The sequence below is a fragment of the Bradyrhizobium sp. USDA 4353 genome (genome assembly GCF_054063215.1).
Window position 1 is genome coordinate 3,808,459 of record NZ_JBSSGB010000001.1, and the last position, 57,671, is coordinate 3,866,129.

General features: G+C 65.1%; 46 protein-coding genes and 1 pseudogene (2 of these 47 only partly in view). 14 read left to right on the forward strand and 33 right to left on the reverse strand.

From position 1 onward, the window contains the following. Positions 1–720, forward strand: partial view of an aspartyl/asparaginyl beta-hydroxylase domain-containing protein gene (locus ACVILH_RS17065; RefSeq protein ID WP_456713919.1) — the 3' portion only. 210 nt of this gene lie to the left of the window's left edge; only the last 720 of its 930 coding nucleotides appear in the window; its start codon lies off the left edge, out of view; its stop codon occupies positions 718–720. Positions 721–834: 114 nt separating this feature from the next. Continuing rightward, positions 835–1,179, forward strand: coding sequence for a hypothetical protein (locus ACVILH_RS17070; RefSeq protein ID WP_456713920.1), 345 nt, complete (start codon positions 835–837; stop codon positions 1,177–1,179). Positions 1,180–1,284: 105 nt separating this feature from the next. On the opposite strand, the gene ACVILH_RS17075 is transcribed toward ACVILH_RS17070, so the two are convergent. The 4 genes from ACVILH_RS17075 to galE all read right to left on the reverse strand — a co-directional run bounded on the left by ACVILH_RS17075 (position 1,285) and on the right by galE (position 7,466). Next, complete coding sequence (locus ACVILH_RS17075; RefSeq protein WP_456713921.1) at positions 1,285–2,091, reverse strand: hypothetical protein; 807 nt, start codon at positions 2,089–2,091, stop codon at positions 1,285–1,287. A 1,723-nt stretch (positions 2,092–3,814) separates the two neighbouring features. Continuing rightward, positions 3,815–4,513, reverse strand: coding sequence for a fumarylacetoacetate hydrolase family protein (locus tag ACVILH_RS17080; RefSeq protein ID WP_456713922.1), 699 nt, complete (start codon positions 4,511–4,513; stop codon positions 3,815–3,817). A 30-nt stretch (positions 4,514–4,543) separates the two neighbouring features. Beyond that, entirely contained in the window at positions 4,544–6,349 is a 1,806-nt protein-coding gene (locus tag ACVILH_RS17085) for an ABC transporter ATP-binding protein (RefSeq protein WP_456713923.1), read from the reverse strand. 103 nt (positions 6,350–6,452) lie between these two features. Then, positions 6,453–7,466, reverse strand: a complete 1,014-nt coding sequence (gene galE / locus ACVILH_RS17090) for a UDP-glucose 4-epimerase GalE (RefSeq protein ID WP_456713924.1) — start codon at positions 7,464–7,466, stop codon at positions 6,453–6,455. 127 nt (positions 7,467–7,593) lie between these two features. Between galE and ACVILH_RS17095 the strand changes: the two genes are divergently transcribed. Beyond that, positions 7,594–8,643: a glycosyltransferase family 4 protein gene (locus tag ACVILH_RS17095; protein ID WP_456713925.1), complete on the forward strand. Its 1,050-nt coding sequence runs from the start codon at positions 7,594–7,596 to the stop codon at positions 8,641–8,643. Here the strand turns inward: ACVILH_RS17095 and ACVILH_RS17100 are convergent. From ACVILH_RS17100 to waaF, 3 genes are read right to left on the reverse strand one after another with little or no spacing between them, the layout of a single operon-like run. Then, entirely contained in the window at positions 8,625–9,152 is a 528-nt protein-coding gene (locus ACVILH_RS17100) for a D-glycero-alpha-D-manno-heptose-1,7-bisphosphate 7-phosphatase (protein ID WP_456713926.1), read from the reverse strand. The two genes, ACVILH_RS17095 and ACVILH_RS17100, sit on opposite strands and share 19 nt — an antisense overlap. After that, positions 9,153–9,749, reverse strand: a complete 597-nt coding sequence (locus ACVILH_RS17105) for a D-sedoheptulose 7-phosphate isomerase (RefSeq protein ID WP_456713927.1) — start codon at positions 9,747–9,749, stop codon at positions 9,153–9,155. Between the two features lie 57 nt (positions 9,750–9,806). Next, entirely contained in the window at positions 9,807–10,871 is a 1,065-nt protein-coding gene (gene waaF / locus ACVILH_RS17110; protein WP_456713928.1) for a lipopolysaccharide heptosyltransferase II, read from the reverse strand. A 148-nt stretch (positions 10,872–11,019) separates the two neighbouring features. Between waaF and rfaD the strand changes: the two genes are divergently transcribed. The 4 genes from rfaD to ACVILH_RS17130 are packed head-to-tail and all read left to right on the forward strand — an operon-like array spanning position 11,020 to position 16,701. Further along, complete coding sequence (rfaD, locus tag ACVILH_RS17115) at positions 11,020–12,000, forward strand: ADP-glyceromanno-heptose 6-epimerase (protein ID WP_456713929.1); 981 nt, start codon at positions 11,020–11,022, stop codon at positions 11,998–12,000. A 38-nt stretch (positions 12,001–12,038) separates the two neighbouring features. Further along, positions 12,039–13,511 (forward strand): D-glycero-beta-D-manno-heptose-7-phosphate kinase, encoded by a 1,473-nt coding sequence (rfaE1, locus tag ACVILH_RS17120; protein ID WP_456713930.1) that lies wholly within the window; start codon positions 12,039–12,041, stop codon positions 13,509–13,511. Next, positions 13,508–14,791, forward strand: coding sequence for an O-antigen ligase family protein (locus tag ACVILH_RS17125; RefSeq protein WP_456713931.1), 1,284 nt, complete (start codon positions 13,508–13,510; stop codon positions 14,789–14,791). The genes rfaE1 and ACVILH_RS17125 overlap by 4 nt, the downstream gene beginning before the upstream one ends. Then, on the forward strand, positions 14,788–16,701 hold the full coding sequence (locus ACVILH_RS17130) for a polysaccharide biosynthesis protein (protein WP_456713932.1): 1,914 nt from the start codon (positions 14,788–14,790) through the stop codon (positions 16,699–16,701). Before ACVILH_RS17125 ends, ACVILH_RS17130 begins: the two co-directional genes overlap by 4 nt. A gap of 4 nt (positions 16,702–16,705) precedes the next feature. On the opposite strand, the gene ACVILH_RS17135 is transcribed toward ACVILH_RS17130, so the two are convergent. The 22 genes and pseudogenes from ACVILH_RS17135 to ACVILH_RS17240 form a co-directional block, all read right to left on the reverse strand. Then, on the reverse strand, positions 16,706–17,707 hold the full coding sequence (locus tag ACVILH_RS17135; protein ID WP_456713933.1) for a glycosyl transferase: 1,002 nt from the start codon (positions 17,705–17,707) through the stop codon (positions 16,706–16,708). After that, positions 17,707–18,861 carry a glycosyltransferase family 4 protein gene (locus ACVILH_RS17140; protein ID WP_456713934.1) on the reverse strand — a complete coding sequence of 385 codons (1,155 nt, stop codon included), beginning with the start codon at positions 18,859–18,861 and terminating at the stop codon, positions 17,707–17,709. Before ACVILH_RS17140 ends, ACVILH_RS17135 begins: the two co-directional genes overlap by 1 nt. Before the next feature lie 167 nt (positions 18,862–19,028). Further along, positions 19,029–22,094 (reverse strand): NF038122 family metalloprotease, encoded by a 3,066-nt coding sequence (locus ACVILH_RS17145; protein WP_456713935.1) that lies wholly within the window; start codon positions 22,092–22,094, stop codon positions 19,029–19,031. Positions 22,095–22,277: 183 nt separating this feature from the next. After that, positions 22,278–24,386 carry a TIGR04372 family glycosyltransferase gene (locus tag ACVILH_RS17150; protein ID WP_456713936.1) on the reverse strand — a complete coding sequence of 703 codons (2,109 nt, stop codon included), beginning with the start codon at positions 24,384–24,386 and terminating at the stop codon, positions 22,278–22,280. Then, positions 24,383–25,450, reverse strand: a complete 1,068-nt coding sequence (locus tag ACVILH_RS17155; protein ID WP_456713937.1) for a glycosyltransferase family 2 protein — start codon at positions 25,448–25,450, stop codon at positions 24,383–24,385. The genes ACVILH_RS17150 and ACVILH_RS17155 overlap by 4 nt, the downstream gene beginning before the upstream one ends. Before the next feature lie 40 nt (positions 25,451–25,490). Further along, positions 25,491–26,240: an ABC transporter ATP-binding protein gene (locus ACVILH_RS17160; protein ID WP_456713938.1), complete on the reverse strand. Its 750-nt coding sequence runs from the start codon at positions 26,238–26,240 to the stop codon at positions 25,491–25,493. A gap of 36 nt (positions 26,241–26,276) precedes the next feature. Continuing rightward, positions 26,277–27,119, reverse strand: a complete 843-nt coding sequence (locus ACVILH_RS17165) for an ABC transporter permease (RefSeq protein WP_456713939.1) — start codon at positions 27,117–27,119, stop codon at positions 26,277–26,279. 170 nt (positions 27,120–27,289) lie between these two features. Then, the gene (locus tag ACVILH_RS17170; RefSeq protein WP_456713940.1) at positions 27,290–28,555 is read right to left on the reverse strand and encodes a methyltransferase domain-containing protein; all 1,266 of its coding nucleotides are present in this window, start codon (positions 28,553–28,555) and stop codon (positions 27,290–27,292) included. A gap of 70 nt (positions 28,556–28,625) precedes the next feature. After that, on the reverse strand, positions 28,626–29,366 hold the full coding sequence (locus ACVILH_RS17175) for an SDR family NAD(P)-dependent oxidoreductase (protein WP_456713941.1): 741 nt from the start codon (positions 29,364–29,366) through the stop codon (positions 28,626–28,628). Continuing rightward, entirely contained in the window at positions 29,363–29,899 is a 537-nt protein-coding gene (locus ACVILH_RS17180; protein ID WP_456713942.1) for a WbuC family cupin fold metalloprotein, read from the reverse strand. Before ACVILH_RS17180 ends, ACVILH_RS17175 begins: the two co-directional genes overlap by 4 nt. Beyond that, complete coding sequence (locus tag ACVILH_RS17185) at positions 29,896–31,116, reverse strand: methyltransferase domain-containing protein (protein ID WP_456713943.1); 1,221 nt, start codon at positions 31,114–31,116, stop codon at positions 29,896–29,898. Before ACVILH_RS17185 ends, ACVILH_RS17180 begins: the two co-directional genes overlap by 4 nt. A gap of 201 nt (positions 31,117–31,317) precedes the next feature. Next, complete coding sequence (locus ACVILH_RS17190) at positions 31,318–31,980, reverse strand: class I SAM-dependent methyltransferase (protein WP_456713944.1); 663 nt, start codon at positions 31,978–31,980, stop codon at positions 31,318–31,320. A 27-nt stretch (positions 31,981–32,007) separates the two neighbouring features. After that, positions 32,008–33,045: a phosphotransferase gene (locus ACVILH_RS17195; protein WP_456713945.1), complete on the reverse strand. Its 1,038-nt coding sequence runs from the start codon at positions 33,043–33,045 to the stop codon at positions 32,008–32,010. Continuing rightward, positions 33,032–33,646, reverse strand: coding sequence for a hypothetical protein (locus ACVILH_RS17200; RefSeq protein ID WP_456713946.1), 615 nt, complete (start codon positions 33,644–33,646; stop codon positions 33,032–33,034). Before ACVILH_RS17200 ends, ACVILH_RS17195 begins: the two co-directional genes overlap by 14 nt. Positions 33,647–33,655: 9 nt before the next feature. Continuing rightward, on the reverse strand, positions 33,656–34,693 hold the full coding sequence (locus ACVILH_RS17205) for a zinc-binding dehydrogenase (RefSeq protein ID WP_456713947.1): 1,038 nt from the start codon (positions 34,691–34,693) through the stop codon (positions 33,656–33,658). A gap of 8 nt (positions 34,694–34,701) precedes the next feature. Beyond that, positions 34,702–35,625, reverse strand: a complete 924-nt coding sequence (locus ACVILH_RS17210; RefSeq protein WP_456713948.1) for a transketolase family protein — start codon at positions 35,623–35,625, stop codon at positions 34,702–34,704. Then, on the reverse strand, positions 35,622–36,470 hold the full coding sequence (locus tag ACVILH_RS17215) for a transketolase (protein ID WP_172182498.1): 849 nt from the start codon (positions 36,468–36,470) through the stop codon (positions 35,622–35,624). Before ACVILH_RS17215 ends, ACVILH_RS17210 begins: the two co-directional genes overlap by 4 nt. Positions 36,471–36,512: 42 nt before the next feature. Then, positions 36,513–37,511: an NAD-dependent epimerase/dehydratase family protein gene (locus ACVILH_RS17220; RefSeq protein ID WP_456713949.1), complete on the reverse strand. Its 999-nt coding sequence runs from the start codon at positions 37,509–37,511 to the stop codon at positions 36,513–36,515. 12 nt (positions 37,512–37,523) lie between these two features. Next, positions 37,524–38,132, reverse strand: coding sequence for an SIS domain-containing protein (locus ACVILH_RS17225; RefSeq protein ID WP_035640025.1), 609 nt, complete (start codon positions 38,130–38,132; stop codon positions 37,524–37,526). Beyond that, entirely contained in the window at positions 38,129–39,067 is a 939-nt protein-coding gene (locus ACVILH_RS17230; protein ID WP_456713950.1) for an NAD-dependent epimerase/dehydratase family protein, read from the reverse strand. Before ACVILH_RS17230 ends, ACVILH_RS17225 begins: the two co-directional genes overlap by 4 nt. A 96-nt stretch (positions 39,068–39,163) precedes the next feature. Continuing rightward, positions 39,164–39,886: a nucleotidyltransferase family protein gene (locus tag ACVILH_RS17235; protein ID WP_456713951.1), complete on the reverse strand. Its 723-nt coding sequence runs from the start codon at positions 39,884–39,886 to the stop codon at positions 39,164–39,166. A gap of 9 nt (positions 39,887–39,895) precedes the next feature. Further along, positions 39,896–41,403 (reverse strand): annotated as a pseudogene (locus ACVILH_RS17240) (PfkB family carbohydrate kinase). A gap of 509 nt (positions 41,404–41,912) precedes the next feature. On the opposite strand from ACVILH_RS17240, the gene ACVILH_RS17245 reads away from it, so the two are divergent. Next, complete coding sequence (locus ACVILH_RS17245) at positions 41,913–42,968, forward strand: hypothetical protein (protein WP_456713952.1); 1,056 nt, start codon at positions 41,913–41,915, stop codon at positions 42,966–42,968. Positions 42,969–42,987: 19 nt separating this feature from the next. Here ACVILH_RS17245 and ACVILH_RS17250 read toward each other — a convergent pair whose 3' ends face one another. The 3 genes from ACVILH_RS17250 to ACVILH_RS17260 form a co-directional block, all read right to left on the reverse strand. Then, on the reverse strand, positions 42,988–44,124 hold the full coding sequence (locus tag ACVILH_RS17250; protein ID WP_456713953.1) for a hypothetical protein: 1,137 nt from the start codon (positions 44,122–44,124) through the stop codon (positions 42,988–42,990). Positions 44,125–44,253: 129 nt separating this feature from the next. After that, positions 44,254–45,258: a hydrolase gene (locus ACVILH_RS17255; RefSeq protein ID WP_456713954.1), complete on the reverse strand. Its 1,005-nt coding sequence runs from the start codon at positions 45,256–45,258 to the stop codon at positions 44,254–44,256. Positions 45,259–45,448: 190 nt separating this feature from the next. Further along, positions 45,449–46,951 carry an MBOAT family O-acyltransferase gene (locus ACVILH_RS17260; protein WP_456713955.1) on the reverse strand — a complete coding sequence of 501 codons (1,503 nt, stop codon included), beginning with the start codon at positions 46,949–46,951 and terminating at the stop codon, positions 45,449–45,451. 459 nt (positions 46,952–47,410) lie between these two features. On the opposite strand from ACVILH_RS17260, the gene ACVILH_RS17265 reads away from it, so the two are divergent. Then, positions 47,411–49,381, forward strand: a complete 1,971-nt coding sequence (locus tag ACVILH_RS17265; protein ID WP_456713956.1) for a TIGR04372 family glycosyltransferase — start codon at positions 47,411–47,413, stop codon at positions 49,379–49,381. 35 nt (positions 49,382–49,416) lie between these two features. After that, a complete protein-coding gene (gene asnB / locus ACVILH_RS17270) occupies positions 49,417–51,387 on the forward strand; it encodes an asparagine synthase (glutamine-hydrolyzing) (RefSeq protein WP_456713957.1) in 1,971 nt (656 codons plus the stop codon). 1 nt (position 51,388) lies between these two features. On the opposite strand, the gene ACVILH_RS17275 is transcribed toward asnB, so the two are convergent. Further along, the gene (locus ACVILH_RS17275) at positions 51,389–52,351 is read right to left on the reverse strand and encodes a lysylphosphatidylglycerol synthase transmembrane domain-containing protein (RefSeq protein ID WP_456713958.1); all 963 of its coding nucleotides are present in this window, start codon (positions 52,349–52,351) and stop codon (positions 51,389–51,391) included. 211 nt (positions 52,352–52,562) lie between these two features. On the opposite strand from ACVILH_RS17275, the gene ACVILH_RS17280 reads away from it, so the two are divergent. From ACVILH_RS17280 to ACVILH_RS17295, 4 genes are all read left to right on the forward strand, one after another. Then, positions 52,563–53,846, forward strand: a complete 1,284-nt coding sequence (locus ACVILH_RS17280; protein ID WP_456713959.1) for a nucleotide sugar dehydrogenase — start codon at positions 52,563–52,565, stop codon at positions 53,844–53,846. 10 nt (positions 53,847–53,856) lie between these two features. After that, entirely contained in the window at positions 53,857–54,873 is a 1,017-nt protein-coding gene (locus ACVILH_RS17285) for an NAD-dependent epimerase (protein WP_456713960.1), read from the forward strand. Between the two features lie 12 nt (positions 54,874–54,885). After that, positions 54,886–56,298: a mannose-1-phosphate guanylyltransferase/mannose-6-phosphate isomerase gene (locus ACVILH_RS17290; RefSeq protein ID WP_456713961.1), complete on the forward strand. Its 1,413-nt coding sequence runs from the start codon at positions 54,886–54,888 to the stop codon at positions 56,296–56,298. A 71-nt stretch (positions 56,299–56,369) separates the two neighbouring features. Next, positions 56,370–57,671: the 5' portion of an O-linked N-acetylglucosamine transferase, SPINDLY family protein gene (locus ACVILH_RS17295; RefSeq protein ID WP_456713962.1), read on the forward strand. It continues 921 nt past the right edge of the window; 1,302 of the gene's 2,223 nt are visible here — the first part of the coding sequence; the start codon lies at positions 56,370–56,372; its stop codon lies beyond the right edge, outside the window.

Consider the following 57,671-nt stretch of genomic DNA (forward strand, 5'->3'; position numbering starts at 1 on the left):
CTCAAGACGCTCACCGACAATTGGCAGGAGATCCGCGAGGAGGCCGTGCGCCTGTTCGACGAGGGTTTTATTCGCGCCGCCGCCAAGAACAACGACTGGGGCTTCTATTCCTTCTTCAAGAGCGGCTGGAAGCGCTTCTATCTGAAATGGTACGACGACTTCCTGCCGTCGGCGCGCACGCTGTGCCCGAAGACGGTGGAGCTATTGAACTCCATTCCGAGCGTCCACGGCGCGATGTTCGCGATGCTGCCGCCCGGCGGCAAGCTCGGCGCCCACCGTGACCCCTTCGCCGGCTCGCTGCGCTATCACTTAGGCCTGGTCACCCCGAACTCCGACAAGTGCCGCATCCTGGTCGACGGCGTGCCTTGCGTCTGGCGCGACGGCGAGGCCTTCATGTTCGACGAGACCTTCATCCACAGCGCCGAGAACGCGACCGACCTCAACCGCATCATCCTGTTCTGCGACGTCGAGCGCCCGATGAAGTACGGCGTCTTCACCGCCATGAACCGCTGGGTCAGCCACCACATCGTCAAGGCCTCGGCGACCCAGAACATCGAGGGCGAGCACGTCGGCGTGCTGAACAAGGTGTTCGGCAAGCTGTACGAGTTTCACTTGGCGACGAGGAAGGTGAAGGCGTGGAACAGGGCGGTGTACTATGCGGCGAAGTACACGCTGACGGTGGCCGTTGTCGGCGCGATCGTGGTGTCAGCGTTTCGGTGAGCAGAGTAGGGCGGATTAGCGAAGTGTAATCCGCCGTTCTTTGCTGTGAAACGCGGCGGATCACGCCTTCGTCTAATCCGCCCTACGTTTGTTGCATCAAACTTCGAGTAAAATATGGACCTTGCCGGGAAGGTGATCACGAAGCTCCCGCTCGAGGAGTTGTGGAACGAAAGAGAGATGCTGAACGCTAGGCGCGTTTCCTTCGGGCTGAAGGCGTTGGAAATAGTACAGATGCTGCAAGCCGGTGCAACTTTCGTCGTGGCGGACCTCGGGCTATGCCCTCGCTGGATAGATCCGGCGTATCGGTTCACGTTCTGGAAAACTGAGGTGAAGTCACGACTTGCAGATCGTGATGAGCCGGCCTTACTCGATCGCTTCCCCGGCGGATACTGCTACTTCGCATCCAAATGGCAAATTGCTGACGGGCTGCCACTGATAATTCTCGAAAGGAATCATTGATAAGCGAGATTTGAATGGATGAGCGCAGCGCCGCCGTGTTTCCTCATCAAGCGCGGCGGGTTACGCCTGCGGCTAACCCGCCCTACGCTTGCGCTTATGCAGAACCTACTTCTCGGCAAAGGAATCTAGGAGCGACCGAAATCTCCTTCTGATCTCGTCCGCCTGATAAAGGTATTTGCGGCTGAATTCCAGAGTCAGGACGCCCCATTGCACCCCGGTCGGCTCCGCAATGATGCAGTCGGGAGTCCTGTTCGTGATCTTATCGCAGGCAAAAACCAGAGGGCCTTCGGTCGTATCCTTGAGATAAAGCTCATGGTCGGCTGCCTCACATAATCTGTAACCAGATTCGACCGTATGGAAGACGCCCGGTCCTTTGTCGGCACACCAGCGATTCCACTCAAGCTGCCTTGCGGATAGGTCCAGCTCCTTCTGCCAGCCGCGGACCTCTACGCTCAACTGATCTCCGTGTCCGCCGTAATAAGGACGCTTCAGGAACTTATCGACATTGTTCGCTGTCCGCGGCACCAGCTCGGGAAGCAGGACGTGAATCTCGAAGGTTGTATTTTTCGTCGGATCAACATCTGACCGGTTTAAATCGACCAGATAGTTGCGCGGAATCTTGTAGACCTTGTTTCCAAAAGCAATCGGAATAGGCCGGGTGTCGAGAGATGGATACTCTCGAAACAGCTCGTCATCAGACGCGTGCCTGTTGACCATCTCCTCGAGGGACTCGTGCTTCTGTAGTAGCGGATCACGATTGGCGGGTTGATAGAAAGACCTGTAGCCCAAGAAGGATCCTGCGATCAGCACAATCACAAAGGCTGAGCGGACAACCCACTTCGTCAAGTCGGGAGTCTTTGCGCCGGGGGAAATGCTGGCCGTGCCATATTGCCTTCGTCCAAACTCAGCCATATCCCTGGTCCACTTGGCACCCTTGCTTGGGTTGCGATATTTCTTTTCGTCGACGGTTAGTACGCCAGGCGATGAATTCGGTTAAGGGGGAGGTCCGCGATCTCACCCCGACATCAAATCACGGCCAAGGCCATGGAAGCTCGCGGGCAGCCACAATCCCATGCGCTTTTTCGCTTTCCGTTCATCGCGGTGCTCTAATCCCAATCCATTCCGCCAATGACGCCAAGAAACCAACCGCCGAAGAAGGAGACTGTAAGCATCAGGAGATTGGTCGTCGTGGAGGGAGCAAGATCCTGCTTGTCCTGAACATGTTCAAAAACGAGCAGTCCCAATCCCAAAATTGGTCGCGCAGAGTCCGGGCCAAATCGCACGTCGCCGCGCTACGAGCCGCCGGGCCGGAGTAGCCCACCGAATGTTCCGTGATAGGGTGCTGGATCGACGAAGCGATACCGCACCACTCAAGACGACCACGATCAAACAGGCAGTCAGGAAGTACATTCGAATCGTCCTTAAGCGCCAAAGGTCGCAGGCAAGCTGTAGCGTGATTTGATTGCTTTGACCTTAAGTAGATACCGAACAAGCGCCGTATCGAAGCGCTATTCCGAACGCGGCAATGATAAACCCTATCAAATGGCAAACTCTGCTCTGGGCATTTTCGCTAGTCCGAGCAGGGACTGACATTCGCGTCCATCCATGAGCGCCGGGCGGCGCTTAGTCTGGCCTCGGGCAAATCATCCGCCAACTGAAATTCTGCCAAGCATTTCTGAAAACAGAAACGACTTGACAATTTCGCCAAATCAGCATTATGGTTTGTCCATCCCGTTGCACGGTAGGGGACGGTTCGCGGTCGTCACGGACGTTGGCAGCGGGGAGCGGTGGACGCGGGCGGCGGCGTGTGATGAGCACGGACGACCGTTCGTCTCGCGGACGGTGAAGGCGTGTGGTTCTGACACTCCGAAGCTAGTGTCCAGCGTAATGCGCGAGAAGCGCATTGCGCTACATGGTGGCCAGAAAGCCCGGTGCACCAGGAAGAGCGCGCTATAGCCTGTTAAAACCATCGCGCGGGGAGGGCCGGGTGTGTTCGGCCAGACCTGTGGTGACTGCCGCCTGCTTTTTGTTTGCAGGCGGGCCACGGGCGCGGCCAGCGCCCGGCCTTCCTCGCGCCCTCCATCTGGAGAGGGCGGGAACTGGAGCATCACTCGGGCGCGGAATGCGTCGCGAGAAGGTGGATGCTCGTCCCCGATTGACGCGATGCTGTTTGAGATTGTGGAGATGATGATGCGGCTTTCGGCGTCGTGAGCGAACTCGTCCGGAGTCCTCATGACGCCCCTGGATTGCTTCGCTGCGCTCGCAATGACGGAGTATGCGGCCGACCGCGGGGGCGGTGAGCTCCCCTCCCCCTTGCGGGGAGGGGTTGGGGGTGGGGGTCTCGGGCGATGACGTTTGTTGGGACGCGGGGGATGGATCGTTGGGAGCGGTGCTGCGGAAGAGCGTCGGAGAAAGCGGCGCGGTGGTCGCTGTGGGAGCGGGGGCGCTGCGCGACTTGATCTTGGGGGATCGAGGCAGCGGAGTTCGGGGACCCCCACCCCCGACCCCTCCCCGCAAGGGGGAGGGGAGTGGACTGCCGGTGCGGTGGATGGTGGGGCAGCTCGGAGACAACGCATGAAAAAGGCCGCGCTGGGCGCGGCCTTTTTGCAGATCGAAGCGTGGACGCTCTGGCCGCTTACTTCGCCGCCGGCCCGATGCTCACCTTCAGCGTGCCGACGCCATCGACGCCGCATTCGATCTTGTCGCCGGCGACGACCGCCGCGACGCCGGCCGGGGTGCCGGTCATGATGATGTCGCCGGCGGCGAGCTCGACCTGTTGGGAGAGCTTCCAGATGATCTCCGGCACGTTCCAGATCAGCTCGGAGAGGTCGCCGGTCTGGCGCTCGGTGCCGTTGACGGACAGCCAGATCTTGCCCTTCGCCGGGTGGCCGATCTTGGACGCAGGCACCACGGCGGAGCAGGGCGCGGAATGATCGAAGGATTTGCCGACCTCCCAGGGGCGCTGCATCTTGCGCGAGGCGAGCTGCAGGTCGCGGCGGGTGAGGTCGATGCCGACGGCGTAGCCGTAGACGTGGTCGAGCGCCTTGTCGGTCGGAATGTTGAGACCGCCGCTCTTGAGCGCGACCACCAGCTCGACCTCGTGATGCATGTCCTGGGTCAGCGGCGGGTAGGGGATGACGGCGCCCTCGGGCGCCAGCATGTCGGCGTGCTTGGCGAAGAAGAACGGCGGATCGCGCTCGTCATTGCCCATCTCGCGGATGTGCTCGAGATAGTTGCGGCCGACGCACCAGATGCGGCGGACCGGAAAGACACCGGCTTCGCCCTGGACGGGAAGCGAAGGCTGCGGGAAGGCCGGGATGACGGTGGAGCTCATGAAAGGTCTCGATGCGGTGAAATGATCGGGTCAGGACGTCGCGGTCATGGGAATGACGTTCGGCCCCATGTCGCGCTGTTGCAGGCGGAAGAACGAAGCATAGCGGCCGCCACGGCGCAACAGATCGTCATGCCGGCCCCGCTCGACGATGTCGCCGGCCTCGACCACGAGGATGGCGTCGGCGTTCATGATGGTGTGCAGGCGATGCGCGATGACGATGGTGGTGCGGTTCTGGCAGAGATGCTCGATCGCCTCCTGCACCTGGCGCTCCGACTCGGAGTCCAGCGCGGCGGTGGCCTCGTCGAGCAGGATGATCGGCGCATTGCGGACCAGCGCGCGGGCGACCGCGATGCGCTGGCGCTGGCCGCCGGAGAGCTGCGTGCCGTGCTCGCCGACCGGCGTATCGTAGCCCAACGGAAAGCCCATGATGAAGTCGTGCGCACAGGCCGCCTTCGCCGCCTCGATGATCTCGGCCTCGGTGGCGCCAGGCTTGCCGAATGCGATGTTGGCGCGGATGGAGTCGCGGAACAGGTAGACGTCCTGGCCGACATAGGCGGCCTGCTCGCGCAGGGAGCGGCGCGACACCTGCGAAATCGACTGGCCGTCGATCAGGATGTCGCCCTCAGTGGCCTCGTAGAAGCGCAGCAGCAGCGCCAGCACCGTGGACTTGCCGCCGCCGGACGGGCCCACCAGCGCGGTGACCTTGCCGGGCTCGGCGACAAAGCTCATGCGGTTGAGCACCGGCTCGTTGCCGCGATACGAGAACGAGACGTCGCGCAGCTCGATCTTGGCTTGCGTCAGCTTCAGCGCCGGCTTGTCGTCGTCGGGCTTTTCGCTGGCGGGGCTGTCGACCACTTCGAGCAGCATGCGGGCGCCGACCAGCTGGCTGTTGAGATCGATGTTGAGCCGCGCCAGCCGCTTGGCCGGCTCGGTCGCCATCAGGAAGGCGATCATGAACGAGAAGAACTGGCCCGGCGTGGCGTCGAGCGCGACCACGGAATAGCCGGCATACATCAGGCAGCCGGCGACGGCGAAGCCGCCGAGCATCTCCATCAGCGGGTTGGAGCGGTTCGAGACGCGCGCCATCTTGTTGGCGTTCTGCTCGACCGCGGCGATGTTCGCATCGATGCGCGCGCGCATCGTGTCCTCGAGCGTGAACGCCTTGACGGTGCGGATGCCCTGCAGCGATTCCTGCATGGTCTCCAGGATGTCGGCATTGCCGGTGAACTGGCTGTAGGCGAGGCCCTTGATGCGCTTCACGAGCTTGCGCAGCACCAGCATCGCCGGCGGCACCACGACGAGGCCGAGCAGCGACATCCAGGGATCCTGCAGCACCATCACGGCGATCATGCTGATCAGCGTGACGAGATCGCGCCCGACGGCGTTGATCAGCATGCTCAGGATGTCGGTGATCGACTTGGCGCCCGCGGTGAGGCGGGCCAGGAACTCGGAGGAATGGCGCTCGGAGAAGAAGCCGACGCTTTCGCTCATCAGCTTGGCGAACAGCTGCCGCTGATTGTTGGCGAGAATGGCGTTGGAGATCTTGGACAGGATGACGGCGTAGCTGTAGGTCGTCACGCCCTTGACGAACAACAGCAGCACGGTGACGCCGGAGAGCACGACGATGCCGGGAATGCTCTTCTCGACATAGGCCTTGTTGATGACCTGGCCGAGCACGTAGGTCGCCGCGGCGCTGGCTCCGGCGGCGACCGCCATCAGCGCAAACGCGGTGAGATAGCGGCGCCAGTAGACGAGGCCCTGTTCCATCACGAGGCGGCGGATCAGGATCGCGGCGCCATAGGGATCGTCGGTGATCTTCTTCGGAAATTCGGCCATTCTGGTCCCTGGCCGCCCTCGACAAATCGCCGGGCGGACAAGAGTGCTTGCCCGCTCGGGGCGGCTTTTTCAAGCCCCCCGCATCCCGCTTAAGTCCTTGATTCTAGGCCGAGGCCCGCTGCTCGTGCTCGCTGTGGCGTTCCAGGAACAGTTTCTGCTCCCAGGCCAGCGCGTGGGCGGCGATTGTTTCCAGATCGTCATAGGCGGGCGTCCAGTCGAGCAGCGCCCTGAGACGGCTGGTATCGGCGACCATGGCCATCATGTCGCCGGGGCGGCGCGGTCCGTATTGCACCGGGATGGCGCGGCCGGAGACGCGGCGGACGGCCTCGATGGTCTCGAGCACGGAATAGCCGCGGCCATAACCGCAGTTCAGCGTGACGGAACTGCCGCCGCCGCGCAGATAAGCGAGCGCGGCGCGGTGCACCTGGGCGAGGTCGCTGACATGGATGAAATCGCGCACGCAGGTGCCGTCCGGGGTCGGATAATCGGTGCCATAGACGTCGATCTTGGCGCGCTGGCCGGTGGCGACCTCCATCGCGATCTTCATCAGATGCGTGGCGCCGACGGTGGCGGAGCCGATGCGGCCAAAAGGATCGGCGCCGGCGACGTTGAAATAGCGCAGCACGGCGTAGTTGAGATCATGCGCCGCGGCGACGTCGTGCAGCATGATCTCGGTCATCAGCTTCGAGCTGCCATAGGGCGAGGTCGGCCGGGTCGGCGCGGTCTCGGGCACCGGGATCTGCTCCGGCGCGCCGTAGACGGCGGCGGTGGAGGAGAAGATGAAGCGGCTGACGCCGCGCTTGACCGCCGCATTCAGCAGGCTGCGCGTGGTCATGGTGTTGTTGCGGTAGTACAGCAAGGGATCGCGCACCGATTCCGGCACCACGATCGAGCCGGCGAAATGGATGATGCTGTCGACGCCGTGCTGGCTGATGACGCCGTCGACGAGGTTCTCGTCGCCGGCATCGCCGATGAACAGCGGCACGCTGTCGGGCACGAAGCCGGAAAAGCCGGTCGAGAGGTTGTCGATCACCACGACGCTCTCGCCGGCCTCGGCCAGAGCGAGCACCATGTGGCTGCCGACATAGCCGGCGCCGCCAGTGACAAGCACGGTCATTGTTTGACGCGGTCCCTGTTTGTTTTGCGGCACACTAACGCCCGCGAAATGAAGGACCGGTTGCGGGAATCGCGAACTGGCGGGCGTGCTTAATGTTGCGTATAGGGAACCGTTGCAATTGGAGTTGATGGTGCAAGCCGAGCCGTTTTCCGCAGCCGATCTCGACGTGATCGTGCCGAACCTGCACCGCCGCTATTCCGGCGTGACGGCGACCAATCGCATGGTGGCGCCGAAGCTGGCGCGGCTGGTGCACGCGGCGTGGCTCGGCAGCTACGCGCCGGAGGGGATCGCGCGGATGCGCGCGCGCGATCTGCTCGGCGTCTGGCGCCGGCGGCGGCCGCTGATCTGGCACGCGCGCCGCAATGACGAGATGATCGTCGGCGTGCTCATGCGTGCGCTCGGCTGGCCGTTCAAGCTGGTGTTCACCTCGGCCGCGCAGCGCCATCACAGCTGGATCACGCGCTGGCTGATCCGCCGCATGGACGCGATCATCGCGACCAGCGACATCTCGGCGTCCTATCTGAAGCGCGCGGCGGTGGTGATCACGCACGGCGTCGACACCGAGGTGTACAAGCCGCCGGCCGATCGCGCCTTAGCCTTCGCCGAAAGCGGGCTGCCGGGCAAATACGCCATCGGCTGCTTCGGCCGTGTCCGCGCGCAAAAGGGCAGCGACGTGTTCGTCGCCGCGATGTGCCGGCTGTTGCCGCGCCATCCCGATTTTTCCGCCGTGCTGGTCGGCGCCGTCACGCCCGAGCAGATGCCGTTCGCAGCCGAGTTGAAGAAGCAGATCGCGGCGGCCGGCCTCGAGCAGCGCATCGTCGTCACCGGCGAGCTCGACATCGCCGATGTCCAGCGCTGGTATCAGCGCCTGACGATCTACGCCTTCACCTCGCGCAACGAAGGCTTTGGCTTGACCCTGATCGAGGCCATGGCCGCCGGCGCCGCGCTGGTCGCAGCGCGGGCGGGAGCTGCGGAGATCGTGGTGGAGGAGGGCGTCACGGGAAAGCTGGTGCCACCGGGCGATGTCGATGCGCTGGTGGCAGCGCTCGAGCCACTGATGCAGAATCCAGAAACTGCTAGCGTCATGGGCGAAAAGGCACGGACGCGCGTGGTGGAGAAGTTCAGCCTCGAGGCGGAGGCCGAGAAGATCGCGGCGGTCTATCGCGGGCTTGTCTGAGCGATGACCTCGGTGACGAACGCATCGAGGTCGCCGCCGGCGAACAGAAAGCCGGGCAGGCCGGCGGCTTCGGCGGCTGCGATGTCGGAGGCGCGGTCGCCGATTACGAAGCTGCCCTCGCGCCGGACGGGCCAATGCTGCATCAGGTCGAGGATCATCCCCGGCTGTGGTTTGCGCCAGGGATGCTCGCGCAGATATCGCTCCACGGAGCCTTCGGTATGGTACGGGCAGTATCGGATGTCGTCGATCACGGCGCCCTGCGCCGCCAGCTCGGCCCGCATCCACTGATGCAGGCTGAGCACGTCGTCCTCGCTGAACAGCCCGCGCGCCACGCCGGACTGGTTGGTGAACAGGAAGACGTGATACCCGGCCTCGTTCAACCGCCGGATCGCCGGCGCCACATTCGGCATCCACCGGATACGCTCGGGCGAGCCGATGTAGTTGTCGTCATGATTGATGACGCCGTCGCGGTCGAGAAACGCCGCGGGTTTCAGGGGCGCAGTGGTCATCTAGGTCTCGTCTCGCATCAAGGCCGCCTCGATCGTCTCGCAGATGCCATGGGCGGTGGCGAGATGAATCTGCTGGATCAGCGGCGTGTCGTCGCTCGGCGCGACCAGCAGCTCGTCGCAGAGCTCGCCCATCGCGAGCCCCTTGGCGCCGGTGAAGCCGATCGTGACCAGCCCGCGCTGCCGCGCTTTGCGCAGCGCATTGAGGATGCTCGGCGAGCGACCCGAGGTGGAGATCGCCAGCAGCACGTCGCCGCGTGCGCCGAGGCCCTCGACCTGGCGGGCGAAGACATGGTCGAAGCCGTAATCGTTGCCGATCGCGGTCAGCGCCGACGTGTCGGTGGTCAGCGCGATTGCCGCCCAGGCCGGCCGCTCCTGCTTGTAGCGGCCGACGATCTCGGCCGCGATGTGCTGAGCATCCGCCGCGCTGCCGCCATTGCCGACGATCAGCAGCTTGTGGCCAGAGCGCAGCGCCGCGATGATCTCAGCCGCAATCCGCTCCGCGCTGGCGAGCATCGCCGCATCGCCCGCGGCACGCTCCATCGCCGCGTGGGAGCGGGCGAGGTGGCTGGCGATCAGGCTGTCCGGTGCGTGGGTCACGATGACGGCTCGCGTGGCGATGAGGCCGGTGTATGGGGCGCGCTGCTCCAGCGCAAGCTAGGGCGCGACCGGAATGGCCGCATCAGCCAGCACGCGCTGCGCGATCGCGGCGACGTCGCTCGCCGGGATGTCGCGCATGCAGCGGTGGTCGTTCATGCGGCAGACCGGGCGATGGCAGGGCTGGCAGGGCACTTGAGTCTTCGTCTGCACCGTCGCGGCCAAACCGTTCAGCGGCGCCCAATGGTAGGGGCTGGTGGGGCCGAAGATGCCCATGGTCGGCGTGCCCAGCGCGGCGGCGATGTGCATCAGCCCCGAATCATTGGAGATGGCCACGCCCGCGGCGGCCATGGCCAGGATACCGTTGCGCAGATCGGTTCCGGTGAGGTCACGGATCGCGGGACCGCCGGCGGCAACGATCTCGGCAGCGAGCGCCTTCTCGCCGGGGCCGCCGACCACCCAGACGTCGAGGCCGGCGTCGAGCAGCAGCTTGGCCGCCTCGCCGTAGAACGGCCAGCGCTTGGCGGCGCCGACCGATCCCGGCGCCAGGGCGACCGTCGCGCGGCTGCCGAGGCCATTGGCCTCGCGCCAACGCGCGACGTCCTCGGCCGGCACACGAAGCTGCGGCACCGGCCATTCAGGGGGCAACGGCGCGCCGTCGGGCCGAGCGAGGGCGGCATTCTTGTCGATGAAGCGCGGCAGCGCCTTCTCGCCCCAGCGCCAGCGATTGAGCAGCCCGAACCTGAACTCGCCGACGAAGCCGACGCGCTCGGGAATGGCCGCCAACGCCGGCGCCAGCGCCGATTTCCAGGTCCGCGGCATCACCAGGGCGGTGCGATAGTGGCGCTCGCGCAACAGGCTGGCGAGCTGCCACTGCTTGGCCAGCGCGAGCCGGCTGCGCGGCAGATCCCAGACGATGCCGGAGCGCACGCCCGGCATGTAATCGACCAGCGGCGCGCAGAGCGAGGTCACCAGCAGGTCCACCGGGCGATTCGGCCAGCGCTCCTTGAGCACCCGCACCACGGTGTGGCCGCGGACGAAGTCGCCGATCCACATATAGGGGATGATCAGGATCGGGCTGGTGTCGTCAGCGTCCACCGCGATATCAGACGAATTCAAGTTCATTCTTTGACTGCCTGGCTCCGCCGCGCTGGTAGCCGCTCAGCCGCCGCAGGTAAAGTGGGCCGGACCGGGCCCTCACCAAAGCGCTTACACTTTGCCCTCGCATGCGCTACGCGAGGGCCGGGTTTTCGGGATCAGGACGGGTTACGGAATGTTGCTGGTGACCGGCGGCGCCGGGTTTATCGGATCGAATCTGGTGGCGGCGCTGAACGACGCCGGTCGCACCGATGTCGTCGTCTGCGACACGCTCGGCAGCGAGGGCAAGTGGCGCAATCTGGCCAAGCGGCAGCTGGCCGATGTCGTGCCGCCGTCCGATCTGGACGCCTGGCTGAAGGGCCGCAGGCTCGACGCCGTGCTGCACATGGGCGCGATCTCCGCAACCACGGTGGTCGACGGCGATCTCGTGATGGAGCGCAACTTCCGCAGTTCCCTGCGCCTGCTCGACTGGTGCACGGCGAATACCACGCCGTTCATCTACGCGTCCTCGGCGGCCACCTATGGCGACGGCGCGCAGGGCTTCGTCGATGATCCCTCGCTCACCGCGCTGAAGACGCTGCGGCCGATGAACCTCTATGGCTGGAGCAAGCATCTGTTCGACACGGCGATCGCGGCGCGTGCGGAACGCGGCGAGCGGCTGCCGCCGCAATATGCCGGCTTGAAGTTCTTCAACGTGTTCGGCCCCAACGAGTACCACAAGGGCTCGATGATGAGCGTGCTGACCCGCCGCTTCGACGACATCAAGGCCGGGCAGACGTTACAACTGTTCAAGTCGCATCGCGAGGGCATCGCCGATGGCGACCAGCGCCGCGACTTCATCTATGTCGACGACGTCGTGCGCGTCATGCTGTGGCTGTTGGCCACGCCGTCGGTGTCCGGCTTGTTCAACGTCGGCACGGGGCAGGCACGCAGCTTCAAGGACATGATGCTGGCGGTCTATGCCACGCTCGGAGCCACGCCGCGGATCGCGTACGTCGACATGCCCGAAGCGATTCGCGGCAGCTACCAGTACTTCACCCAGAGCAACGTCGACCGCCTGCTGGCCGCCGGCTACAACGGCGGCTTCACGCCGCTGGAGGATGCGGTCGCCCTCTATGTCCGAGACTATCTCGATTCCGCCGACCGCTTCCGCTAGACGATGTCGTCCCGATCCCTGCACCGAGACTGCCGCTGATGTTCGACTTTGACGATCTCTCGCAAGCGATCGCCCGCCAGACGGTGCTGTGCGTCGGCGACCTCATGCTCGACGAGTTCGTCTATGGCGACGTGTCGCGGATTTCCCCGGAGGCGCCGGCGCCCGTCATCGCGGTCCAGCGCAGCGAGACCAATATCGGCGGGGCCGGCAATGTCGCTCGCAACATCGCCGCGCTCGGCGCGCGCTGCATCTTCGTCGGCCTGGTCGGGCAGGATGCCGCGGGCGATCAGCTCGAAAGCGAGCTTGCCCGGGTCGACGGCATCGAGCCCGTATTGGTGCGCGATCCATCGCGGCCGACGACGCGCAAGGTGCGCTTCGTCTCCGAGCATTTCTCGACGCACATGCTGCGCGCCGATTGGGAGCGTGCCGCCCCGGCATCCGAGGACATCGAGCAGACGCTGATCGCGGCCATCCTGCCGCTGATCGCCCGCGCCGACATCGTGCTGCTGTCCGACTACGCCAAGGGCGTGCTGACCGCGCGCGTGCTGCGCAACGTGATCGACGCCACGCGCAAGGCCGGCAAGCGCGTGATCGTCGATCCGAAGAGCGCCAATCTCGCGATCTATCGCGGAGCCAGCGTGCTGACGCCGAACCGCAAGGAGTTTTCGGAAGCCACCCGCAGTCGCGCCGAGACCGAGCAGGAGATCGCAGCGGCCGCGCAGGACGCCATCTACCTCGCCGATTGCGAAGCCATCCTGGTGACGCAGAGCGAGCGCGGCATGACCCTGGTGCCGCGCCAAGGCGAGCCCGTGCACGTGCCGGCCTATCCGGTAAAGGTGCGCGATGTTTCAGGCGCCGGCGACACTGTGGTTGCTGTGCTGGCCTCAGCGCTTGCGGCAGGCGCAGCCTGGGAAGATGCTTTGCGGATGGCGAGCGCGGCAGCGGCGGTGGCCGTCAGCAAGCAGGGCACGGCTAGCGTGACATCGGCCGAGCTGCGCCGAAAGATCCTGCCGCATGCCTATCGGGCGGCTGAGGAGAAGATCATCGAAAACGATGGCGAGCTCACGGCCCGCGTCGCGGCGTGGCGCGCGGAGGGACTGCGTGTCGGGTTCACCAATGGCTGCTTCGACATCCTGCATCCCGGCCATGTGAAGGTGCTGACGGCCGCGCGGGCCGCCTGCGACCGGCTGGTGGTCGGGCTGAACAGCGATGCCTCCGTGAAGCGCCTCAAAGGCGACAGCCGCCCCGTTCAGGACGAGCGCGCCCGTGCTGAGGTTTTGGCGGCGCTGGAGGCCGTGGACCTCGTCGCGATCTTCGCCGAGGACACGCCGCTGCGCCTGATCGAGCTGGTCCGGCCGAGCGTGCTGGTCAAGGGCGGCGACTACACGCGCGAGCAGGTGGTCGGCCACGATGTCGTCGAGGCCTCCGGCGGCGAGGTGCTCCTGATCGACATCTTGAAGGGACACAGCACGACCGCGCTGGTCGACCGCGCGCGGAGCGATCAGCGATGAGCGCGCTGGCAGGTCATCCCGGCCCGGCGCTGCTGGCGCGCCGCTGGCGCGATCCCGCGGCCTGGCGGACCACCGTGGACGTCGTGGCGATTCTCCTGACCGCCTCGCTGCCATGGTCGACCTCGCTGGTGTCGATCCTCGGCGCCGTCATGCTGATCACGATGCTGCCGTTTCTCGATCTTGACCGTCTGCTGAAGATCCTGAAGCAGCCGATCTCGCTGGCCCCGATCGCGTTGTTCGCCCTCGCTTTGGTGGGCACCTTGTGGTCGGACGCGGCCTGGGGCGCGCGGCTCTACGCGGTCGGGCCAGCCGCGAAGCTGCTGGTGCTGCCGGCGCTGCTCTACCACTTCCAGCGCTCAGAGCGGGGCCTGTGGGTGTTCACCGCCTTTCTCGCCTCCTGCGTGCTGATGGTCGTGATGTCGACGGCAGTCGCGTTCAATCCGGCCTTGGCTTTGAAGGCGAACGCCGACCGCGGCATCTTCGTGAAGAACTACATCGACCAGGGCCAGGAGTTCTCGCTCTGCGCGGTCGCGCTGGCCTATCCGATCGCGCAGCTCTTACGGGCCCGCCGCTTTGTGCCGGCCGGCATTCTCACCGCGATCATGATCGCGTTCCTGGCCAACATGATCTTCATCGTGGTCTCGCGCACGGCGCTGGTCACGATCCCGATCCTGCTCGCAGTGTTCGGCCTGATACATCTGAAATGGCGGGCCAATCTGATGATCGCAGTCACGGCTGTCGTGATCGGCCTGGCCGCATGGTCGGTGTCGCCGCAATTGCAGCAGAAGCTGTCGACCTTCACGCAGCAATACCAGGATTATAGGAATGACCGCGGCGTCACCTCGATCGGCGAGCGGCTGGAGTTCTGGCGCAAATCGCTGCACTTCTTCGCTGATGCGCCGCTGATCGGGCATGGCTCGGGCTCGACGCGCCATCTGTTCGAGCTGGCCGCGAGCGGCCGCACGGACCTGGCCGCAGGCACCGTGGTCGGCAATCCCCACAACCAGACGCTCAACGTCGCGGTGCAGTGGGGCACGGTCGGCGTGGTCATTCTCTACGCGATGTGGGCGGTCCATCTGCTGCTGTTCCGCGGCGACGGCCTCGTGCCCTGGATCGGCTTGCTCGTGGTGGTGCAGAACATCTTCACCTCCCTGTTCAACTCCCACATCTTCGATTTCCACGAGGGGTGGATGTATGTGATCGGCGTGGGCGTCGCCGGCGGCATGGTGCTGCGATCTCGGACGAAGCCCGATGCGGGGCAGGGGGCCGTCACGTCATGACGCGCCTGTCGCAACTCAATTCGCGGAACCTGCTAATCGCGGCGCATGACCTGCTGGCCAGCATCGTCGCATTGTTTGCGGCGTTCTACATCCGGTTCGAAGGCGCCAGCACGTTCTGGGACCGGGTGCCGCTGCTGCTGCAGATCCTGCCTTACTTCATCGCCTTCAGCTTCGTCGTCTTCTACTTCTCCAACCTGCTGACCACGAAGTGGCGCTTCACCTCGCTGCCGGACGCGCTCAACATCGTGCGCGTCGCGACCGTGCTGGCGCTCGCTTTCCTGGTGCTCGACTACATCATCGTCGCCCCCAATGTGCGCGGCACGTTTTTCTTCGGCAAGCTCACGATCATCCTGTTCTGGTTCCTGGAGATCTTCGCGCTCAGCACGCTGCGCTTCGCCTATCGCTATTTCCGCTACACGCGGGTGCGGCGGCACGCGCGATCCGATGACGCGGCGCCGGCGCTCCTGATCGGCCGCGCCGCCGATGCCGAGGTCGTGCTGCGCGGCATCGAGAGCGGTGCGGTCAAGCGGATCTGGCCGATCGGCATCCTCTCGCCGTCGACGGCCGACCGTGGCCAGCTGATCCGCGGCGTTCCCGTGCTCGGCGGCATCGACGACGTCGAAGACGTCGCGGCGGATTTCGCCCGACGCGAGCGGCCGATCGCGCGCGCGCTGATGATGCCGACCGCGTTCGAGCCCGACTGTCATCCGGAAACCTTCCTGATGCGGGCGCGCCGGCTGCGCCTGATCGTCAGCCGGCTGCCGTCGCTGGAGAGCGGCGATGCACCGCGGCTCGCGCCGGTCGCGGTCGAGGACCTGCTGCTGCGGCCGAGCCACAAGATCGATTACGGCCGGCTGGAAGCGCTGGTGCGCGGCAAGGCCGTCGTCGTCACCGGCGGCGGTGGCTCGATCGGCGCCGAGATCTGCCAGCGCGTCGTCGCGTTCGGTGCGGCGCGGCTGCTCATTCTCGAAAATTCCGAGCCCGCGCTCTATGCGATCACCGAGGCGCTGGCGGCTGATCCCGAGGCGAGCGTCGTCGTCGAGGGCCGGATCGCCGACATCAGGGATCGTGACCGTGTGTTCGCGCTTGTCGGCGAGTTCAAGCCGGATCTGGTGTTTCACGCCGCCGCGCTTAAGCACGTGCCGATCCTGGAGCGTGATTGGAGCGAGGGCGTCAAGACCAACATCTTCGGCTCGATCAACGTGGCTGATGCTGCTGTCGCTTCGGGGGCCGAGGCGATGGTGATGATCTCCACCGACAAGGCGATCGAGCCGGTGTCGATGCTGGGCCTCACCAAGCGGTTCGCCGAGATGTACTGCCAGGCGCTCGACCGGCAGCTCGCTGAGCGGCCGGCGGGCCGGCCGCCGATGCGGCTGATCTCGGTGCGGTTCGGCAACGTGCTCGCGTCGAACGGGTCTGTCGTGCCGAAGTTCAAGGCGCAGATCGAGGCGGGCGGTCCGGTGACCGTGACGCATCCGGACATGGTGCGCTACTTCATGACCATCCGCGAGGCCTGCGATCTCGTCATCACCGCAGCCTCGCATGCGCTGGCGCCGCAGCGGCCGGATGTTTCGGTCTATGTGCTGAATATGGGCCAGCCGGTCCGCATCGTCGAGCTCGCCGAGCGCATGATCCGCCTTTCGGGACTGCAGCCGGGCTACGACGTCGAGATCAAGTTCACCGGCATCCGCCCTGGCGAGCGGCTGAACGAGATCCTGTTCGCGAGCGAGGAGCCGCCGGTCGAGATCGGCGTGGCCGGGATCATGGCGGCGACGCCGAACGAGCCGCCGATGCCGACGCTGAAGGCGTGGATCGCGGCGCTTGATCAGGCGATCGGGCGCAATGATCCCGTCACGATCAAGTCGGTGCTGAAGGATGCCGTGCCGGAATTCGGCTCGAGCGCGGCCTAAGGCTTCAACGGCGTGGCCGCGAGAACCGGCTCAACACCCAGGTGACGGCGCCAAGACCGAAGACGAGCAGGATGGCGTCGGCGACCAGCGACTGCAGCGCCACGGAGAGGACGGCGAGCGCCGCAAGCGCGATGTTGAGGATGAATACCTCGCCAACGACTCGCGTGACCGTGAAGCCGTTGTCGGTGGCTCGTTGATAGAAGTGCGTGCGGTGCGCGGCCCAGAACGGCTCGCGCCGCGCCATCCGCCGCAGCAGGGTGAAGGTGGCATCGACCAGATAATAGAGCGGCAGCAGCAGCGCGGCGGCGATGGATCCCTGCCACGCCAGATGCAGCAGGCCCCAGCCGAGTAGCAGCCCGATCGGCAGACTGCCGACATCGCCGAGAAAGACTTTTGCCACCGGACGATTGAATGGCGCGAAGCCGAGCAAGGCGCCGCATAGCGCGGCAGCGATGGCGGTCGCCGGCCAGGGTAGCTCACCGGAGAGGCCGAACAGGACGAGCGTCGCGGTGATCGGCACCGCCTCGGCAACGGTCATCAGGTCGAGCCCGTCCATGAAGTTGACGAGGTTGACGAACCACAGGCCTGCTATCAGCAGCAGCGTGCGCTCGACCGCCAGCGGGATCGGAAACAGGCGGAGATCATCAGGCGCGCTGAAGACGACGAGGCCGACCGCGAGCCCCTGCAGAATGAAGCGCGGCAGCACCGGGATGGGCCTGATGTCGTCGACCAGGCCGACCAGCCCCAGCATCGGCACGGCGATGAACAGCATCGTCAGGGGCGCAAACCCGAGCACGGACGCAAAGGCGCCGCCGACCACGAGCGTCGCGCCGACCACGGCAATGCCGGCGCCCTGCGGCGTCGGGATCTTGTGCGAGGAGCGCGCGTTCGGCCGCGCCAGCGCATAACGCTGCAGCAGCGGGCGCAGCAGCACGATCGAGACGGCGCACATCACGGCCGCGAGCAGCGCGATGACGGCCAGGACGGTCGTGGGATGGGCGATCATCACCGCGTACCCGACGAAGCAATGAGGCGATCGTAGAGCGCCACCACCGAGCGCCCGATGATCCGAGCCGAGAGCTTGTCCTCGACCAGCTGGCGGGCCGCCGCGCCATAGCGGGCGCGCAACTCGGCCGAGGCCGCGAGCCGCGCCATCGCCTGGGCCAGCGCGCCTGCGTCCTCTACCGGCACCGCCAGTCCGGTCTGCTCGTGGATGGCAATCTCGCGACATCCCGGCGCATCGGTCGAGACCAGGGGCCGGCCGCAGGCCGCGGCCTCCAGCAGGCTCACGGGAAGCCCTTCGCGATGCGACGGCAGCACGGCGACGTGACAGCGCCGCCAGAGCTCGCTGATGTCCTTGATCTGGCCGAGCAGGGTGATGCCCGGCTCGTTGCGCCAGGCCTCGATGTCTTCCGCCGAAACCGACGCCGGATTTGCCGGATCGGGAGAGCCAGCGATCAGCAGCTGGTCGTCGCGGCCCTGCTGGCGCAGCAGGCGATGTGCCGCCACCAGGGCCCAGATGCCCTTGTCGGTGAGCAGGCGCCCGGCGAAACCGAACGTGATCGGCCCGTCCGGCTCGGGCAGCGGCTGGAAACGGTCGGTGTCGACGCCGGAGCCTGGGATCAGCGTGATCTTGTCGGCGCGAACGCCCATGGCCTGCAGGGCATCGCGATCATCCGGGTTCTGCACCAGCACGCAACTCGGCGCGCGGTTCATGAGGCGCGGCAATAGCCAGAGCAGGCCGCGCTTGAGCAGACGCGAGCGAAAGCTGGCCGACGTGAAGACGTAGCCGAGGCCGGTCAGCGCGTTGACGACCGGCGTTGTGTGGCCCAGTGCGGCCAGCGAGCCGAGCACGCTTGCCTGCAGCCCGGAATGATGCAAGACATCAGGCCGAAGGCTGGCTTCCACAGCCCGGATGGCGCGGATCGTGGGGAGGGCGGCCGACGGCGACAGGCCGCCGCGCTGGAACGGGATCGGATGCAGCACGAACCGCTCGGCGGCGATCGCGGCCGCGCCCGCATTGACGTTGGTCGCGACATGCACCTCGTAGCCGGAATCGCGCGCAGCCCGCGCCATCGGCAGGCGATGCATCAGGAAGGCGTAATCCTCATTGGCCACATAGAGCAGGCGGCGCGGCGAAGCGGGGTGGGGCGAGAGCATCAAATTCACGGGTTCGGACGGTCGAAGGGCCGTATAGGCCAAGACCAGGCCGCGCGCGAGACGTTATATGCGCCAAAACAACCGTGGCAGGTCATGGGGCATTGCCGGCGAGCTGGTCGTTCACCAGCGACGTTCGTCGGCGCTCGCCAGCGTTCGTCCGCTGCCAGTCAGACAAGGTGGAAGCTCGTGTGCCAAAAGTCCGCGACGCCGAGATGTTGCGGTGCAACGGCGTGGTTGGCCGCATCGAGGACGACCGGGTGGCCGGTGAGAATGGCTTGGATTCCCGTCTGCAACGCGACGGGGTCTGCGAATACCGCGCGGCTGGACGTGAGCATGTCCGAGGTGAACTCGGACTGGCTCACAGGGCCGGAATGCTCGGCGAACACGAACGCGTCGTGCCAATTGAGTGTACTCCATTGCGGCGCCGCTCCGCCGGCCAGTAGCGGCTCTGCCGCGTTCGGGGCCGACGCCTCATTGGCGAAGCGGAAGCTGTCCTCCGTTGGAGAGCCGAGGACATGCGGCATGGCCCGCATCGCGTCGCCGAAGGAGCTCGTGCTCGACTGAGCGTTCGAAGGTTGAGTGGACGCGGGCAGCGCCGCGGACGCGCCGATGACGCCGTCGCCGTTGAGGTCCTGATGCAGGCTCGTCTCGAGCGATTTCAGCGCCGCGCTCGTTCCGGACACGACGCCCATCGGATCTGATATGTAGTTGCCGTTGCTGTCCGCGTTCCACATCGTGTACTGGTCGGTTCCCGGAATCCGCCAGGCGACCTGATACCCGCCGGACACGCTTTCGGCTCCGATCGGGCGCCATCCACCCAGCTCGCTTGCGATGACCGGACTGCCGCCCATCGCGAGTACGGGTCCCGTGGTGCCCCCGACAGGGACGACTAGGTAGTTGGCCCCAAGCTGCATCAGCGACGTCGCGCCGACGGACTCGATGATGGTACCGTTGATGCCGATCACACCGTCGCCGTTGAAGTCCTGATGCAGGCTGCTCTCGAGCAGCTCGAGCGTGGCGCTCGTGCCGGAGACGACGCCGATCGGATCCGACAAATAGTTGCCGTTTCCGTCGGCGTTCCACATCGTGTACCGGTCGGTGCCCGGAATGTGCCAGACCACCTGGTATCCGCCGCCGTTGCTTTCAGCCCCGATCGGCTGCCATCCGCCCATCTGACTGGCGATCACCGGCGTCCCGCCCATCGCGAGCTGCGGGCCGGAGTTGCTGCCGGCGGGAGAGACGAGATAGTTGGCGCCGAACTGCATCAGGGTTGTCGAACCGGCCGACTCGATGACCGTGCCGTTGAGGCCGATCACGCCGTCACCGTTGAAGTCCTGATGCAGGCTGCTTTCCAGGAGCTCGAGCGTGGCGCTCGTCCCGGAGACCACGCCGATCGGATCCGACAAATAGTTGCCGTTTCCGTCGGCGTTCCACATCGTATACTGGTCGGTGCCCGGAATGTGCCAGACCACCTGGTATCCGCCGCCGTTGCTTTCAGCACCGATCGGCCGCCATCCGCCCATCTGGCTCGCGATCACCGGCGTCCCGCCCATCGCGAGCTGGGGGCCGGCGGCGCCGCCGGAAGAGAGCAGGTAGTTGGAGCCCAGCTGCATGAGAGTCGTCGCGCCGGCGGACTCGATGACCGTGCCGTTGAGGCCGATCACGCCGTCGCCGTTGAAGTCCTGGTGCAGGCTGCTCTCCAGCAGCTCGAGCGTCGTGCTCGTCCCGGAGACCACGCCGATCGGATCCGACACGTAGTTGCCGTGTCCGTCGGCATTCCACATCGTATACTGATCGGTGCCTGGAATGTGCCAGACGATTTGGTATCCGCCGCCGCTGTTCTCAGCTCCGATCGGCCGCCACCCGCCCATCTGGCTTGCGATGACAGGGGTTCCGCCCATCGCAAGCTGAGCGCCCGACCCGCCCGAGGGTACGACGACATAGTTGGCCCCGAGCTGGACGAGCGACGTCGAGCCCGCCGCCTCGATGACGGTGCCGTTGATGCCGATCACGCCGTCGCCGTTGAAGTCCTGATGGAGCCCAGCTTCGAGCAATTCGAGCGTCGCGCTCGTTCCAGAGACGACGCCGATCGGATCGGAGATGTAGTTGCCGTTACTGTCGGCGTTCCACATCGTGTATTGATCGGTGCCCGGAATCTGCCAGACCACCTGATATCCGCTACCGGCTCGCTCGGCTCCGATTGGGCGCCACCCGCCCATCTGGCTCGCGATCACCGGCGTGCCGCCCATCGCAAGCTGCGGACCCGAGCTGCCGCCAACCGGATAGAGATAATAGGAGGTGCCGTATTGCACCAGGCTCGTCGCTCCCGCGGACTCGATCGTGGTCGGGGTTGCGCCGGTGACATGGAAGCCGAGAGCGTCCAGCTGCCTCAGGTCGGCTGTCGTCAGCGTTTGCAGGGTGCTGTAGGTGTAGAACTCGTTGAACGGATCGTTGCCCCCCTGCACGCCGTTGTTGAGAAAGTCGCTGGGGTCCGAGGACTGGCCGTAGTCGCCGAGCTTGGTGTAGCCGCCGTCGAGGGAGAAGTAGGCCGTCGAGGCGGTCGCGCCGCCGGTCATCAACCGGGTGCCGGGACTCGAGAACCGGTAGAAGTCGAAGATGTCGGGTTGCGGCCCATAGGGCACGCGGCCGAAGGCATGGGTCAGTTCGTGCAGCGCCACGCCGACGAGCAGGCTCGGATTTATATCGGTCGCGAATGTCGCGCTGCCGTCGTCAGTGGTCGTGTCGTTGGCGCCCAGACCACCCCACAGCTTCAACTGCGAGTTCCAGACCGCGACGTAGGACTGCCCCTGGATGCTCGAGCCCGTCGGCAGGGCAGTGAAGGTGGTGTCACCCGGGGTGGCATTGTTGATCAGGTTCGACCGGATGCTGGAATAGGCCATCCATTGTCCGCCATCGGGGCCAGCGGCGGCATGGCCGCCAGTGCCGCTGTAGTCGATCTTGATGTTGACCGTGATGTGATCGGAGATCGCCGAACTGAGGATCGTGGCCGCCTGCTGAATGCCGGCGCGGAAGCTCGCGGGGGCATTCATGGCTGCGGTATCGAACAGCAGGTTGATCGTCAGCCCGCCACTGCTGATCGTCGTCGCGGCCCCGATGCCGCCGAAATCGCCCTGAGCGAGTTGCGCTTCGACCGCCTCTTCCGGAAGTTCGACGGGATTGCTCGGCGGAGGTCCGACATCCTCTTCGACCGGATAAGACTGCAACAGAGTCATGGCCTCAATCCCAGCTGATCCCGCAAGCCGCCATGGCGCAACTCCAGGGAGCTGATTCGCAGCCATGTCTCCTCTATCTATCAGGCCGATCGTGTTGCCTGGAAGTTAAAGGGGCATCGCGGAACAGGAACACCGCTGAGATCCGGCGCCGCACCGCGGGCCGAACGAGCGTTCGGGCCGGGTTCAATCCAGAAGCTCCGGCAGCCGGTTCAGGAACGCGGGCGCCGGAAGTGCTGCGCCAAAATTATAGGGATTGTCGGCGAGAGCCCGGCGATAGCGATCGAGCAGGGCGCCCCCTGCGCGAAGCGGCTGGGTTGCGCCGTCGAGGCAGTCGAGCTTGTAGCGGACGGCCTCGGTGATGTCTTCGGCGCTGTTCGGATGAATTTCCAGGCCGTCGCGCGCCAGCACGGCGGCGTCGATCAGCAGGGCCTGCAACGGCTGGCGATACGTTTCCTTCAGCGACAGAAACCGCCTGTTCCGCCGGTCATAGACCGGGCGCACCGTGAAATCGGTGCGCTCGTGCCAGAACTGACAGTCGTTGGAGATGCAGTTCACGAGCAGCATCGGTGTTCCCAGTGCCTGCACAGCAGTCGTCAAGCCCGAGGTGGTTCCAACGAACAGGCGTGCGGCGGCACACAGAAACAGGTCCATCTCCGCCGACTTGATGTCGCTATGCGCATAGTCGAATACGCCCGGCATGCCGGCGATGGGCGTCATGCTGCGATCGCCGAGCCGGACCACGGCCCCGCCGCGCGCCGTGATGGCGGCGATCGCGGCCATGTAGTCGCCGACATTGGCAGAGCGATGCTGGCGCGTCGTGCCGGGCCCGTCGCCGTGATAGCCGCCCTCGCGGATGTGGATCGCGACGAACCAGTCGGCGGTCACGCCAGCAGCGCGCAGCCTGGCCGCGCCTTGTTGCATGAGCTCTGCCGGGACATTCACGATCGGCCCGCGCTGCTGCTCGGCCCAGGCGACCTGCGCCTGCGACGCTGCGTGCGCCCATGGCTCAGCCAGACCGTCCGTGCCGCGCACGGCGATGAACTGGTCGCCGACCAGCCGCTGATACGGCAGCAGGTCGTCCACGAGAGCAGGGTCCTCGATGATCGTGACGTGCTGATCGAACAGCCTGAGGAAGGGCTGGTTGACGACCTTGCTTGGCGGCGCGAGCAGCACGTAGTTGGCGCGTGGCAGCATGCCGAGCGCGGCCATGCGCAGGTGGCAATCGATGAAGCCGATATGGCCGATCAGTGTCACCCATTCATAGCCGAGCAGCCGGACCGGGAGCGTGGGATCGAAGATCCGGCTTGCAGCAGCGATGCGTTGGATCAGCGCATCGGGAATCGACCATTTGCGCGCCAGCGCGTCCTGATGATTGAGGGCCGCCTGATAGCTGCGGAACGTGTCGTCGTAGCGGCCCTGGTGATAGAAGTTCTCGCCGAGCTGGATCAGATTGTCGTAGATCAGGAGTTCGCCGGCATTCTCCAGCTCCCAGACGCTTGGCGTATAGGTGGAGGGATCGTAGCCGCCGGCGTAGTTCTGATGCACCATGACCGAGCGCGGATCGCGTTCGACGGAAGCCTTGAAGCATGCAGCCGCACGGACGTGGTCGCCAGCCAAAGCATGGACGGCGCCGAGCTTGCGCAACGCATTGCCGTCGCCCGAGGCTGCGGCGGCCGTCAGGAAATGCGCGGCGACCGGGAGGTTGCCGCGATACATGTGGGCGACACCGACTGCGAAATTGATCGCGAAGCTGTCGATCGCCTCCGGCCGCGGCACCTCGCGGACGATCCGGTCATAGGCGCTGCACAGCGCCAAAGTGGTGAAATAGGCCTGCGCACCGACACCGGTCCCCGCGCGGACGTTATCGCGGAAGATCAGGTTCAAGATCCGCACCGCGCGCAGCGCGCTCGGCTTGCGGCTCGCGGCGAGATGGACCTGCGCCGCCGCGGCCAGCGTCGTCGACGTCAGCCGTGCCAGCAGCGTGCTGATGAACGTGCCGCGTTCGAGCTGATTGTCCATCCACCGCAGCAGTCGGGCGCCGGCTGGCGCAACGATGAGCCTGCTGTCGAGGATATTCGCGGCGCGGGTGGTCAGCGGCAGCAATTGCCGGCGCCGCGCGCTCAGGAACGCATACAGGCGAAACGCCGATGCCGTCAGCCACCTTCGTGGCGACCAGCCGCTCTGCGGCAGCGGCGATGATTGTGCCGTGGGAGTGGCCCGGGTCGGCGCGGCGGCTCGCTGCTGCTTGCCGAGGCGGTGCCGGAGAGAGCCGAAGGGGGCGCGAACCGTCATGGCGCGCGATAGCCAGAAGTGGCGGACAGGATCGCGCGTCGGGTTGTGGTCTGGGCGAGCAGGCGCGTCAGCGACATCGGCCGGGTCCGCAAGGTGATCCATGCCAGCGCCGCAAGGCGGCCGCTGGCGCCGAAGCTCAACAGCAGCCGCAGCAACTGCGTGTCGAGCTCGTTGCCGTCGAGCAATGCGGAGATGCGCGCAGCCTTGGCGGAGGGCGCGGTGTCGCCGCCCAGCACCATCCGCGCCGCCCCGAAGCGATTGCGGCGGGCGAAGACGTTGTCGTAGCCGTCAGGAAACAGCTTGCTGTGCGCGATCAGCGCGCCGATCTCCGCGAGCTTGGCGTTGAGCGATGCGGGGTCGGTCGCCGTGGCGGTCGAGTAGTTCTGGCCGTGAATGCGCCAGTAGCCCAGCGCCTCCGCGATGAAGGAGCAGCCATAGGTCAGGGCCAGCCGGCGCGCGAGAAATGCGTCCGAGAACGAGCCGAGCTTGACGTCGAAGCCGCCGAGCGCCTGCAGGGCCGTGCGGCGGTAGAGCGAGGTGGTGCCGGAAAAGTAGTTGTCGCCAAAGCGCAGCGCCTGGCGAATGTCGGCCGGCGCCAGCATCGCCGATGCCGGAGCCGGTAGCATCACCGGCCGCAGCATTCGTTTCGCGGACGGCCCCTGCGGGCCGATGATCTCGCAGCAGGCGACGATGAGGCCGGCTTCCGGGTGGTTCGCCGCCTGTGCCATCGCCTTTTCGAGATAGGTCGGATGCAGCGCATCGTCGGCACCGAGAAAGCCGATCCAGTCGGTGTCTGTGCCGGCCAGCGCCTCGTTCTGGCCACGCACGACGCCCTGGTTGGTCTCGTGACGGATCAACCGCCAGCTCGGTTTGTCCGCGAGGAAGCGCTCGATGACTGAAATACTGTCATCGGTCGAGCAGTCGTCGATGATGATGACGCGGTCGGGCGCGCGGGTCTGCGCCGCGATGCTGCCGAGCGACTCCGGCAGGTAATGCGCGTGATTGAAGTTGGGGACGACCAGGGTGACGGTCGGTGCGGCGGCTGGACTGCTCGTCGGGGTCATGGCTCAGCAAAATCCTGCTGCATCGTCTGCCTCCGGCCGCTCAAGCCGACGGCAGCTCTTTCAGCACGTCTCCCAGAGCGCCGAAAGCGCGCACGCGGCCGCCCTCGAGATAAAGCCCGAGATTGCAGGTGTCCTGCAGCAGGCCGAGGTCGTGCGACGCCAGCACGACGATGCCGGAACGCCCGGTGATCTGCTGCAGCCGGTCGTGGGTCTTCTTGCGGAAGTGGGAATCGCCGACCGCGATCCACTCGTCCATCAGGATGATGTCGCCGTGGATCGAGGCCGCGATCGAGAACACCAGGCGCAGCAGCATGCCGGAGGAATAGGTCCGGATCGGCAGCTCCAGATAATCCCCGAGCTCGGCGAATTCGGCAATCTCCGGCACGCGCTGCTCGATCTCCTCGGGCGAGAGCCCCAGGATGAGTCCGCGGGTGCGGATGTTCTCGTAGCCCGAGGCTTCCTCGTCCATGCCGAGCCCGATGTCGAACATCGGCACGTTGCGGCCGACCACGCGCAACGAGCCGCGCGTCGGCTCGTAGATGCCGGCGAGCACGCGGATCAGCGTCGTCTTGCCGGCGCCGTTGTGGCCGACGAGGCCGAGCCGGTCACCCTGCTTCAAGGTGAAGCTGATGTCGTCGAGCGCCTGGACGAACTGGAACGAGCCCTCGCTCTTGGACACGCGGCCACCGACACGCGAGGCCGCCTTGATGGCCAGATGCCGGAACGAGCGCGCGTTCGGCGGCGCCACCGGAAACTCGATGCCGATTTGCTTGGCTTCAATGAGAGTCATGATGAGGGTGGTCCGCAGTCCCTGAAGGCCATGAGGTCAGGCCCAATACACGACGCGCGACCGATAGCGCGTGTAGATATACATCATCGCGGCGGTCAACACTGCGGCCGATCCGATGGCACCGGCCCAGGTCGCAAGGCCGGGGATGTCGCCCATCAGCGGGCCGCGCGTGACCGCCAGCAGGTAGGCGACCGGATTGAGTGCCACGACGAACTCACCGCCACGGATCCGTGATGGTTCCCAGATGATGGGCGAGATGAAGAACAGCAGTTGCAGCACGGCCGCCATCACCGGCGGCACATCGCGATAGCGCACGCAGATCATCGAGACGATCACCGAGGCGCTGACGACGAAGACGTAGACGATCATCAGGCCGACGATGGCCAGCACCATTCCGAAGCCGACCGACCAGGGGTAGACCAGCCAGATGAACGGAATGACCGCGATGTTGTGCAGGAAGATGATCAGATTGCGCTGAACCATGCGCATCACATGGATCAGGATCGGCATGTCCACGGCTTTGATCATGCCGCCTGCATTGATCATCGTGTAGCAGGATTCGCTGAGCGACGACGAGATGAAGCCCCAGATGGTCATGCTGACCATGAAATGGGGCAGGTAGGTCTTCATGTCGGCGCCGAGGAAGCGGCCGGCCACGCTGCCCATGATCAGCGCCGTGATGGCGTTCGTGGCCGTGATCCACCACGGGCCCAGCATGGTGCGGCGGTATTTCGAGCGGATATCGCCGGCTGCGAGCGCGCGCCAGGTGACGTGACGGGTGATGAACGGCGCGATGTCCTCGCGGCAGCGCGCCCAGGAAAAGCGACGCTGATCCGCAATCACGAGCCGCTCGACCTGTCCATCGGTCACGGTGGTCATTCCTATCCCTCGCGAATGCCGTAAGTGTCTGTCCTGCCAGACGAAAGCGTCTGGCATGCGGCGCGCCGGCGGCGGATCGCCGCGCTTGCTGCACCATGTTACGCGGGGGCTGTCAACCGGTCAGCGCCAGGCCGCCCCCGGCGGCCAGCAGAGGCGGCAGGGGAAGGGCGTCAGATCGTCCTGGACCCCGAGGCATCGACGATCCGGGGCTCCGGCAGCGGCACCAGGAAGCGGCCGCCGGCATCGAGATACGCCTGATTCCGCTTCAGGATCGGATCGGCATAGATCCAGGCGAGGATCACCACCACGTCCGGCTTGCGGGTGGCGAGTTCGCTGGAGGGCAGCACCGGGATGTGGGCGCCCGGGCTGAAGCGGCCATGCTTGAGCTGGTTGTCGTCGACGATGAACTTGATCCGGCTCTCCAGCTCGAAATGGTAGAGCAGGGTGGTCGTGGTGGTCGAGGCGCCATAGGCGGCGACCAACTGGCCGGCCGCGATGGCCTCGTCGAGGTGAGCGAGCACGCGGCGCTTGCAATCCTCGATGGCGACGAACCAGTCGCGGTAGATCTGCGGCTTGGTCACGCCGCGGCGCTCCTCCTCGGCGATCAGCTTCGATAGCTCCGCCGAGCGCGGCCGCTGGCCGGTGGATTTCGGCTGCGCGAAGGCGCGGATCGAGCCGCCCTTGGTGCCGGTGCGCTCGACATGGAACAGCGTCATGTCGTGCCGGTTCATGAAGGTCTCGAGCGGGATCAACGCGTGATGCGAGACGTGCTCGTGATAGATCGTGTCGAACACCATGTTGTCGATCATGTCGACGATGTAGGAGACCTCGAACACGAAGGCGCCGTCGTCGGCAAGCAGCAGCCGGATGCCCTTGACGACATCGGACATGTTGTCGATGTGGGCGAACACGTTGTTGGCGCAGAACAGCTTGGCCTCGCCTTGCTCCGCCCTGATGCGCTCCGCAAGCGCGCTGGTGAAGAAGTCGGGGATCGTCGGAATGCCTTCGCTGGTGGCGGTTGCGGCGATGTCGCGCGCGGGGTCGATGCCCTGCACCCGCATGCCCTCGGCCTTGAACGCCTTCAGCAGCGAGCCGTCATTGCTGCCCATCTCGGCGACGAGGCTTCCCTTCGGAATCGCCAGCGTCGACACCACCGATTGCGCATAGCGCTTGAAATGCTCGACGAGGCCGAGCGAGACCGAGGTGCGGTAGGTGTAGTCGCGAAACAGCACGTCGGGGTCGACGACATCGAGATTCTGCAGGTGGCCGCAGGACAGGCAGAGATAGCAGTCGAGCGGATAGAGGTCCTGCTTTTCGCTCAGGCGATCTGCGGTCACGAACGCATCGCCGATCGCGGACGGCCGGATCGGCAGCACGTGATCCAGCGAGGTCGAGCCGCATAGGCGGCAATCGGTCTTGTGCTTGACGTGCTGCATGGTTTCGCGGTCCTAGGTTGGCGATCCCCCGGGTGGGGACTGGTCGGCCGAAGCGGAGTTGCGGCGCGTTTTACAGCCCCGCGAAGCTCTTGGCGACCTCTTCTTGCCAGACTGTGGACACGCCGCCATCGAGGAACAGGCTCTGCCCATTGATGAACGAGGCGCGCGGGCTGCACAGGAAATCGAGCGCGTCGGCGCATTCCTCGGCGGTGCCGAGCCGGCCGAGCGGGACCAGCTTGCGGTAGGTCTCCATCAGCTTTTCGTTCTGCTCATAGAAGACGCGGGATTCGCGCTTCAGATAGGTCAGCGGCATGATGGCGTTGACGCGGATGCCGCGGCGGCCGAGCGTCGCAGCATAATGCCGGACCATCGCGTTGAGGCCGCCCTTGACGACGTGGTAGCCGACCGGCTGCGAGGAGCCGACGAATTCGGCATAGACCGAGCTAACCACGCCGATGGCGCGGTCGCCATCTTCGGCAAAATGCCCGGAAAAGCCTTCGATCAGGTCGCGGGAGGCGGTGAGGCCGACCTGGATCTCGCCGGCCCAGGGATCGCCCTGGCCGCGGAAGCGCTGGCTCAGCACGAGGTAACGGATCGGCCCCTGAGCCTCGGCGACCTCGCGCCAGAGCCCGGCAAAGCTGTCGCTGCGCTCGAGATCGGCGGAAAAATGCTTCAGATCGGGCTTATCGGGAAAATCGGCCGGACGCTGCCGCGACACCACGCTGACGGCGCAGCCGCGGGCAAGGAAGCGCTCGACGACCACGCGGCCCAGGCCGCGGGTGCCGCCGACCACCACGGCATGATCGGTCATGCCGCGGCATCCTGCAGCGCTGCGACGCGCCGGACGAGGTCGGCCTGATAGGCCGCGGCGGCAGCGGTGTCGCTGTCCTCGGGGGCGAAATCGGCGAACACGCTGGCGCCGGGGCGGAACGGTCCATTGGTGATCTCGTGTACGACCAGAAGTTCGCTGCGGATGATCAGCGTGTGGAAAAATGCGTTGGACATGCGGTAATAGAACGGCCTGGTGCCGCCCGGCGGCCCGAGCTCGACGACGCGCTCGATCTGGCCGTCATCGTTGAACACGACGATATCGACCTCGCCCTCGATGATATGGAACGCCTCGCTCTTGCCGGGATGCTTGTGCGGCCGGATGTAGGAGTGCGAATCGATCGCGATGATCATCTCGTGCAGCTGATCCTCGCCGTCCGGATGCGCGTTAATGCGGGCGCGCCGCTTCGGGCTGGCCTTCACGGCGGCCTTGAGCGTGTCGATCTCGACCGCGCCAACCGACGAAATGGGGCCCTCCGCCAGGAACACCTCGGGGGATTTCTGGACGAGCGTCATGCGTCATTCCTCGTGATCGAATTGTCGAGCGCGGCGTAGACTGACCGAAACTCCACGCCCCTGGCGGCGAGCGGGGCGAGCTTCTCGCGCACCTTGCCCTCGATGTGCGGCGCGACTGCGAACAGGCACAGCCTGATCCGCTCGTCATCCAGCAGGCGTTGGGAGCCTATCACAGGCGTATGAAATCCGGGCGGGAAAAAGCCCGCTTTGTCGGCGTCGTCGTCCACGGCCGCCGCGATCAGATCGGACAAGCCGAAGGCGTTGACGAACATGATGGCGTGATGGCCGATGCCGAACAGCGCGATCCGATCGCGGTCGGGACCAGCTGCAGTAGCCAACCTGCTGCGCAGTTGCTCGCGTGTGGTGGCGAAGCCGTCACGATAGGCCTGGAACACGCTGGAGGGCCCGCACGGCACCTCCGGCGGGGCGGCCACATCGGCGGGCGTGAGGACCGCGACAAGGGCATCCTCCAGGGCGCCGGGATAGCGAAGCAAAGTGAGAGCGCGATAACCGCTCACCTCGGCCAGACGGCGCAACGTATCCTCGACGAAGTAGCAGCTGTGCTCTTCCCACAGGAAGCAGTAGTCGCGAGCCGCCAGGAATTTGCTGCTGTCGGGGACCTCGATGAGCAGAAGACCTTCAGGTCTGAGCAGATGTTTGAGTGCCTGCAATGCGGCGACGGGGGTCGGACTGTGCTCGGCGATATAGCGGCAGGAGACGATATCGAAGGTTCCATGCCTCGCGGAGGCGGCCGACAGATGTTGGTCGTTGAGGGTGGACTGCCAGCTTTCGAGATACGGATAGTGACCGGCTGGGGCATCGGCATCCAGCGGCAATGTTTCGGTCTCCAGCCCGCGCGCGGCAAGCCGCGACAGCAGCGGCAGCTCGAAGGGGCCGGTGCCGACCACGCGCTGCGCGCCGGGCCGCAGTGACAGCAGGCTGGCGGCCAGTGCATCGAGATGGCCTTCAGGCTCGCGATAGCGAATCCAGGACACTCGCGGCGTCAGCAGCTCGACGGATAGAGTCCCGCGTAGCTGCACCAGCTGGCAGAACTCACACTCGACGACATCGAGATCGACCGTGCGGCCGACCGCGTCGCCTTTGCTGAAGTCGTTGCAGACCGGCAGATGGCCGAGCGACAGCGGCGCCGAATCCAGAGCGTGCCCGCAAATCCGGCAATTTGACCCGTGGTGCTGATCGGAGCGGGCGTTACTCATCGCAATCGGTCGTCCCGTTGGTGATGAACCTGGATAAGTGATGAGCACGAGCCCGGCTGCTCCGCAGCGAACGGAACAGGCCGCCTGCGATCTATGGCACGTTGCTTGAAATCCTATTGCGACGGTGCGGTGAATGTCGGCCTGAGATCGCGGAGGCGACATCCACCGCCGCCATGATGGCGCCGACTGGGTTCCTCACGCTCATTCGAAGAAAATGAATTCGTGGTCGCCGGTGTAGCCGGAGCGCTTGAATTCGAAGGCCCATTCCTCGGGGGTGTGGAAGATGCGGCAGGTGAGCTGCCAGTACATCAGGTTCACCTTCTCGCGCTCATTGCGGTAGCCCTCGACGCAGAGATATTTGCCGCCGCGGCTGACGCGCTCCATCTCGCGCAAGGCGGCGTCGAGATCGTAATTGTAGAGGTTGTGCAGCGTGTTGATCGAGATGACGAGATCGAAATGCTTGTCGGGGTAGGGCAGCTTGGCGGCGGTGCCGACCTGGCAGAACGGCTTGACGCTCTCCATCGTGTGCTCGACGCCGTAGGAGGAGATGTCGATGCCCGCGACCTCGAGGTCCGGAATCGCCTCGCGGAAATCGTGGAGAATAAAACCCTTGCCGGAGCCGACATCGAGCACGCGCATGCCCGGCTTGATGCCGTAGGTCTCGATCATGGCGTCGGCGACCTTGCGCCAGCGGCCGTCATATTTGTAGCCGCCATAGCCGGTCTCGCGGCTGCCGTCCCAATAGTCGTAGTCGAACTTGATCGCCATCTCCGCGACATCGGCCTTGTCGCGCTGGGTGACGCGCGCGAGATAGTCGCGCTTGGTCGATTTGTGGACGAGACTGACGAACTCGCGATAGGCCATGAAGCTCTCCAAGCGTGTGGGTGTCGATTAATCAGATGTGGCGCCGATCAGGCCGAGCTGCGCCTCGGCCTTGGCGAGCTGCGCGGCGCAGCGCTGCGCCCAGGCGCCGGTGTCGGCGAAGGCGCGGCGCTTCGCTCCGAGCGGCAGGAAGTCATTCAGGATGATGCAGGTCCATTTGACCTGATAGGCATCTATCAGGAGGCGGCAGCGCGCGACGCTGGCTTCGTCGAGCGCGAGGCCCTCGGTCAGCCGGTCGATGAAATGCTCGTGCACGGCGAGCGGCACCGGCACCTCGGGCTGGCAGAAGAAGTCGGAGACCAGCTTGGCCGGATCGTCGCAGCCGGCATATTCGAAATCGAGGAAGGTGAGCTTGCCCTGCTCGTCGATCAGCGCGTTGTGGAAGCCGAAGTCGGACGGCGACAGGCAGACCTGATCGGCGGGGATGGCGGCGTCCGGGACGAGCCCTTCCGCTGCGGCGCCGTGCAGAATGGTCGCCTTCACGTCGGCCCAGGCTGGCTGCAGCCGTTCCGCCACGAAGGCCCTTGCCTCGGCGACATGCGGCACGTCGGCGTCGAGCGTCGCCAGCCGGGCGACGCGGCGCTCGACGGTGGCGAGATGCTCGGCGAGCGAGAAGCAGGCCTCCGATCCCGGCGCCAAGGCAGGGCGGGGCGGGGCGTTCACCGCGAGCACGAAATCGATCGCGGCATCGACATGGGCGGGAGCGAGCTCGACCGCGGTCAGCTTGCGTCCCTCGACGAAGCTGTAGAGGCCGGCCTGCTCGGCGCGATCGCAGGCCAGAGGCTCGGGCACGACGCGGACGCCGTGCGACCAGGCGTGGCTGATGAAACTCCACTCCGCGCCGAGCCGGTCGCGGGTGTCGCGGGTGTCGGTGAAGTAGCGCTTGAGGACCAGCGGGCCGTCGGCGGTGTCGAGGCGGAAGACCTGGTTGTTGCGGCCGCCGGCGAGCCGGGTCAGCGCCGTCGGGCTCGCCTTGCCGGCCTGCGCGGCCAGGCGCTGCGCCAGGGACAGCAGGGCGGCGTCCGCGCTGGCCTCAGCCGCGGTCACGGAGATCCGCCGCGATCTCGGCCCAGGACGCGCGCCGTTCGTAAGTCACGGGTTTGGTCGCGAACTGGTTTTCCGGATCGAACAGCACCTTGCGCATGCCCTCCGGGAATCCGCTCATGCCGAGGATCTCCGGCAAATCGTCGACGAACACCTCGCAATCAAGCGCATGCGCGCGCGCGACCTTCTCGTCCTTGGTCAGCTCGAAGAACACCCTGTCAGGCGCGATCTGGCCGGAGGCCTCGCCCATCAGGCCGCGGTCGGTCAGGAAGCCGCGCGCGGCGGCATGCATGTCGTGCTTCGGCCCGAGAATGGGATGCCTGGTCTTATGGCTGACGATGAACAGGTCATGGCCGGCGGAGCGGGCCGCCGTGACGAACTCGGCGAAGCCAGGGTAGGGCGACACCAGGTCCATGCGGGCGCCGTAGACGTAGCCCTGCAGCTCGGTGAAGTCGTCCTTGCGCCCGCTGCCGTTGAGGTGGTCGCGGACGCTGTTCTTGTCGCGGCCGAGGTCGGCCGGGATCAGGCCGCGTTCGAGCGCGGCCGCATGAAACACGCCGTCATAGCAGGCGATCGTGTTGTCGAAGTCGATCCCGATCCGCATGGCCAGAACTTAAGCCAGCGACATGTCGATCAGCGGACGGCCGACCTTGCCGGCAGCGAGGTCCTGCAGCGCCTGGTCGGCCTGGGCGAGGCTGTAGGGCTTCGACAAGAGGTCCCGCACCGGGAAGCGGCCGGAGCTCAAGAGCCGCCCGTAGCGTCCGTAATCGCGATCCGGCACGCTGTCGCCGCCCCAGGTGCCGAGCAGGCTCTTGCCCTGGTTGAACACGCCGGGGTTCAGGGTCAGCGCCGCGCCATGCTTGGCATTGCCGATCACGACCGCGCGGCCGCCCTGCTGGCGGGTGGCGTTGACGGCCTGGTCCATGACGCCGGGGATGCCGGAGGATTCGACCGCGAGATCAACGCCCTGCGGCACGATCTTCTTGATCTCGGCCAGCACGTCGCCGTTAGCGTCGATCACATGCGTCGCGCCGTAGATCTGGGCGAGTGCGCGGCGCGTCGGGTTGGGGTCGATGCCGATTACCGGCATCGCGCCGGCCAGCGCCGCCGCCATCAGCGCGTTGAGGCCGATGCCGCCGGTGCCGAACACGGCGACCGCATCGCCCGGCTGCACCTTCAGCACATTGTAGACCGCGCCCATGCCGGTCGGGGCGGCGCAGCCGAGCAGCACCGCGACATCCATCGGCAGGTCGGGCGGCAGCAGGGTCAGGCGGTTCTCGCTGACGACCGAATGGCGCTGGAAGGTGGTGACGCCGCCGGCGTTGACCTTCTTGCCGTCCCAGTCATAGACGGCGCCGCCGGCCTCGATGCCGGTGCCCTTGATCCAGGACAGCACGACCTTGTCGCCGACCTTGACCTTGGTGACGGCGCTGCCGGTCTCGATGACCGTGCCGGTGCCCTCATGGCCGAGGCAATGCGGCACCCATTTGTCCTCGCCCTTGTCGCCGCGCCACTCCATCACCTGGGTGCCGCAGGCGCCGGAATAGGCGATCTCGACCAGCACCTGGCCCGGCTTCAAGGCGGGGGTCTCGATCTCGGCGAGCACGAGCGGCTGGCCGGTCTGGACCAGGAGGGCAGCTTGGGTCTTCATGTGATGTCTCAGCTCAAGGCGTGGATGATCTTGTCCGCGATCTGGTGGCCGGTCAGGCCGAGCACCTCGCGGGCATATTCCTGTTCACCGGATTTCTTGAAGAAGGCATCCGGCGTGCCGAAGCGCAGGAATTTCTTTGCCTGCGTCTCGCTGTCGACGAGCCACTCGGAGACGGCGGCGCCGAAGCCGCCGATCAGCGAATGCTCCTCGATGGTCGCAACCAGCTTGAAGCGGCTGAAGGCCTGCTTGAGCTTGTCCTCGTCGAGCGGCTTCACGGTGTGGAAGCTGACGACCTCGGCGGACATGCCCTTTTCCTTCAATCTGTGTGCGGCTTCAATGGCTTCCGGCAGCATGTTGCCGGTCGAGAGCAGGCACACGTCGGAGCCTTCCTCGATGGTGATCGCCTTGCCGATCTTGAAATCCGCGATGGGGCCCTTGTGAACGACAGGCTCACCCTTCTTGCCCATGCGGATGTAGACCGGGCGGTCCTGCTGCATCGCCGCGCGCAAGGCGCCGCGCACCTCGAAGGCGTCGCCCGGGCAGATCACGACCATGTTCGGGATCGAGCGCAGGAACGAGATGTCCTCGCAGGCATGGTGGGTGGGCCCAAGGCCGGAATAGGCCAGGCCGGCGCCGACGGCGACGATCGTCACCGGGGCCTCGTGATAGCAGACGTCGGTGCGGATCTGCTCCAGGCAGCGCGTCGTCACGAACGGGGTGATCGTATAGGCGACCGGGCGCAGGCCGTTCATGGCCATGCCGGCGGCGACGCCCATCATGTTGGCTTCGGCGACGCCGCAGTTGAAGAAGCGGCTCGGATGCTTGTCCTTAAACTTGTCGAACAGGCGGTTGCCGATGTCGCCCGAGAGCATCACGACACGCGGGTCGTCATTGCCGAGCTTGGTCAGTTCGTCCGCGAACGCGTTTCTCATGACAGGCCGAGCTCCTTGAACGACTTGACGACCTCCTCAGCGGTGGGGGCACGGTAATGCCAATTGTTGTCGTCCTCCATGAACGACACGCCCTTGCCCTTGACGGTGTGGGCGATCAGCGCCACCGGCTTGCCCGAGCCGTTCGGGATGTTCTGCATGGCTTCCGCCAGCGCGCCGACGTCATGGCCGTCGATCTCGTGCGCGTCCCAGCCGAAGGCGGCCCATTTGTCGCGCAGCGGAGCCAGCATCAGGGTCTCGTTGGAGCGCGCGGTCGCCTGCCACTTGTTGTAGTCGACGACGACGCAGACGTTCTCGAGCTTCTGGGCGGCGGCGAACATCGCGGCCTCCCACACCGAGCCCTCGTTGTTCTCGCCGTCGGACAGCAGCGCGAACACGCGGTAATTCTCGCCCTTGATGCGGCCGGCCAGCGCCATGCCGCAGCCGAGCGGCAGGCCGTGGCCGAGCGAGCCGGTGGCGGCCTCGACGCCGGGCAGCAGATTCGCCGGCGGATGCTCGGCGAGTCGGCCGCCGTCCTGGCAATAGGTGTCGAGCTCCTCGATCGGAAAGTAGCCCTTCATCGCCAAGGTCGCGAACAGCGCCGCGGCGGCATGGCCCTTCGACAGGATGAAGCGATCGCGCAGCGGATCGGTCGGGTTCTTCGGGTCGATGTTCAGCACATGCCAATAGGCGGCGGTCATCGCATCGGCGCAGGACAGCGACGAGGCGAGATGCGCGGCCTGGGCCTTGTGCGACATCTCGATGATCTTGCCGCGCAGCTTCGCGGCCTGCGCCTTCAGGGCGGCCACGTCGGGCTTGGCCGCGGTGTTCCGGACTGCCACGTTCATCGTGCTCTCCAGTCGCGCCTCCCGGGGAGGCGCAGGAATGAATCAGGGTTTATGCTCGTACTTGGTCGGCAGCTTGGCCATGACATCCTCGAAGCGTCGCGCCCAGTCGATGACGTCGTCGATGCCCTGTTCCAGCGAGAAGGTGTCGCGCCAGCCGAGCTCGGTGCGCAGCTTGAAGCTGTCGAGCGTATAAGCGGTGTCCTTGCCGGGCCGCTCGGGACCGATCTCGACGCAGTCCTCGAAGTTCTTGCCAAGGCGGGCGAGGATCATCTCGACCAGCGTGCGGATCGAGACCAGCTCATAGCCGGAGATATGATAGGTCTCACCGAGCTTGCCGCTGCGGCCGATCTTCACGGTCGCATCCGACACGTCGGTCATGTGGATGAACACGCGCACCGACTTGCCGCCGCCGTCGAGCCGCAGCTTCTGCCCGGTCATCGCGGCGACAATGGTGCGCGGCACGATGCGGTAGAGCTGCTGGCCCGGGCCATAGACATTCGCGGCGCGGGTGAACACGACCGGGAACTGGTAGTTGGCGAAATAGGTGCGCAGGCTCATGTCGCCGGCGGCGCGCGACACCGCATAGGGCGTCGACGGGTTGAACGGCGCATCCTCGCGCACCCAGCCCTCGGTCGAGCCGTAGACTTCGGGCGTCGTCACGTGGACGTAGCGGTCGAGGCCGTCATAGTTGCGCAGGATGTCGTGCAGGCGGACGGCGGAGACGACGTTGGTCATCATCCAGTGGTCCGGATAGAGCCAGCTCTCGCCGACCATGCTCTGCGCCGCGAAGTTCACGACGTGGGTCGGCCGCTCGGCGGCCAGCAGCGCCTTCAGCGCATTGAGGTCGTGGTTGAGGTCGACACGCTGGAAGCGGACCTTGCCGGGACGCTTCTGCCATTTGTAGGGCAGGAACGCGTCATGCGGCTCGTCGGAGCGGCTGGTCGCGATCACGTCGTGACCGGCCGCGGCCAGGAAGTCGACGAAGGTTGCGCCCGAGAAGGAGTTCGAGCCGAGGATCAGGTACTTTTCGTTCGCAGCCATCGTTTCTGTCCGTCAGACCTCGCGCGTGGTGATGATGTCGCCACGCTGGGCGTACAGCCACTGCATGATCATGTGGCCGATCACCATCTGCGCGTCCTCGGCGATCTGCATGTCGTCGACCGCGAAGTGGATCGGCACGTCGGCCAGCGCCTTCGCCTTGCCGCCGGTGAAGCCGAGCACGGCATAGCTGGTCATGCCGATCTTCTTGCCCTCTTCGAGCGCCTTCAGGATGTTCGGCGAGTTGCCGGAGCCCGAGAAGGTGATCAGCACGTCGCCCTTGCGCGCGAGCACCGCGAGCTGCAGCGAGAACACCTGGTCGTAACCTTCGTCATTGGCGAGGCAGGTGATCACCGACGGGTTCGACGACAGCGAATGCACGCGCAGGCCGGAGCCCGGGGTCTTCGACAGGGCGTAGAGGAAATCGTTGGCGAGGTGGTTGGCGTTGCCGCCGCTGCCGCCATTGCCGCAGAAGAACACCTGCCGTCCGGTCTGCCAGCAGTCGCGCAGATCGTAGGCGAGCTTCTCGACCGGGGCCCAGTCGAAATCCTTCAGCACGGTACTGAAGCGGCTGGTGTAGTCGGCGAACAGGCTGCCGGGGGTCTTGAAGGCCAGGACGTTCATTTCACGACCTCCTTCTCCATCCATTTCAGATTGTACCAGCGATCGTCGTTCTTGAGCTGGCCTTGCGAGTACATGCCGATGATCTCCTTGATCGCGTCCTCGACCGTCTTCTTCGGCCGGAAGCCGGTCGCGAGCAGGCGATCGGAGTTGACGCGATAGCTGCGCGGATCGTTCGAGGGCGTCACGATGACCTCGGCCGGCACGTGCTTGGTGACGAGCTTGGCGATGTCGAGGATCGAGATGTTCTCGAAGCCCGCATTGTAGACACCGGTGTGCTCGGGATGATCGAGCAGGAAGAGATAGAGATCGGTGATGTCATCGATATGAATGTTCGGACGGGTCTGGTCGCCGCCGAACACGGTGATGCGGCCGTTCATCAGCGCCTGCATCGTCAGCATGTTGACGGAGACATCGAGCCGCTGGCGCGGGGAGTAGCCGCAGACGGTGGCGGGGCGAACGATCTGCACCACCATGTCGTCCTTGTAGGACAGCACGATGCGCTCGCCGCACATCTTGGTCTTGTTGTACTCGGAAATCGGCAGCAGCTCGAGATCCTCGGTGACCTGCTCCTCTTCCTTCACACCGTAGACGCTGCCGGAGGAGGCGTAGATGAAGCGCTTGATGCCGTGGCGGTAGGCGCGATCGGCGAGCTGCATCGTGGCGAGGCAGGAGATCTCCCAGGTCAGCTTCGGGTCGAGATCGCCGCAGGGATCATTGGCGACGCTGGAAAGATGGATGATCGCGTCGACGCTGGTCAGGTCGATCGCGTCGGGATTGCGGACGTCGCCCTGGACGACGGTCAGATCCGGATGCGGCTCGAGGAAGTTGCCGAACCACATGATGTCGAACGCGACGACCTTGTGGCCCGCCTTCAAGAGCTTCGGCACGAGCACGCTGCCCTTGTAGCCGCACGCTCCGGTCACGAATATCTTCATCTGCGCAATCCCCGTGGCTCGCCTGTCGTCTCGCCGGCTGGCGCGTCGCGCGCACCTTTATGCAAATTGGCAGGAGAAGGCGGCCAAAGCCGCCCGTCAAGCGTCTCCGCCACGGCGCGGTTCGTGCTTAAACTCCAAATGAGCCCGGCGCAAGCTTTCCGGGTTGCCGATATCCCGATGATAACCGCTGGTTTCCACGCACAAAATGCGGTCCAAATAGTTGGGGATGATTTCGGTGGAGAGATCGACGACCGGTTTTCCGAGCGCCGCGATGTCGGCGATCACCGCTGGGTCGAACACGTAGACCGCGCCATTGGCGAGGTTCCCGGGCGGATTTTTGACCTTCTCGTGGAAGGCGATCACTCTGCGCTCGGCATCCAGTTCGAGAATCCCGCAAGAGCTCGGATCGTCGGTCCGGAACGCCAGCATCGTCATGATGCAGCCGGCTGGCCGGCCCTGGTGGGCGGCGAGCAGGCCCTTGACGTCGAAATCCGTCAGATTGTCCGCGTGCGCCACCAGGAACGGCTGATCGCCGAACCAGGCGCGGTTCGCCAGGATGGTGCCGCCGGTGCCGAGCAGTTCATCTTCGTGAACGAGATCGATCCGGTCGCGCCAGCGCGACTGCGCGACGTGGGCCACGACCTGTTCGGCCAGCCAGTGCGTATTCAGCAGCGCGCGCTCGATGCCGCCCTCGAAGACGAGGTCGAGCCAATAGTCGAGCAGGGGCTGGTCGTGCACACGCACGAGGCATTTCGGCGTCGTATTGGTCAGCGGGCGCAGCCGGCTTCCGATCCCGGCCGCGAGCAGAAGGGCACGCATGACGACATCCTACTCGTGGCTGAAGCCGGTTTCGTCGATCTCCCGCACCAGCTCCGCCGTCGTCAGCGGCAGGTTGCCGACTCTGGAGACCTGCAGCGCTGCGGCCAGCGAGCCGAGATAGGAGGCCTGCCAGATGTCGGCACCCGCGCGCAGGCCCATCGAGCAGGCCATGAAGAAGCTATCGCCTGCGCCGGAGACGTCCTTTGGTGAGGGATTGAATGCGGGCAGGCGGTCGGAGGTGAAGGTGCCCTCGGCCATGGTGTTGATCAGCGCGCCCTCGGCGCCGAGCGTGATCACCAGGTTCTTGGTGCGGGCCCGTTCGACGAGCCGTTCGCTGATCACGGCGAGGCCCGAGGTGAAGTCGTTCAGCGCGACCCGCGCCTCGCGCTCCGTCGGCGTCAGCAGGGTCATGCCCTTGAAGCGGGAGACGTCGCCGGTCTGCGAGGAGACCTGGCTGTCGGCCGCCATCATCATGCCCTGGGCGCGCGGGCACGATCGGCGATCGCGTCGACGAGATCCTGCGGCAGGCAGCCATAGTTGAAGCAGGAGAACAGCAGGAGATCGCAGCTCTTCAGCGCACGTTCGACCGAGGTCAGCATCTGCCGTTGCAGGTCCGCGTCGGAGGCGTGCTGGCGCAGATGGTTGACGCGCAGCAGCGTCTTGTTGAGGGCGCGGAAACGCTGCTTGCGGGTCGTCGGACGGCTCTGGTCGGTGAAGGCGTTGAAGTTGACGCCGTGCTGCTCCAGCGTGTTGCGCGCGAACCGCGCCGCTTCGTCATCGCCGACGAGGGTGAAGAACTTCACGTCGGCGCCGAGGCCGTGCGCATGCGCCGCCACCGCCCCGGCGCCGCCGACGAAGGTGCGGGTCATCAGCGGCGTCACGACGATGGTCGGATCCTCCTGGGACATGCCGACGGCATCGCAGGTGACATATTCGTCGATGATGAGATCACCGATCACGGCCACCCGCATGCCGGCGAGCTTGCCGAGCAGATCCTTCAGATTCGAGATCTCGAAGCCGTGGCGCTTGGGGAACTCCAGCGGCTTTCGCACCGTCGAAATGTCGATATTGGCGTCGCGCTCCAGGAGCGACAACGAGGCGAAGCGCAGCTCGCCGGACGAGAAGATCAGGCGACCGCCATAGGCGTCCACCGCGGTCTGCTCGGGGTTGGCGCGGTCCTCGAACTCCTTGCCCTTGACGACCACCGTCGGCTTGAGATGCGAGATGAAGTCGGAGGCGGACGTATCCAAGCGCACGGCATGGTGCACAAAGGCGATGGACCGCACATTTTCCAGCCGCATGTCCTGCGCCAGGGTCACGCCGGGCGTCGAATCCGGGTTCACGCCGACCACGAGCACGTCCGCTTGCTCGGCGGCGAACTTCAGGAGCCGCAGATGTCCGGGATGCACGACGTTGAAATTGCCTGACACGAATGCAATCGTCTGCCCGGATTCGCAGGATGCCCGGATCGCATGGCACGCCAGATCCATCCGCGCCGTATCACTCACCTGGTCCAAGGAATTCGCCTCCGGCTCGCTCATGCTGAGGTGCTGCGCTCTGTCAGTGCGCTGGCTGATTGATCGAATCGCAGACGGAAAAGCGCAAGGCCCGCTGGTGGGTTCGGCTTGGGAGAACCGCGTTCGACATCTCTGGCTTCAATCGTCGACATTGATTTCATTGTGAAAAGTCAATGCATTCTCATGATCGGTTCGGAGGAACGCAGCGCTTTCCCGTTTTCAGATCACCTCTTTATCAGGTGTGCGCAGCAGCACAAACCCTTCTGAGCTGTACCGTGCGTCCGGAACTTGAATGTTGTGTTGCTTTCCCGGGCAGCGCCGTATCGCGACTCGTTCCGAGCCCGTTACAACGACGCGGTGATAGTTGCGAGCATGAAGCATGTCGGCCTCTGGTCCTGCAGCTCGACTTCCTGATCCGCTGGGTGGCTTGAGTTCGCTGCTGCTAGTCTGTATCGCTCGCCTGGCGAAAAGGGGGCCTCGGCGGGCCGCTGAGATTTGAGAGACGAACCATGCTGAAACGGGCCGACTGGATGCCCGAAAGTGCTGCCTCGACGAGAGCTCTGCGCAGATACGTCGTGGTGGTCGGAAGCTGCGTCCTGACCGTGCTGACGCTTGCTGCCGTGCTCATGGTCGTCTTCGACGCACGGACCTTGCCCGACTATTTCTCTCAGATCGAGCGGTCGGGAGACCGCAACTGGTATCGGAATTTCGGCGGCCAGCACATCCCGCAGATCCAGGATCAGGATATCTTCTACAGCAACATCGGGTCCTCGGTTGCCTCCGCGAAGGCTGCGGACGTGGTGTTTCTCGGACCGTCCTTCGTGAGCTATGCGATCGACCGGTCGACGTTGCAAGCATCAGACCAACTCAATCGCCTCAAGCTCTACAACATGGCCTTCGTCGGAATTCGCGGCGGAGAGTTCTCACGCCGCGTGATTGCACGCTGGGACGTGCGTCCGCCGCTCTGGGTCATCAATGTCGACGATCAGTTCGCGCATTTCTTCAGCGCCGATTTGAACGTGACGCTGGGGCCGCAGAAGGTGCCGGTGGCGGCCGTGTCGCGTGACCGGCTGCGCGGCTATCTCACGGTCATCGGACGCAACCTGCGCTGGCGCCTCAAGGACCTCTCCGCGGCGGCTCGGACCGGGCAGTTCTCGGATAGCGGTCTCTATCGCAACGTCTCGAATGGCGACATGGCGCTGGACGTCAATCCCGGCTACGTGGCCACCAACAACAAGCCGATGCGGTCCGAGCGCGATCAAGCCTGTGACACCAATGCTGAGACCGTCAGCTATGCCAGGACGTTTTTGAAGGAGATCGGCGGCAGGGCCGTCTTCATGCTGGTTCCGCACAGCCAGTCCTGCAAACGCCAGGCCGAGCAATTGGCGAAAGCGCTCGATGTGGAGTTGATTGCCCCGCCGTTCGATGGGCTCACGACTCTCGATGGAGGGGGCCATCTCGACAAGCAGGGCGCTGAAAAGTTCACTCGCTATCTTGCGGCCGAGCTCGTCAAGACGAGGGCTTTCAAGGAGGCGGTCGGATCCCGTGGGAGCAGGGGAGACTGATGGCCTCGGCCGGCTCGGCTCAGTGATAGAGGTCGAACTGCTCGCCCTTCGAGCGCTCGAGGTCGGTCGCCAGAACATTCCGGTCGATCTTCGGGAACAATTTGGCGAACTCGGGCCGGTCGAGCAGCGCGAGAAAGGTTTTGAGCATGCCCCGTTCCGAGGGGTGCGCGGGATCGAAGAAGTTGCCGTCGTCCTGAGAGATCTGGGTCCGGCTCATATCGAAGAACTGAACACCCAGCACCGAAAACCGCTCGACGGTCGGCTTGCTCCGGAGCTCGCGCCAAAGCCCCGAATAGGGCCAGTAGGCCTCATCGGTATCGAGAAACGCGGCGGCGCTTTCCTGCAATGGATATTGAATCGCAACGACCGTGAAGCCGCGCTCCCGCGCCAGCCTTGACAGTCGCTCGATCTCGCCCATTTGGCGCTCGCTCAGATGGGGAGCTCCCGGGAACGAGGACGTCACATATTGAGCCCCGCGCGCCAAGGTGTCCGCTGCGATGGCTCGATAGGGAGGAGCCACCATGACCGAGCCGTCCTTGCGGAAGCCGAACTTTCCGCGAATCGCTTCTGTTCCGATCAGCCGGTTGTTGTCCACCTGTTCGAACTGGGGCGTCTTCACCGCCGACGTCAACGTATTCACGTCCAGGCCCGTCCGGATGGCGAAATCGGCGACGTCGTGCAGCTTCCGTCGATGCGAATCGATGCCCTGGCTGAAGTCCATCGTCCGCTGCTTCTGCCAGGCTTCGGCGAGGAAATCGCCGAACAGGAAGTAGTCCAACGCCACGATAACGACGCGCGGTTTGGCGATGATGGTCGCGCGGTCGATGAAATCCACCACATGGGTGAGCGGCCAAGCCGTCAGGCAAGCGTTGTAAGCGACATACGGCCGGAATATCTGCTCGCGCGCCTGACCGCAGCGCGAACTGCCGACCAGCAGTACCTCGGGCTGGACCTGCTTGATGCGCTCCAGCTTGTAGGGCGCATAATCCTTGAAGCCGCCGAGCCAGAGCAGCCGGTCATTGCCGGATTGCTCGGCCGCGATGATGGACAGCGGAACGGTCGCCCCCAGACGCCATCCGACCCATTCAAGGACGGCAAGCAGAGGCACGAAAACGGCGGCAAATAGCGCTAGCAAAATCGCAACATACCGCGTCACGGCTTCATACCCACTCGATGGTATTTTCAAGCTTCTGGATGCAACGAGCCTGGCCAGCAACTCGTGCCCCTGTGCTCGTGGTACACTCCGTGGCTGCCGATAGGCAAGCTCGCCGAGAAGCCGTCACTGTCAGTGGCCTGCATGATTGAGCGCGATGCGGCCAGGGTCGATTCGCGGAAACTCCGCCCGGAAATCAGGAGCGTCCAGCAGATGCAGCATCACCCTCGCAGCCCCGGCTTCGGCGAGATGGTACGCGTCGACGAAGCTGGAGCTCTCGTCGGCCATCGGCAGGCGCGCCAGATCGAAGAGCGGAATTCCGAGGTCTCGCAGCCAGCTTCTGGTCTCGTCAGACGCAAACTCCCGCCAAGCGCCAAACCCGAAAGGGCCGTTCTGCTCACGATCGAGCAATTCGACGCCAGCGCGGATGAACGGCAACTGAACGCCGATGAGCTTGATGCCGCGCGATCTTGCCATCTCCGCAAGCCACGCAATCGGCTGCTTCAGCCTCGATGACAGGCCGGGCGCGCGGGGCAGGGTCTGGGCCAGCGTCTCCGCGTTCATGAAGCGCGATCGGGCGTCGGCAATGTGACCTGCCGAGTAGACATAGGAGCCGTCGCTGCGGAACCCCTCCTGGTGGACGATGGATTGGGTCCCTACGAAGGTGCTCGGAGCACGCAGATAATCGCGAAAGGTCTCGGGGTTGCGTGTGGCGGTCCGCGCGAAATCGAGAAGGCTGGCCCTCAGATAGGTCAAGGAATGATCGTAGTGCATCCGTCGGGCCGTCGCGAACCATTCTTCCCAGCGGTCGGCGAACAGAAAATGATCCAGCGAGAGGATCGCAACACGAGGACGCAGCCGCCGGGTGGCTCGGTCGAACAGGTCTGCCAGCTGCCCTGTGGTCCAGGCCGTAAACGACAGATTGTAGAACCGGTATGGCGCAAACAGCGAGGCGCGAAAAGCCCCGGCGCGCGAGGTCCCGATCCAGACGATTTCGGGGTTTTCCTGCTCGAGCCTCGCGAGCTTGAACGCCGCATTGTAGCGCAGATCGAATGGGAGCACGATCTGGTCCGGATTGTCGCGCTGCGATTCAGCGAGAGCCTCCAGCCCCGCCGACGCGCCGAAGGGGCGCGCCAAGCGAAAAAGCCCGACTGGCAGCAGGTAGCCGGCAATGGCGGCTTGGCCAGCACTGATGTCACGTAGCGCCGCGTCAGGTCGGTTGGTCGCGACGATTTTGGCGACGGCTGCTGATCAGTCATGGGGCTGCCGTTGGACCGTTCCTCAGCGAGGCCAGTGCGACTCCTCGCGGTACATCACGTGTGGTCTATCAGAACTGGAAATAGAGGAACTGGGACGTGTCGCCGGCAATGATATTCATCAGCACGGCCGCAACCAGCGCCACCGACGTGCCGATCGCCCAGGTCAGCGACGGCCGCCATTTGAGATCGAGAATGCTCCACGGCCGCGGATTGTGGTAGGTCTCCAGCCCGACCTTCCATTGCTCGAACATGGCGTTCACATTGGGCAGCACGAGGCATGCCGCGTAGCCGGCCGCGATCGCGATCATCACGCGTGGATCAACCAGATTCGTGATCGTGATCTTCTCCGGCGAGGACAGCCCGATCATGCCCTTGATCAGCCGGACGGCCGCATTCGGGTTGTCGGCGCGGAAGAATACCCAGGCGAGAACCACGGCCGACTGGGTCAATAGCAGCGCAACGAAGGTATACCAGATGGTTCCGGTGTGACGGGCCAGCGCCGGCCGCTTCTCGACGAACTTGCTCCAGCGATGGTTCACGATCAGGAACAGCCCATGGAGTGCGCCCCAGATGATGAACGTGAAGCCGGCTCCGTGCCACAGGCCGCCGAGCAGCATCGTGGTGAACAGGTTGGCGTTCCGCCGGTGCTCGCCATGGCGGTTGCCGCCGAGGGGAATGTAGAGATAGTCGCGCAGGAACCGTGACAGCGAGATGTGCCAGCGCCGCCAGAATTCGACGATGCTCTGTGATTTATAGGGCGCATCGAAGTTGAATGGCAGCCTGATCCCGAACATGATCGAGATGCCGATTGCCATGTCCGAGTAGCCGGAAAAGTCGAAATAGATCTGGAGCGAATAGGCGAGTGCGCCCCCCCAGGCATCGATGAGATGAAGATGGCTGGAATTGGCGGCCTGGAACACCGGACTCGCCACCATGCCGAAACCGTCGGCGATGAACGACTTCTTGAACAGGCCGATGGTGAGGATCGTGAGGCCGATCGCAACGTTCTCGATCGAGATTTTTCGGCTGTCCTCCGAGCCGAACTGGGGCATCATCTCGCGGTGATGAAGGATCGGGCCGGCGACCAGATGCGGAAAATAGGTGACGAACAGCCCGTATTTGACGAAGCTCCGTTCACTGGAATAGCCGCCATAGACGTCCGCGAGATAGGCGATCTGCGTGAACGTGAAGAAGGAGATGCCGAGCGGCAGCACGATCGCCAGCGCGGGATATCTCGACGCCGTCAGCGCATTCAGGATCTGAATGCCAAAATTGGTGTACTTGTAGAACGCCAGCGCGCTCAGATTGAGGGCGATTGCGGCCGCAAACAATCCGCTTCGCGCCTTGCCGCTCTGGCCTGAGATCAGCAGGCCCATCGTGTAATTGAAAACGATGGAGACGAGAATAATCGGAACGAAGTGGATGTCCCAGTAGCCGTAAAATGTAAGCGAAGCCGCGGCAAGCCAGCTCAGACGAGCCACGGGCGAAACTACGAATCGCGCCAACAGGAAGTACCCGGCGAAGGTCACCGGCAGGAACAGGAACAGAAACTCAAACTGCGTGAAGAGCATACCAAGGTTTCTTGATGTTGCCGCGGGTGACGTTGCTTTACCAACGATTGCGCGGCGTGCCAAGTTGGAGGCCGCTGCAGGCCGCGATCTGCCGGGGATTGTCGGGAGATGTGTGGCGAGACACACAACCTGAACGGAGTGCGCGAGTCTCTTGGTGCTTTTCGGTCGGGAATTTTTCGGATATATCTCCGCTATCTTCCATCCGCACACCCCAACCGGCTTTCGCGTATCGGGCGTGCCTGCGCTCTTGGGTAGCAGTCAATGCGCGGGACGGGCGCACTATGGGCCGAGGCTAGTTTCATTTCCACGAGTTTCATTCTCAAGAGTTTCGTTTCGATGCGCTGGTTGCGAACATCTCGCACCTGTTCATGCGTTGGTGCCCGTTCGAGGATGGCCTGGTGCCCAGCCGTCTTTATACCCGCGTCAGGGTGGCGGCCGAGTCCAGTAAGGAATTGATGCATGTCCCTTGTGAGCAGGCTCCTGGGGCGGCCCTCTAGGCGCTTCGTCTATTTCTGCTTCCTCGTCGCGGGGATTACTCTCAACACTTTGCCGCCGCGCTTGGTGTTCCTGCTTCTCGTGATGCTTGATGTGATCGATTTTAAGGGACGTGGCCGGTTGTACCAGGCCTATTTTCCGTACGTGACCGCGCGTCTCGCCGACACGCCTGATTTCCGGTTCTCGTCGCGATTTTCCTCACCGTTTAGGAAGTCGTCAGCCCGGGTCTTGCACGGCATCGGAGCGTACCGCGAGGCATGCGCTTGGATCGGCGCCAATGGCTTGTCAACGTCGTCCCCTCAGGTCGGCTTTGCGCTGCTTCGGTCGCTGTTCGAATTGGGTGAGTTTGAGCAGGCGTATCGGGCCGCACTGCACATCAGAACGGCGAACGTCGAGCCGACGGCCCATCTTGCCCATCTGACGGCCATGATTGAGATCGTAGCTGATGACGAGGCGGCAGCCTTGCAAAGCATGGAGATGGCCTGCAAACTCGACGCCGGGTGGTTGCGCCCGCATCAAAATATCGCCGCGCGATCGGAGGGGAGATATTTGCCCAATGGGCTCGACATTGCGAGCGGCCCCTCGGGTCGTATGTTCGATCTGTGCAACTTCGCCGGACAGCGAGTCACACATGTTGGTCGCGGCGACGTCGGCCTGCGCCTGTTCGAGCGCGCGCTGAACTCTCGGGCTTGGTTGCAGCAGAGGGGCATTCCTGATGTTTCCGACGCTCTCAAGAAGTTGCTGGCTCAGCTCGACGTATCATTCGACGAGTTGAGCCTAATCCCGGAGGAGTGGACCACCCAGATTGGACATCTCGGCATGCTGGACATCCTCCTGCGTATGCGGGACCTCGGCTGGTGGTCGGGGCAGCCAGTTGTGGTGGTTCGGCCGACCCTGATCGCCAACGCCTCGTTCTTCCGGCTATTTGAGCGTCTCTGCAAGTTCGTGACCGTTGGCGAGGATGTTTCCGAGGCGACTGCCGAGGAACTGCTCTCGCTTCAGAGATGGTGCGGATTGAACTTCAACGCCTTTCGGCTTCCTGATGGCAAGGTGGTGGCATGGCAAGAGGCCGGCGCGCTCGCGATCGAGATGTGGGAGCGTAAAGGCGGGAGGCACCCACTGCGTGATGCGTGCGACAGGGTATATGGAGCGGATGTTGCTGCCGGCGGCAGCGATCCGATCCGGGGTCTGCGAGATCGATTCGGCATGAAGCCGGACGACTGGTATGTGTGCCTGCACACGCGCGATGCGGCTCATTATTTCGAATTCGTGGGGACCGGCCAGACGCATCGGAATGCGCCCATCGAGACGTTGCTGGACGCCATTCGCCTGATCACCTCGCGCGGCGGCTGGGTCATCAAGCTCGGCGGGCCGAACTCGCCGAAATTGCCGCCGATGGAGCGCACCATCGACTACGCGCTGAGCGAGTTCAGGTCCGATCTGATGGACATCCATCTGATCCGGCATGCCCGGGCGTTCATCGGGACGACCTCCGGATTGACCAATGTCGCGGTCAGCTTTGGCATCCCCTGCGCGATCGTCAACGCGATCACGACCGACGCGCAATTGTGGAACGAGAATGTCCGCTTCGCACTCAAGCCGGTGCGGCTCGCCGACGGAGCCATGCTGACGCAGCGTCAGCTGACAAGCACGCCTTGGCGCTGGCGGGTGTTCGATGCCGCCGTGCTGGGCCGCAGCGGGGCGCGGCCGGAGAACAACTCGGCAGAGGATATCCTGCACACGGTGGAAGAGGTGCTTGCGATCGCGGAGGGCCGGACGGCTGAATTCGATGCCGCCCATGATGCCGAGAGAGTTCTCTCGCTCTGGCGACGGGCACTCGCATTGCCCTATTATTATGGGACGAGCCGGCCCAGCCTGGGCTTTCTCACGCGGCACGAGAAGGAGTTTCTTCTCGACGCGGAGAACGCGGGCTGAGCCATGCGGCATCGCGCGGCATCTGGGAGCGTGTCATGTGCGGCATAGCCGGTCTGCTGAGACCTGGAGGAGCCGATGAGAGCGGTCTCTCAGGCACCGTCGCGCGGATGACCGCCGCGCTGGCGCATCGTGGCCCGGATGCGTCGGGGATCTGGACGCGAGCCGATGTCGGGATGGCCTTTGGCCAGCGCCGTCTTGCGATCCTCGATCTTTCGGAAGCGGGCGCGCAGCCGATGCACAGCGCCTGCGGCCGCTACACGATCACCTTCAACGGCGAGATCTATAATCATCTCGACATTCGCGCCGAGCTCGAAGCCGCTGGTGCGGCGCCGAACTGGCGCGGGCACTCCGACACCGAGACGCTGCTTGCCGCGGTCAGGCAGTGGGGCATCGAGCCGGCGCTGCAGCGTCTGGTCGGCATGTTCGCCTTCGCGCTGTGGGACGCCGAAGCGCGGCAGCTGGTGCTGGCGCGCGACCGCTTCGGCGAGAAGCCGCTGTTCTACGGCTGGAGCGGGGCCGATCTGGTGTTCGGCTCCGAGCTGAAGGCGCTCGCGGCCCACCCGCAATGGACGCCGTCGCTCGATCGCGCAGCGCTCACTGCGTTCATGCGCTATTCCTATGTGCCCGCGCCCGCGACGATCTGGAGCGGCGTCCGCAAGCTGCCGCCGGCTTCGTTCGTGAGCTTCGCCGCCGACGCGGCGCCGGGGAGCGCGCCTGCGCCCCAGGCCTATTGGTCGCTGCGCGACCGTGTCGTTGCGGCGCAGAGCGACCGTATCAGCAATGAGACGGAGGCGATCGCACGGCTGGAACAGCTGCTGTCGGCGGCCGTGAAACGACAGTGCCTGTCGGATGTGCCGCTCGGCGCGTTCCTCTCCGGGGGCGTCGATTCCTCGACCATCGTCGCCCTGATGCAGGCCCAGACGAGCCAGCCGGTGCGGACGTTCAGCATCGGCTTTGCCGAGGGCGGCTACAACGAGGCTGAGGATGCGCGCCGGGTCGCGCAGCATCTCGGCACTGATCATACCGAGCTCTATGTCGATGCGCAGACCGCGATGGATGTCATTCCAAAGCTGCCCCGCATCTACGACGAGCCATTCGCCGACTCCTCGCAAATCCCCACGCATCTGGTGGCGCAGCTGGCGCGGCGGCACGTCACCGTCGCGCTGTCGGGCGACGCCGGAGACGAGCTGTTCGGCGGATATAATCGCCATGTCTGGGGTGGTGCGCTGCAGGCGCGGCTCGGGCGCATGCCGATGCCGCTGCGGCGGGCCGTCGGTGCGGTGCTCGGGGCGATCGCGCCGGAGCCGGCCGATACGATCCTCAAGCTGCTGCAGCCGGTGCTGCCGACCCGCTTGAAGGTGCGGCATGCCGGAGACCAGGTCGCCAAGCTCGGCCGCATTCTCGCCGCCGACGGCTTCGATGGCCTCTATCGCACCTTGTGCTCGATCGACCAGGATCCGCTTCGCACGGTCATCGGCGGCGAGGAGGGGGCGAGTTGGGCCGGCGGGGAGATGCAGCACTTGCGCACGCCGCTCGATCCGCTCGATCGCATGACGCTGGCGGATTCGCTCAGCTATCTCAGCGACGACATCCTGCAGAAGGTCGATCGGGCCGCGATGGCGGTGGCGCTGGAGACGCGCGTGCCGTTCCTCGACAAGGACGTCGTCGAGTTCTCGGCCACCATTCCCGCCCGCATGAAAGTGCGCGACGGCCGCGGCAAATGGCTGGTGCGGCAGGTGCTGTATCGCCATGTGCCGGCCGAGATGATCGACCGGCCGAAGACCGGCTTCAGCATTCCGCTCGACGCGTGGTTGCGCGGGCCGCTGCAATCATGGGCCGCGGACCTGTTGTCGCCGGCGCGGCTGAGCCGGCAGGGCCTGTTCGATGCGGCGCGCGTCAGCCGCATGTTCGACGAGCATCTGAGCCGTCGCCACAATCATTCCTATTGGCTGTGGAACGTGCTGATGGCCCAGGCCTGGCACGACGAATGGGCAGCGGCCCGATAGCTCAGTCCTCGACCGTCGCCGGAACGGTCATGTCGCCCTTGCCCTTTTCGGCGCTGAGGATCCAGACTAGCCCGCCCATGCCGCCGACGATGAAATACACGGCGCCGAACAGGATGGAGACCACGGTGCCGTCGGCCGGCGCCAGCCCGGCATAGCCGAAGGCGACCATCATCGTCGCCTCGCGCACGCCCCAGCCGGCGATCGAGATCGGCAGCATCGTGATCAGCATGATCGGCGGGGTCAGCAGGAACAATTGCTCGAAGGCGGCGGGGGCCGCGATCGAGCGCACCGCGCACCAGGCGATCACGACGGCGAGCACGTGGATCGACAGCGACAGCACGGCGATCTTGACGGCGGTGGCCCGGCCGAAGATCACTTTGTTCGCAATGACGGAGCACGCGTAGACGTGGCGCGTCGGCCACCAGGCCTTCATCCATTGGGCCGGCAGATAGCCCATCACGAGAAAGCCGACGCCGGCCGCCAGCGCGGCCATATCGACCAGCACGAGCGCCAGCCGGCCGTGCTCGTCGGCGATCATGCCGTAGCTCCACGGCAGGCTCGCCACGATGATCAGCGCCAGCGCAATGAAGCCGACGGCGCGGTCGGTCAGGATCGAGTAGCTCGCCGCGCGCCAGCCGGCGCCGGTGCGTCCGATCAGCCACAGCCGGACCGCGTCGCCGCCGATCGAGGAGGGCAGGGTCTGGTTGAAGAACGCGCCGATCATGTTGTAGCGGAACGCCCTGAGGTCGGTCAGCGGGGCGCCGCACAGCGCCGAGATCTCGCGCCAGCGCAGCGCGCCGATGAAGATCTGCAGCAGCGTGATGGCGACCGCCAGCGCAATCCAGGCGATGTTGATCTGGCTGAGCCGCTCGCGGATGGCCGCAAAGTTGATCCCGCGCAGCGCCAGATACAGCAAAGCGAGCGACACCACGATCCGAAGGAGGAGAATCAAAAACGCACGCATGCGAGGATCGGCTTCGCTCTTGGTTGAGAGGTCCCAAACTTGAGAGGTCCCAAGCCGAGTGCGAGACGCGCAACTCCCGTCCTGGCAGGACCGGACCTCGGACGGGCCCAAGCCGACGCGACGGCCGACCCCTTGCGGTCCTGATGCCCCGGTGGCTAAACAGTCGCAGGGGTGGCGTCAATGGCCTCCGAAACGACCGGAATATCAATTTATGTCTCATGGCCGGAAGATTGCGGTAATAGGCCTTGGCTATGTCGGCCTGCCGGTCGCTGCAGCGTTTGCGCGCGCGGGCTGTCCGGTCATCGGATTCGACATCGATGCCGGCAGGGTGGCCGAGCTCCGGGAGGGGCGCGACCGCACCTGTGAGGTCGATGCGGCCGATCTTCGGCGCCCTGGACTGCGCTTTACCAGCGATCCGGCCGAGATGGCCGCCGCCGATTTCTTCATCGTCACCGTCCCGACCCCGATCGATAGCGCGCGCCGGCCCGATCTCAGCGCCATGCTGGCCGCCACGCGCACCGTCGGCACGGTGCTGAAGCGCGGCGACATCGTGGTCTATGAGTCCACCGTCTATCCCGGCGCCGTCGAGGAAGACTGCGTTCCGCTGCTGGAAGGCTGCGCCAAGCTGACGGCTGGCACCGATTTCAACGTTGGCTATTCGCCGGAGCGCATCAATCCCGGCGACAAGACGCATCGCTTCGAGACCATTACCAAGGTGGTGTCGGCGCAGAACCCTGCAACGCTGCAGGTCGTGACCGACGTCTACGGCTCGGTGGTCACCGCCGGCATCCATCGCGCGCCGTCGATCAAGGTGGCCGAAGCCGCCAAGGTGATCGAGAACACCCAGCGCGATCTCAACATCGCCTTCATGAACGAGCTGTCGCTGATCTTCCAGGCGCTCGAGATCGACACCGGCGACGTGCTCGCGGCGGCCGCCACCAAGTGGAACTTCCTGCCTTTCACGCCGGGCCTGGTCGGTGGCCACTGCATCGGCGTCGATCCTTATTACCTCACCTATCGCGCCGAGAAGGCCGGCTATCATCCCCAAGTGATCCTGGCCGGCCGTCGCATCAATGACGAGATGGGCCGGCGCATCGCGCGCGAATGCATCCGCGGGCTGTTGAAGCGGAGGGGACGCAGCGGCGTCGTCACCATCCTCGGCATGACCTTCAAGGAGAACGTGCCGGACATCCGCAATTCCCGGGTGATCGACATCATCAGCGAATTGCAGTCGTTCGGCGTCGAGGTGCAGGTCGCCGATCCCCTGGCGGATGCCGCGGCCGTGCACGAGGAGTACGGCATCGGCCTGACGGCGATCGAGGCACTACGTCCGGCTGACGCCGTCGTGCTCGCTGTCTCCCACGATCAGTTCCTCGCCGGCGGCTGGCCTCTCGTTCAAGGCCTGCTGCGCGAGCAGAGCGGCCTCGTGCTCGACGTGAAGATGAAGCTCGACCGCGCGAGCAAACCCCGCGCCATCGAGCTGTGGCGGCCCTGACGGAGCGACCATGGCAGACGATCCTATCCTCGTGACCGGCGCGGCCGGATTCATCGGCTTCCACCTGACGCAGCGGCTACTTGCCGAAGGACGCCAGGTGATCGGCATCGACAACATCAATGCCTATTACGACCCGAAGCTGAAGGAGGCGCGGCTCGAGATCCTGAAGACGCAGCCCGGCTTCACCTTTCACAAGCTCGACCTCGTCGATCGCGCCGGCATCCAGGCGCTGTTTGCTCAGCATCGCTTCCCGGTCGCGGTGCATCTCGCCGCCCAGGCCGGCGTGCGCTATTCGCTGGAAAATCCGCACGCTTACGTCGATGCCAATCTCGAAGGCTTCATCAACGTGCTCGAGGGCTGCCGTCATCACGGCTGCGGGCATCTGCTTTTCGCCTCGTCATCCTCCGTCTACGGCGCCAACACCAAGCTGCCTTTCTCGGTCAAGAACAACGTCGACCATCCGATCAGCCTCTATGCAGCCAGCAAGAAGGCCAATGAGCTGATGGCGCATTCCTACAGCCATCTGTACCGGCTGCCGGCGACGGGCCTGCGCTTCTTCACCGTCTACGGCCCGTGGGGACGGCCCGACATGGCGATGTTCATCTTCGCCAAGGCCATCCTCGCCGGGCAGCCCGTCCGGCTGTTCAATCACGGCCGGATGCGGCGCGATTTTACCTATGTCGACGATATCGTGCAGGCGATCGTTCGTTTGATCGGCCGTCCGCCACAAGGAAACCCGGATTGGGACGGAAACAAGCCGGATCCCTCGAGCAGCCGGGCGCCCTGGCGGATTTACAATATCGGCAACAATCACCCCGAACAGCTGATGGACGTGATAGCGCTGCTGGAGAAGGAATTCGGGCGGCCGGCGATCAAGGAGATGTTGCCGATGCAGCCCGGAGACGTCGAGGCGACCTATGCCGATGTCAGCGATCTCGAGCGCGACATCGGCTTCCGGCCGGCCACCTCGATCGCCGACGGCATTGAACGTTTTGCGAAATGGTACCGCGAGTATCACGGAATTTGACGGATTGATTTCATGACCGGACGCATCATTCCTCTCATCATGTGCGGCGGCGCCGGGACCCGGCTGTGGCCGGCGTCGCGGGAAGTCCGGCCCAAGCAGTTCCTGCCGTTGTTCGGCACCCGTTCGACCTTCCAGGACACGCTGCTGCGTGTCTCCGACGCCGACCTGTTCGCGCGGCCGATCATCATCACCAATGCCGCCTACCGCTTCATGGTGCTGGAGCAACTGGCCGAGATCGGCATCGAGGCCGATGTCCTGCTCGAGCCGATGCGGCGGGACTCCGGTCCGGCGATCGCCGCCGGTGCCGCCTTTGCACAGTCGCGCGACCCCGAGGCGGTCGTGCTGGCGCTGGCCGCCGACCACGTCGTGCGCGACACCGCGGCCTTCCTGGCGGCGTGCCGGGCCGGGCTTGCGGCCGCAGAGGCTGGCCGCATCGTCACCTTCGGCGTCAATCCGGAGCGTGCGGCGACCGAGTATGGCTATATCAGCCCGGGCGCGCCGGTATCCGGAGAGGTGCGGGCGGTCGCGAAATTCGTCGAGAAGCCGGATCAGCCGACCGCCGAGCGCTACATCCGCGAGGGCTATCTCTGGAACAGCGGTAACTTCATGTTCCGCGCCTCCGTGCTGCTCGACGAGTACCGCAAGTTCGATACCGGCAGCGTGCAGACGGTGACCGAGGCGGTCGCCAAGGCCGGCCGCGACCTCAGCTTCATCATTCTGAATGCCGACGCCTTCGCCGCGGCGAAGCCGATCTCGATCGACTACGCGGTCATGGAGAAGACCGAGCGGGCCGCCGTGGCTCCGGTCTCCTGCGGCTGGTCCGATGTCGGCTCCTGGCATGCCGTCTGGGAGCTGTCCGACAAGGACGGGCAGGGCAATGCCGCGCGGGGCACTGCCGTGTTCGAGGATTCCCGCAACTGCAACGTCGTCACGGACAAGGCGCTGGTCGCGCTGGAAGGTGTTGACGATCTCGTGGTCGTCGCCGCGCAGGACGCCGTCCTGGTGTCGCGCCAGCGCGATGCCAACGGCCTGAAGCGGCTGGTCGCCAAGCTCAAGACGGTCGCGCCTGAGGTGACCGAGGCGCACCTCAAGGTGCATCGCCCCTGGGGCAGCTATCAGTCGGTCGACAATGGCGAGCGCCATCAGGTCAAGCGCATCATCGTCAAGCCCGGCCAGCGGCTGTCCTTGCAGAAGCACTATCATCGCTCGGAGCACTGGATCGTGGTGCGCGGCGCAGCGCGGGTCACCGTCAATGAGACGGTGAAGACCGTGCATGAGAACGAATCGATCTACATCCCGATGGGCGCGGTTCACCGGCTGGAGAACCCCGGCAAGATCCTGCTCGAGCTGATCGAGGTCCAGACCGGCTCCTATCTCGGCGAGGACGACATCATCCGCATCGAGGACGATTACCGCCGCGAGTAGGGCACCGGCCTCCCCTCGAATCACGCGAGCCGTGCTAGACAGCCCCGGACGTCGTCCGCCGGAGAGCTTACTTGTCGAGCACGATCGGATCGCGCGCGTTCCAGAATGCGCGCCTGCAGAAGAAGAACCGCAAGCAGGCCGACGGCATGCTGCCGAAGGCCGTCGAGGCCTATCGGGCCGGCCGCTACGCAGATGCCCAGGCCATCTGCGGACAGGTGCTGGCCCTCGTGCCCGATCATTTCGAGGCCTTGCATCTGCTCGGCGCCTCCGCGCTCGACAGTGGCCGATTCGATCTCGCCGAGCAGGCGCTGACGCGCGCTATTGCCGTCGAGCCGCGCAATGCCGAAGCGCTCGCCAATCTCGGCCTCGTGCTGGCCAGCCTGAAGCGCTATGAGGAAGCCCGCGCCGTCCAGGAGCGCGCCGTCGCGTTGAAGCCGACCTTTGCGACCGCATGGACCGGGCTCGGCAATACGCTGATGAACATGCAGCTGTTCGAGCAGGCGGTGGCGGCGCATGACCGTGCCATCGCCGTCAAGCCCGATTATGCCGACGCCTATTGCAACCGGGGCATGGCGCTGCTGCTGATGCAGCGGAACGAGGAGGCGCGCCAGAGCTTCGACCGCGCGCTCGGGCTTTCGCCGCGCCACATGCAGGCGACGTTCGGCAAGGGGCTCGTCAGCATCAATCTGCGGCATTTCGATCAGGCGCTCGCGGCCTTCAACGCCGCGCTCGCCATCAAGCCGGGGGCGGCGGCGGTCATCGCGCAGCGGGGCCGGCTCTACGTCCAGATGGCCCGCTTCGACGAGGCCGAGGCCGACTTCGAGGCTGCTCTTGCCGCCGATCCGCGGCTCGAAGCCGCTCTGCTCGGCAAGGCGCATGTCGGCGTGCTCACCGACCGGATCGCGCCGGCGATGCTCGCCTGCAAGCGCGTGCTGGAAACCAACCCGTCGTCGGAGGTCGCGCTGCTCTGGCTCGGCGCCTGCTTCGCCCGGCAGGGCGACACCGCTACCGCGATCCAGCATTTCGAGCGCGCGCTCGAGATCAAGCCGGATTTCGAGGATGCCATTCTCAAGAAGATCTTCGCGCACGACTTCTATCCCGGCGCCGACGTCGCCGCGCATCAGGCGGTCCGGCGCGAGTGGTGGGACCGGATCGGCGCGCACATGCCGCGGTTTGAGCTCACCGGCATCGACCGCGATCCGGAGCGCCGGATCGCGGTCGGCTACGTCTCGTCCGACTTCCGCAGCCATTCGGCGGCCCTGACGTTCCTGCCGGTGCTGCGCCATCACGATCATCAGGCGTTCAAGGTGATCTGCTACTCGGGCTCGCCGCTGGTGGATGCCGTGACCGAGCAGTGCAAGGCGGCCTCCGAC

Coding starts and splice junctions, on each gene's coding strand:
- ACVILH_RS17070 (WP_456713920.1), top strand. CDS start 835: ATGGACCTTGCCGGGAAGGTGATCACGAAGCTCCCGCTCGAGGAGTTG.
- ACVILH_RS17075 (WP_456713921.1), bottom strand. CDS start 2,091: ATGGCTGAGTTTGGACGAAGGCAATATGGCACGGCCAGCATTTCCCCC.
- ACVILH_RS17080 (WP_456713922.1), bottom strand. CDS start 4,513: ATGAGCTCCACCGTCATCCCGGCCTTCCCGCAGCCTTCGCTTCCCGTC.
- ACVILH_RS17085 (WP_456713923.1), bottom strand. CDS start 6,349: ATGGCCGAATTTCCGAAGAAGATCACCGACGATCCCTATGGCGCCGCG.
- galE (WP_456713924.1), bottom strand. CDS start 7,466: ATGACCGTGCTTGTCACTGGCGGCGCCGGCTATGTCGGCAGCCACATG.
- ACVILH_RS17095 (WP_456713925.1), top strand. CDS start 7,594: ATGGTGCAAGCCGAGCCGTTTTCCGCAGCCGATCTCGACGTGATCGTG.
- ACVILH_RS17100 (WP_456713926.1), bottom strand. CDS start 9,152: ATGACCACTGCGCCCCTGAAACCCGCGGCGTTTCTCGACCGCGACGGC.
- waaF (WP_456713928.1), bottom strand. CDS start 10,871: ATGAACTTGAATTCGTCTGATATCGCGGTGGACGCTGACGACACCAGC.
- rfaD (WP_456713929.1), top strand. CDS start 11,020: ATGTTGCTGGTGACCGGCGGCGCCGGGTTTATCGGATCGAATCTGGTG.
- rfaE1 (WP_456713930.1), top strand. CDS start 12,039: ATGTTCGACTTTGACGATCTCTCGCAAGCGATCGCCCGCCAGACGGTG.
- ACVILH_RS17125 (WP_456713931.1), top strand. CDS start 13,508: ATGAGCGCGCTGGCAGGTCATCCCGGCCCGGCGCTGCTGGCGCGCCGC.
- ACVILH_RS17130 (WP_456713932.1), top strand. CDS start 14,788: ATGACGCGCCTGTCGCAACTCAATTCGCGGAACCTGCTAATCGCGGCG.
- ACVILH_RS17135 (WP_456713933.1), bottom strand. CDS start 17,707: ATGATCGCCCATCCCACGACCGTCCTGGCCGTCATCGCGCTGCTCGCG.
- ACVILH_RS17140 (WP_456713934.1), bottom strand. CDS start 18,861: ATGCTCTCGCCCCACCCCGCTTCGCCGCGCCGCCTGCTCTATGTGGCC.
- ACVILH_RS17145 (WP_456713935.1), bottom strand. CDS start 22,094: ATGACTCTGTTGCAGTCTTATCCGGTCGAAGAGGATGTCGGACCTCCG.
- ACVILH_RS17150 (WP_456713936.1), bottom strand. CDS start 24,386: ATGACGGTTCGCGCCCCCTTCGGCTCTCTCCGGCACCGCCTCGGCAAG.
- ACVILH_RS17155 (WP_456713937.1), bottom strand. CDS start 25,450: ATGACCCCGACGAGCAGTCCAGCCGCCGCACCGACCGTCACCCTGGTC.
- ACVILH_RS17160 (WP_456713938.1), bottom strand. CDS start 26,240: ATGACTCTCATTGAAGCCAAGCAAATCGGCATCGAGTTTCCGGTGGCG.
- ACVILH_RS17165 (WP_456713939.1), bottom strand. CDS start 27,119: ATGACCACCGTGACCGATGGACAGGTCGAGCGGCTCGTGATTGCGGAT.
- ACVILH_RS17170 (WP_456713940.1), bottom strand. CDS start 28,555: ATGCAGCACGTCAAGCACAAGACCGATTGCCGCCTATGCGGCTCGACC.
- ACVILH_RS17175 (WP_456713941.1), bottom strand. CDS start 29,366: ATGACCGATCATGCCGTGGTGGTCGGCGGCACCCGCGGCCTGGGCCGC.
- ACVILH_RS17180 (WP_456713942.1), bottom strand. CDS start 29,899: ATGACGCTCGTCCAGAAATCCCCCGAGGTGTTCCTGGCGGAGGGCCCC.
- ACVILH_RS17185 (WP_456713943.1), bottom strand. CDS start 31,116: ATGAGTAACGCCCGCTCCGATCAGCACCACGGGTCAAATTGCCGGATT.
- ACVILH_RS17190 (WP_456713944.1), bottom strand. CDS start 31,980: ATGGCCTATCGCGAGTTCGTCAGTCTCGTCCACAAATCGACCAAGCGC.
- ACVILH_RS17200 (WP_456713946.1), bottom strand. CDS start 33,646: ATGCGGATCGGGATCGACTTCGACAACACGATCGCCTGCTATGACGGC.
- ACVILH_RS17205 (WP_456713947.1), bottom strand. CDS start 34,693: ATGAAGACCCAAGCTGCCCTCCTGGTCCAGACCGGCCAGCCGCTCGTG.
- ACVILH_RS17210 (WP_456713948.1), bottom strand. CDS start 35,625: ATGAGAAACGCGTTCGCGGACGAACTGACCAAGCTCGGCAATGACGAC.
- ACVILH_RS17215 (WP_172182498.1), bottom strand. CDS start 36,470: ATGAACGTGGCAGTCCGGAACACCGCGGCCAAGCCCGACGTGGCCGCC.
- ACVILH_RS17220 (WP_456713949.1), bottom strand. CDS start 37,511: ATGGCTGCGAACGAAAAGTACCTGATCCTCGGCTCGAACTCCTTCTCG.
- ACVILH_RS17225 (WP_035640025.1), bottom strand. CDS start 38,132: ATGAACGTCCTGGCCTTCAAGACCCCCGGCAGCCTGTTCGCCGACTAC.
- ACVILH_RS17230 (WP_456713950.1), bottom strand. CDS start 39,067: ATGAAGATATTCGTGACCGGAGCGTGCGGCTACAAGGGCAGCGTGCTC.
- ACVILH_RS17235 (WP_456713951.1), bottom strand. CDS start 39,886: ATGCGTGCCCTTCTGCTCGCGGCCGGGATCGGAAGCCGGCTGCGCCCG.
- ACVILH_RS17245 (WP_456713952.1), top strand. CDS start 41,913: ATGCTGAAACGGGCCGACTGGATGCCCGAAAGTGCTGCCTCGACGAGA.
- ACVILH_RS17260 (WP_456713955.1), bottom strand. CDS start 46,951: ATGCTCTTCACGCAGTTTGAGTTTCTGTTCCTGTTCCTGCCGGTGACC.
- ACVILH_RS17265 (WP_456713956.1), top strand. CDS start 47,411: ATGTCCCTTGTGAGCAGGCTCCTGGGGCGGCCCTCTAGGCGCTTCGTC.
- asnB (WP_456713957.1), top strand. CDS start 49,417: ATGTGCGGCATAGCCGGTCTGCTGAGACCTGGAGGAGCCGATGAGAGC.
- ACVILH_RS17275 (WP_456713958.1), bottom strand. CDS start 52,351: ATGCGTGCGTTTTTGATTCTCCTCCTTCGGATCGTGGTGTCGCTCGCT.
- ACVILH_RS17280 (WP_456713959.1), top strand. CDS start 52,563: ATGTCTCATGGCCGGAAGATTGCGGTAATAGGCCTTGGCTATGTCGGC.
- ACVILH_RS17285 (WP_456713960.1), top strand. CDS start 53,857: ATGGCAGACGATCCTATCCTCGTGACCGGCGCGGCCGGATTCATCGGC.
- ACVILH_RS17290 (WP_456713961.1), top strand. CDS start 54,886: ATGACCGGACGCATCATTCCTCTCATCATGTGCGGCGGCGCCGGGACC.